The organism is Mesorhizobium sp. B2-9-1 (genome assembly GCF_006439455.1).
Classification (GTDB): domain Bacteria; phylum Pseudomonadota; class Alphaproteobacteria; order Rhizobiales; family Rhizobiaceae; genus Mesorhizobium.
The window spans coordinates 1-55194 of the sequence record NZ_VFTP01000002.1; the positions used below are offsets into that span (position 1 = coordinate 1).

General features: G+C 64.6%; 58 protein-coding genes (1 of these 58 only partly in view). 38 read left to right on the forward strand and 20 right to left on the reverse strand.

What is annotated here, in order from left to right; all coding sequences use genetic code 11:
- Positions 1 to 149 precede the first annotated feature (149 nt).
- Positions 150 to 1166, reverse strand: a complete 1017-nt coding sequence (locus FJW05_RS04235; protein WP_140546145.1) for a D-alanyl-D-alanine carboxypeptidase family protein — start codon at positions 1164 to 1166, stop codon at positions 150 to 152.
- A gap of 415 nt (positions 1167 to 1581) precedes the next feature.
- Here FJW05_RS04235 and FJW05_RS04240 point away from each other — a divergent pair, with 415 nt between their 5' ends.
- From FJW05_RS04240 to FJW05_RS04250, 3 genes are all read left to right on the forward strand, one after another.
- On the forward strand, positions 1582 to 2688 hold the full coding sequence (locus FJW05_RS04240) for a hypothetical protein (RefSeq protein WP_140546146.1): 1107 nt from the start codon (positions 1582 to 1584) through the stop codon (positions 2686 to 2688).
- Between the two features lie 161 nt (positions 2689 to 2849).
- Positions 2850 to 3476, forward strand: a complete 627-nt coding sequence (locus FJW05_RS04245; protein WP_140546147.1) for a nucleoside triphosphate hydrolase — start codon at positions 2850 to 2852, stop codon at positions 3474 to 3476.
- Positions 3477 to 3628: 152 nt separating this feature from the next.
- On the forward strand, positions 3629 to 3955 hold the full coding sequence (locus FJW05_RS04250) for a hypothetical protein (RefSeq protein ID WP_140628254.1): 327 nt from the start codon (positions 3629 to 3631) through the stop codon (positions 3953 to 3955).
- Between the two features lie 420 nt (positions 3956 to 4375).
- Here the strand turns inward: FJW05_RS04250 and FJW05_RS04255 are convergent, their stop codons facing one another.
- From FJW05_RS04255 to FJW05_RS04265, 3 genes are all read right to left on the reverse strand, one after another.
- Positions 4376 to 5080 (reverse strand): glutathione S-transferase N-terminal domain-containing protein, encoded by a 705-nt coding sequence (locus FJW05_RS04255; RefSeq protein ID WP_140628257.1) that lies wholly within the window; start codon positions 5078 to 5080, stop codon positions 4376 to 4378.
- A gap of 134 nt (positions 5081 to 5214) precedes the next feature.
- Positions 5215 to 6423 (reverse strand): beta-ketoacyl-[acyl-carrier-protein] synthase family protein, encoded by a 1209-nt coding sequence (locus FJW05_RS04260; RefSeq protein ID WP_140628262.1) that lies wholly within the window; start codon positions 6421 to 6423, stop codon positions 5215 to 5217.
- A gap of 4 nt (positions 6424 to 6427) precedes the next feature.
- The gene (locus FJW05_RS04265) at positions 6428 to 6682 is read right to left on the reverse strand and encodes an acyl carrier protein (RefSeq protein ID WP_041003067.1); all 255 of its coding nucleotides are present in this window, start codon (positions 6680 to 6682) and stop codon (positions 6428 to 6430) included.
- A 258-nt stretch (positions 6683 to 6940) separates the two neighbouring features.
- Here FJW05_RS04265 and FJW05_RS04270 point away from each other — a divergent pair, with 258 nt between their 5' ends.
- Genes FJW05_RS04270 through FJW05_RS04290 form a run of 5 tightly spaced genes read left to right on the forward strand, consistent with a single transcriptional unit; the run spans position 6941 to position 9289 of the window.
- The gene (locus FJW05_RS04270; protein ID WP_246673206.1) at positions 6941 to 7768 is read left to right on the forward strand and encodes an urease accessory protein UreD; all 828 of its coding nucleotides are present in this window, start codon (positions 6941 to 6943) and stop codon (positions 7766 to 7768) included.
- Between the two features lie 21 nt (positions 7769 to 7789).
- Positions 7790 to 8092 (forward strand): urease subunit gamma, encoded by a 303-nt coding sequence (locus FJW05_RS04275; RefSeq protein WP_041003069.1) that lies wholly within the window; start codon positions 7790 to 7792, stop codon positions 8090 to 8092.
- Positions 8093 to 8104: 12 nt separating this feature from the next.
- On the forward strand, positions 8105 to 8359 hold the full coding sequence (locus tag FJW05_RS04280; protein WP_140628265.1) for a DUF1272 domain-containing protein: 255 nt from the start codon (positions 8105 to 8107) through the stop codon (positions 8357 to 8359).
- Between the two features lie 23 nt (positions 8360 to 8382).
- Positions 8383 to 8976 carry a HupE/UreJ family protein gene (locus FJW05_RS04285; RefSeq protein ID WP_140628272.1) on the forward strand — a complete coding sequence of 198 codons (594 nt, stop codon included), beginning with the start codon at positions 8383 to 8385 and terminating at the stop codon, positions 8974 to 8976.
- Between the two features lie 7 nt (positions 8977 to 8983).
- Entirely contained in the window at positions 8984 to 9289 is a 306-nt protein-coding gene (locus tag FJW05_RS04290; protein ID WP_140628276.1) for an urease subunit beta, read from the forward strand.
- Positions 9290 to 9309: 20 nt separating this feature from the next.
- Here the strand turns inward: FJW05_RS04290 and FJW05_RS04295 are convergent, their stop codons facing one another.
- Together FJW05_RS04295 and FJW05_RS04300 are read right to left on the reverse strand one after the other, a co-directional pair.
- Entirely contained in the window at positions 9310 to 9795 is a 486-nt protein-coding gene (locus tag FJW05_RS04295) for a hypothetical protein (RefSeq protein ID WP_140628281.1), read from the reverse strand.
- A gap of 159 nt (positions 9796 to 9954) precedes the next feature.
- Positions 9955 to 10332, reverse strand: a complete 378-nt coding sequence (locus tag FJW05_RS04300) for a hypothetical protein (protein ID WP_140546156.1) — start codon at positions 10330 to 10332, stop codon at positions 9955 to 9957.
- 164 nt (positions 10333 to 10496) lie between these two features.
- Here FJW05_RS04300 and ureC point away from each other — a divergent pair, with 164 nt between their 5' ends.
- The 9 genes from ureC (at position 10497) to FJW05_RS04345 (ending at position 17243) form a co-directional block, all read left to right on the forward strand.
- Positions 10497 to 12212 carry an urease subunit alpha gene (ureC, locus tag FJW05_RS04305; RefSeq protein WP_181164865.1) on the forward strand — a complete coding sequence of 572 codons (1716 nt, stop codon included), beginning with the start codon at positions 10497 to 10499 and terminating at the stop codon, positions 12210 to 12212.
- 61 nt (positions 12213 to 12273) lie between these two features.
- On the forward strand, positions 12274 to 12768 hold the full coding sequence (locus FJW05_RS04310; protein ID WP_140628290.1) for a DUF29 domain-containing protein: 495 nt from the start codon (positions 12274 to 12276) through the stop codon (positions 12766 to 12768).
- A 68-nt stretch (positions 12769 to 12836) separates the two neighbouring features.
- On the forward strand, positions 12837 to 13430 hold the full coding sequence (locus FJW05_RS04315; RefSeq protein WP_140546159.1) for a hypothetical protein: 594 nt from the start codon (positions 12837 to 12839) through the stop codon (positions 13428 to 13430).
- A gap of 43 nt (positions 13431 to 13473) precedes the next feature.
- Entirely contained in the window at positions 13474 to 14094 is a 621-nt protein-coding gene (locus tag FJW05_RS04320; protein WP_246673207.1) for a glutathione S-transferase family protein, read from the forward strand.
- Positions 14091 to 14663, forward strand: a complete 573-nt coding sequence (ureE, locus tag FJW05_RS04325; RefSeq protein ID WP_140628293.1) for an urease accessory protein UreE — start codon at positions 14091 to 14093, stop codon at positions 14661 to 14663. The genes FJW05_RS04320 and ureE overlap by 4 nt, the downstream gene beginning before the upstream one ends.
- Complete coding sequence (locus FJW05_RS04330) at positions 14656 to 15327, forward strand: urease accessory protein UreF (RefSeq protein ID WP_140629705.1); 672 nt, start codon at positions 14656 to 14658, stop codon at positions 15325 to 15327. The genes ureE and FJW05_RS04330 overlap by 8 nt, the downstream gene beginning before the upstream one ends.
- A complete protein-coding gene (locus tag FJW05_RS04335; protein ID WP_140628296.1) occupies positions 15324 to 15764 on the forward strand; it encodes a DUF3995 domain-containing protein in 441 nt (146 codons plus the stop codon). Before FJW05_RS04330 ends, FJW05_RS04335 begins: the two co-directional genes overlap by 4 nt.
- A complete protein-coding gene (gene ureG / locus FJW05_RS04340) occupies positions 15761 to 16393 on the forward strand; it encodes an urease accessory protein UreG (RefSeq protein ID WP_140628301.1) in 633 nt (210 codons plus the stop codon). The genes FJW05_RS04335 and ureG overlap by 4 nt, the downstream gene beginning before the upstream one ends.
- A gap of 82 nt (positions 16394 to 16475) precedes the next feature.
- Positions 16476 to 17243, forward strand: coding sequence for a class II aldolase and adducin N-terminal domain-containing protein (locus FJW05_RS04345; RefSeq protein ID WP_140628305.1), 768 nt, complete (start codon positions 16476 to 16478; stop codon positions 17241 to 17243).
- A gap of 395 nt (positions 17244 to 17638) precedes the next feature.
- Here the strand turns inward: FJW05_RS04345 and FJW05_RS04350 are convergent, their stop codons facing one another.
- Positions 17639 to 18271 (reverse strand): HAD family phosphatase, encoded by a 633-nt coding sequence (locus FJW05_RS04350; RefSeq protein WP_140628308.1) that lies wholly within the window; start codon positions 18269 to 18271, stop codon positions 17639 to 17641.
- 209 nt (positions 18272 to 18480) lie between these two features.
- On the opposite strand from FJW05_RS04350, the gene FJW05_RS04355 reads away from it, so the two are divergent.
- Positions 18481 to 19437, forward strand: a complete 957-nt coding sequence (locus tag FJW05_RS04355; protein WP_095768100.1) for a sugar-binding transcriptional regulator — start codon at positions 18481 to 18483, stop codon at positions 19435 to 19437.
- 20 nt (positions 19438 to 19457) lie between these two features.
- On the opposite strand, the gene FJW05_RS04360 is transcribed toward FJW05_RS04355, so the two are convergent.
- The gene (locus FJW05_RS04360; RefSeq protein ID WP_140628312.1) at positions 19458 to 19643 is read right to left on the reverse strand and encodes a hypothetical protein; all 186 of its coding nucleotides are present in this window, start codon (positions 19641 to 19643) and stop codon (positions 19458 to 19460) included.
- A gap of 212 nt (positions 19644 to 19855) precedes the next feature.
- On the opposite strand from FJW05_RS04360, the gene gcvA (FJW05_RS04365) reads away from it, so the two are divergent.
- The 9 genes from gcvA (FJW05_RS04365) (at position 19856) to FJW05_RS04405 (ending at position 29832) form a co-directional block, all read left to right on the forward strand.
- Positions 19856 to 20764, forward strand: coding sequence for a transcriptional regulator GcvA (gcvA, locus tag FJW05_RS04365; RefSeq protein WP_140628315.1), 909 nt, complete (start codon positions 19856 to 19858; stop codon positions 20762 to 20764).
- Between the two features lie 174 nt (positions 20765 to 20938).
- Positions 20939 to 22249, forward strand: a complete 1311-nt coding sequence (locus tag FJW05_RS04370; RefSeq protein WP_140628318.1) for a sugar ABC transporter substrate-binding protein — start codon at positions 20939 to 20941, stop codon at positions 22247 to 22249.
- Between the two features lie 143 nt (positions 22250 to 22392).
- Positions 22393 to 23265 carry a sugar ABC transporter permease gene (locus FJW05_RS04375; protein WP_140545422.1) on the forward strand — a complete coding sequence of 291 codons (873 nt, stop codon included), beginning with the start codon at positions 22393 to 22395 and terminating at the stop codon, positions 23263 to 23265.
- Between the two features lie 10 nt (positions 23266 to 23275).
- Positions 23276 to 24100, forward strand: coding sequence for a carbohydrate ABC transporter permease (locus FJW05_RS04380; RefSeq protein ID WP_140545423.1), 825 nt, complete (start codon positions 23276 to 23278; stop codon positions 24098 to 24100).
- A 46-nt stretch (positions 24101 to 24146) separates the two neighbouring features.
- Positions 24147 to 25151, forward strand: coding sequence for an ABC transporter ATP-binding protein (locus tag FJW05_RS04385; RefSeq protein ID WP_140628321.1), 1005 nt, complete (start codon positions 24147 to 24149; stop codon positions 25149 to 25151).
- Entirely contained in the window at positions 25148 to 25918 is a 771-nt protein-coding gene (locus FJW05_RS04390; RefSeq protein WP_140628324.1) for an L-iditol 2-dehydrogenase, read from the forward strand. Before FJW05_RS04385 ends, FJW05_RS04390 begins: the two co-directional genes overlap by 4 nt.
- Positions 25919 to 26066: 148 nt before the next feature.
- Positions 26067 to 27545 carry a mannitol dehydrogenase family protein gene (locus tag FJW05_RS04395; protein WP_140628327.1) on the forward strand — a complete coding sequence of 493 codons (1479 nt, stop codon included), beginning with the start codon at positions 26067 to 26069 and terminating at the stop codon, positions 27543 to 27545.
- A gap of 20 nt (positions 27546 to 27565) precedes the next feature.
- Positions 27566 to 28249 (forward strand): HAD family hydrolase, encoded by a 684-nt coding sequence (locus FJW05_RS04400; RefSeq protein WP_140628330.1) that lies wholly within the window; start codon positions 27566 to 27568, stop codon positions 28247 to 28249.
- Positions 28246 to 29832 carry an FGGY-family carbohydrate kinase gene (locus FJW05_RS04405; protein ID WP_140628333.1) on the forward strand — a complete coding sequence of 529 codons (1587 nt, stop codon included), beginning with the start codon at positions 28246 to 28248 and terminating at the stop codon, positions 29830 to 29832. The genes FJW05_RS04400 and FJW05_RS04405 overlap by 4 nt, the downstream gene beginning before the upstream one ends.
- Before the next feature lie 15 nt (positions 29833 to 29847).
- On the opposite strand, the gene ugpC is transcribed toward FJW05_RS04405, so the two are convergent.
- From ugpC to FJW05_RS04435, 6 genes are all read right to left on the reverse strand, one after another.
- Complete coding sequence (gene ugpC, locus FJW05_RS04410) at positions 29848 to 30933, reverse strand: sn-glycerol-3-phosphate ABC transporter ATP-binding protein UgpC (protein WP_140628336.1); 1086 nt, start codon at positions 30931 to 30933, stop codon at positions 29848 to 29850.
- Positions 30934 to 30935: 2 nt separating this feature from the next.
- Complete coding sequence (locus tag FJW05_RS04415; protein ID WP_140628339.1) at positions 30936 to 31982, reverse strand: NAD(P)-dependent alcohol dehydrogenase; 1047 nt, start codon at positions 31980 to 31982, stop codon at positions 30936 to 30938.
- Positions 31983 to 31996: 14 nt separating this feature from the next.
- Positions 31997 to 32824 (reverse strand): carbohydrate ABC transporter permease, encoded by an 828-nt coding sequence (locus tag FJW05_RS04420; RefSeq protein ID WP_181164848.1) that lies wholly within the window; start codon positions 32822 to 32824, stop codon positions 31997 to 31999.
- On the reverse strand, positions 32821 to 33687 hold the full coding sequence (locus FJW05_RS04425; protein WP_140628343.1) for a sugar ABC transporter permease: 867 nt from the start codon (positions 33685 to 33687) through the stop codon (positions 32821 to 32823). Before FJW05_RS04425 ends, FJW05_RS04420 begins: the two co-directional genes overlap by 4 nt.
- Positions 33688 to 33789: 102 nt before the next feature.
- Positions 33790 to 35064 (reverse strand): extracellular solute-binding protein, encoded by a 1275-nt coding sequence (locus tag FJW05_RS04430; RefSeq protein ID WP_140628345.1) that lies wholly within the window; start codon positions 35062 to 35064, stop codon positions 33790 to 33792.
- 239 nt (positions 35065 to 35303) lie between these two features.
- On the reverse strand, positions 35304 to 36221 hold the full coding sequence (locus FJW05_RS04435) for an AraC family transcriptional regulator (protein WP_140628348.1): 918 nt from the start codon (positions 36219 to 36221) through the stop codon (positions 35304 to 35306).
- Between the two features lie 237 nt (positions 36222 to 36458).
- On the opposite strand from FJW05_RS04435, the gene FJW05_RS04440 reads away from it, so the two are divergent.
- Complete coding sequence (locus FJW05_RS04440; RefSeq protein WP_140628351.1) at positions 36459 to 37862, forward strand: MATE family efflux transporter; 1404 nt, start codon at positions 36459 to 36461, stop codon at positions 37860 to 37862.
- Positions 37863 to 37903: 41 nt separating this feature from the next.
- Here FJW05_RS04440 and FJW05_RS04445 read toward each other — a convergent pair whose 3' ends face one another.
- The 4 genes from FJW05_RS04445 to speB form a co-directional block, all read right to left on the reverse strand.
- Positions 37904 to 38551 carry an amino acid ABC transporter permease gene (locus FJW05_RS04445; RefSeq protein WP_140628354.1) on the reverse strand — a complete coding sequence of 216 codons (648 nt, stop codon included), beginning with the start codon at positions 38549 to 38551 and terminating at the stop codon, positions 37904 to 37906.
- Positions 38548 to 39216, reverse strand: coding sequence for an amino acid ABC transporter permease (locus FJW05_RS04450; RefSeq protein ID WP_140628357.1), 669 nt, complete (start codon positions 39214 to 39216; stop codon positions 38548 to 38550). Before FJW05_RS04450 ends, FJW05_RS04445 begins: the two co-directional genes overlap by 4 nt.
- A 66-nt stretch (positions 39217 to 39282) precedes the next feature.
- Positions 39283 to 40083, reverse strand: coding sequence for a transporter substrate-binding domain-containing protein (locus FJW05_RS04455; protein ID WP_140628360.1), 801 nt, complete (start codon positions 40081 to 40083; stop codon positions 39283 to 39285).
- A gap of 116 nt (positions 40084 to 40199) precedes the next feature.
- On the reverse strand, positions 40200 to 41255 hold the full coding sequence (gene speB / locus FJW05_RS04460) for an agmatinase (protein ID WP_140545439.1): 1056 nt from the start codon (positions 41253 to 41255) through the stop codon (positions 40200 to 40202).
- A 218-nt stretch (positions 41256 to 41473) separates the two neighbouring features.
- Here speB and gcvA (FJW05_RS04465) point away from each other — a divergent pair, with 218 nt between their 5' ends.
- The 8 genes from gcvA (FJW05_RS04465) (at position 41474) to FJW05_RS04510 (ending at position 50579) form a co-directional block, all read left to right on the forward strand.
- Positions 41474 to 42448, forward strand: a complete 975-nt coding sequence (gene gcvA / locus FJW05_RS04465) for a transcriptional regulator GcvA (protein WP_140628363.1) — start codon at positions 41474 to 41476, stop codon at positions 42446 to 42448.
- A 189-nt stretch (positions 42449 to 42637) separates the two neighbouring features.
- A complete protein-coding gene (gene pncB / locus FJW05_RS04470; RefSeq protein WP_140628366.1) occupies positions 42638 to 43942 on the forward strand; it encodes a nicotinate phosphoribosyltransferase in 1305 nt (434 codons plus the stop codon).
- Between the two features lie 193 nt (positions 43943 to 44135).
- Positions 44136 to 45575 (forward strand): hypothetical protein, encoded by a 1440-nt coding sequence (locus FJW05_RS04480; RefSeq protein WP_140628370.1) that lies wholly within the window; start codon positions 44136 to 44138, stop codon positions 45573 to 45575.
- Between the two features lie 152 nt (positions 45576 to 45727).
- Positions 45728 to 47032: an ABC transporter substrate-binding protein gene (locus FJW05_RS04485; protein ID WP_140628373.1), complete on the forward strand. Its 1305-nt coding sequence runs from the start codon at positions 45728 to 45730 to the stop codon at positions 47030 to 47032.
- 260 nt (positions 47033 to 47292) lie between these two features.
- Entirely contained in the window at positions 47293 to 48174 is an 882-nt protein-coding gene (locus FJW05_RS04495) for a branched-chain amino acid ABC transporter permease (RefSeq protein WP_140628376.1), read from the forward strand.
- A complete protein-coding gene (locus FJW05_RS04500) occupies positions 48171 to 49133 on the forward strand; it encodes a branched-chain amino acid ABC transporter permease (protein ID WP_140628379.1) in 963 nt (320 codons plus the stop codon). The genes FJW05_RS04495 and FJW05_RS04500 overlap by 4 nt, the downstream gene beginning before the upstream one ends.
- On the forward strand, positions 49130 to 49858 hold the full coding sequence (locus tag FJW05_RS04505; protein ID WP_140628382.1) for an ABC transporter ATP-binding protein: 729 nt from the start codon (positions 49130 to 49132) through the stop codon (positions 49856 to 49858). Before FJW05_RS04500 ends, FJW05_RS04505 begins: the two co-directional genes overlap by 4 nt.
- Positions 49851 to 50579: an ABC transporter ATP-binding protein gene (locus tag FJW05_RS04510; RefSeq protein ID WP_140628385.1), complete on the forward strand. Its 729-nt coding sequence runs from the start codon at positions 49851 to 49853 to the stop codon at positions 50577 to 50579. The genes FJW05_RS04505 and FJW05_RS04510 overlap by 8 nt, the downstream gene beginning before the upstream one ends.
- A 238-nt stretch (positions 50580 to 50817) precedes the next feature.
- Here the strand turns inward: FJW05_RS04510 and FJW05_RS04515 are convergent, their stop codons facing one another.
- Complete coding sequence (locus FJW05_RS04515) at positions 50818 to 52242, reverse strand: sodium:proton antiporter (protein ID WP_140628388.1); 1425 nt, start codon at positions 52240 to 52242, stop codon at positions 50818 to 50820.
- A gap of 291 nt (positions 52243 to 52533) precedes the next feature.
- Positions 52534 to 53148 (reverse strand): bifunctional nicotinamidase/pyrazinamidase, encoded by a 615-nt coding sequence (pncA, locus tag FJW05_RS04520; RefSeq protein WP_140628391.1) that lies wholly within the window; start codon positions 53146 to 53148, stop codon positions 52534 to 52536.
- 301 nt (positions 53149 to 53449) lie between these two features.
- On the opposite strand from pncA, the gene FJW05_RS04525 reads away from it, so the two are divergent.
- Together FJW05_RS04525 and FJW05_RS04530 are read left to right on the forward strand one after the other, a co-directional pair.
- Positions 53450 to 54307 (forward strand): xanthine dehydrogenase family protein subunit M, encoded by an 858-nt coding sequence (locus tag FJW05_RS04525; RefSeq protein WP_140628394.1) that lies wholly within the window; start codon positions 53450 to 53452, stop codon positions 54305 to 54307.
- A 47-nt stretch (positions 54308 to 54354) separates the two neighbouring features.
- Positions 54355 to 55194, forward strand: partial view of a molybdopterin-dependent oxidoreductase gene (locus FJW05_RS04530; RefSeq protein WP_246673209.1) — the 5' end (the start) only. The gene runs 1923 nt beyond the window's last position; the window shows 840 of its 2763 coding nt (coding positions 1-840); its start codon is at positions 54355 to 54357; its stop codon lies beyond the right edge, outside the window.

Sequence of the window (55194 nt, forward strand, 5' to 3'; positions counted from 1 at the left end):
GAATACATGACCGCTCCAGACTTACGCCGCTGCCGCCATTTTGCCTCTTGCCCAAAAGGGGCCGTCCATACATGACGGTAGAACGGCTTCGCCCTCCTTCACGCGCCATTCTGAAAAGAGTGCGGCAGCGCCGCTCCTCTTAGCCCGCTCTACTGCGCCGGCAGCAGCAGCGGCGAAGTGGGCGACGCCAAATCCGGCGACGGCAGATCGGACGCCGGCTGGCCAGCCTGCATCGACGCAGGGGTCGCGGAGCCCGGTGCCAGCAGCCCTGGCAAAGCCGAGTCCGGCGGCGCCATGCCGGGCAACGGCGAGCTCGGCTGCTGCCCGGAATACATCAGCCTGGGCTGGCCGGCATCGGCGATCGCCGGCCCCATGCTGCGCTGGATCAGCGCCTCGACATGGTCGTTGCGCTGGCGTGCGCTGTCGGCGCCCATCACCACCACGATCAGGTGCCGCCCATCGGCATTGTAGGAGGTGACGATGTTGTAGCCGGAGGCACGAATGTATCCGGTCTTGATGCCGTCGACGCCACGCACGCGGCCCAGCATGTCGTTGTGGCCGCGCACCAGCCGGCCGCGGAACATGAAGTCGCTTTCCGAAAAATAGTGGAAGTGCTGCGGGAAACGGTGCTCCAGCGCCATGCCCAGCACCGCCATGTCGCGCGCCGTGGTCACCTGGCCATCGTCGGGCAGGCCGCAGGCATTGCGGAAATTGGTGGCGGTCATGCCGAGCTGGCGCGCCTTCGCGGTCATCATGGCGGCGAACTGGTCCTCTGAGCCGCCGCCCAGATACTCGCCCACCGCCACCGCCACATCGTTCGCCGACTTCACCACCATGGCGCGGATGGCGGAATCGACGTCGATCGTCTCGCCGCGCCGGAAGCGCAGCTTCGTCGGCGGTTGCGAGGCGGCGTGGTCGGAAACCGGAATCTGCGTCTGCTTGGTGACGCGGCCGGACTCCAGCGCCTCGAACAGCATGTAGAGCGTCATCATCTTGGTCAGCGACGCGGGATAGCGCTGCGACCTCGAATTGACCTCGAACAAGGTCTTGCCGGTCGAGGCATCGACCACGATCGCCGCATATTTCTGCGGCTGCGCCGGGACAGCGAGCACGCTTTCCGGCGGCGCGGCCGTGGTGCAGCCGGCGACGAGCAGGAGCAGGGTCATCGCGGCGATGAGTTTCTGAAGGAAAGGGAAGGGACGGGGCAAGACGGTTCTAAAGCTGTTGCTGAGATGCGGCGAAGCTAACGTACCGCATATGCCGCGTCCAATGGGTTAACGGCGGCAATAAGGCATTTGCCCAGGTTTTGGAGGTTCGAGCTGTCGCCGAAGCTGCCAGTTTCCCCCTTGCGGGACCCCTTGTGGGGAGGATCGATCCGCGTAGCGGATCGGGCTGGGGGTCGAAAGAATTCTTTCTTTGAGCCCCACCCCGTCGACCGGTCTCCGCTTTGCTCCGATCGCTCGCCGACCCTCGCCACAACGGGGAGGGTGAGGAACTGATGCAAATTGCCAATCGCCCCGCTTGCGCATCCGCCATCGCGCAGGCTTTTCTTGCGCCCGAAAGATTCGGGGAGAGGTATTCATGGACACGCTCACCATCGGCGCAAAGGGCATCTCGGTTTCGCTCGATCTCGCAGTCGGTCACATTAGTGCCATGGAGGTCGAGGCCGAAGGCCGCCTCCTGAAGCCCCTGCACCGCGCGCCTTGGGTCGGCTCGCCGCGCGAGACATTGCCCGCGAACCTCCCCGAAGGCACGGTGCGGCTCTCAGGCGACTTTCTCTGCGCACCTTTCTCCACCAGCGACGTCGAGACCGCGCCCCTGCATGGCTGGCCGGCCAACAGCGAGTGGGACGTCGTCGACAACGGCGCGGTTCCCGGAGGCTGGCGCGCCGTCTTCCGGCTGCGCCGCAAGGTCATGGGTGCCACTGTCGACAAGGTCTTCACGCTGCGCGACAGCCATCCTTTCCTCTACCAGGAGCACATCTTTTCCGGCGGCGCCGGCGCGATTTCCGTCGCCCATCATCCGATGACTGCGATGGCGGGCGGCGGCCGGCTCGCCTTCTCGCCGAAGCGCATGGCCGTCACGCCGCCGATGCCGCCGGAGCCCGATCCGGCGCGCGGCCGCTTCATGCTGGCCTATCCGGCTCGCGCCACCGACCTCACAAAGGTCCCGCTCGCCGCCGGCGGCACAACCGACCTCACCGACTACCGCATGGAGGACAGGCGCGAGGATTTCATCACCCTGGTCGAGGCGGATCACAGCGGCCCGGGCTGGACGGCGATTGCCCGCCGCGCCGAGCAGGATCTGGTTCTGGTGCTGAAGAACCCGGCCGAGCTGCCGGTCACCATGTTGTGGTTCTCGAATGGCGGCCGCGACTACGCGCCCTGGAGCGGCCGTCACGTCGGCGTGCTCGGCGTCGAGGATGGCCGCGCGGCCGTCGGCCACGCCGCTTCGCTCGGCGACAACTGGTTGAAGCATGAAGGCGTGGCCACAGCCTTTGCGCTCGCCGGAGGACGGTCGGTGTCGTTCCGCCATATCATCGGCGCGGTTCCGTTCGCGGACGTGGAGCCGCCGAGCGGCTTGGAATCGGCGCCCGACCGCCTGCGTGTCCTCGCTGCCGGCGGGGCAGCGCGGGAGGTGCCGTTCGACGGCGGGTTCCTGCGCATCGGCCGCTCGGTTCCTGATTGAGACCTCGGCCAGCGCCTGAGAGTTCGTCATTCCAGGGCGACGAGGATGGACACCTCGGCTAACCTCGAAGGTGCGCAGGCCGCCTAAACTTCGGAACGAGGTTTGAATTTTCCGCCGACACCCGCCAAGATGTCGGCTGAACCGCAGCCGGAAAGCCGCCGATGTCCGAGATCGCCCATATCACAGCCGCCATCTTCAAGCGCGCCGGCGGAGCCAGGCGCTTCGTCGTCGCCATTGCCGGTCCGCCCGGCTCCGGCAAGTCGACACTGTCCGCTGCATTGCATGAGCTGCTGCCGGAAGGCACATCCGAGGTCGTACCGATGGACGGCTTTCATTATGACAATATCATTCTCAACCGCCGCGGCCTGCGACCCCGCAAGGGCGCGCCGGAAACGTTCGATTTCGCCGGTTTCGAGACGCTCTTGAAGCGCATCCGCTCGGGCGAGCCCGATATCGCGATTCCCGTGTTCGACCGCAGCATGGAACTGTCGCGCGCGGCGGCCGAAATCGTCGGCACCGACACCAAGTTTATCCTGGTCGAGGGCAACTATCTGCTGCTCGACGAGGAGCCGTGGTCGCGGCTGGCGCCTTTGTTCGATTTCACCATCTTCGTCGACGTGCCGAGGGCTGAGCTCGAAAGCCGCCTGATGGAGCGCTGGCGCGAGCACGGCAAGTCCGACGAGGACGCCCGCGCCTGGATTGCCTCCAACGACATGCCCAACATCGAGCGGGTGCTGGCGCGGCGCCGGCCGGCCGATATGGTCGTTGGTTCCTTGGTTATTGGTTAACCTGCTCAATTTTCAATATTTTCCGGCGGGAACTTTAAGGTTTTCAGGCCGTTATGACGCTACCCCGAATTGTCCGGCGCCGGAGCAATTCCAGGAAGGCGGGCGAACGCTTTCCCTCCGAAACTGCGAACCGAGAATGCAGGAGCCGTCAGATGGCAACGAACAGCAGAAAACCCGTGGCCAAGAAAAGCAGGGCCAACCAATCCAGGGCAACGCAGGCCAAGGCCGGCGCCGGCCCCGCGATCGCGGAGCGGTCGAACGATGCCAAGCCGGCTTTCGGCAAAGCGGCGCCAAAGAAAGTGACGCCTGGCGCGGCTCACAAGGCCGCGGCCAAGAGCGCGAAACACGCCAAGTCGCCGGCAAAAAAATCGGGGCCGATTCGCACCGTGGCCAGCGTCGCCACAGGAGCGGTCGTCGCCACCGCGCGGCTCGCGGCTTCCGTGTTCGGCCGCGGCGGCGCCAAGGCCAAGGCGAAGTAGGCCGTTTACGCGATTCCGGACGGCGAAGTCGCCGAGCCGGACCTTCGCGATTGGCCACCACGACAGCTCGGTCGTCATTCTAGGGCGGAGCAAGGAGCGAAGCGACGCGCGCAGACCCTAGAATCCATGCCGTGACGCTAGAGCGTTGCTGCGGTTACAGAATTCTGCACCGTTGCACCTTACGGCAAGAGCCACGGGATGGCTACTCGGGTCAAGCCCGAGTATGACGACGTCACGGGGGTTTCGGCTAATCTCCAACGTGGGCGCTAGCCGCCCGCTTAGCCCACCGCCACCTTCAGCCAAAGCGCCTTTTCGCCGAGCGTCGAAACCAGCCCGGCATGGGCCGCGATCGACCTCAGTCAAGCGCGCCCGCAGGGCTTTTTTTGTTGCGCCCACCGCTGCACGTTTCCCGAAGCTGCCTCAGCCCTTCGTCGGGATGGCCAGGCCCCTCTTCACCGCCGGCCGTGCCAGGCCACGCTCCAGCCACTCGGCAACGGCCGGGAAATCGTCGAAACCGACCAGGTCGCGCGCCTCGTAGAAGCCGATCAGGTTGCGCACCCAGCCCAGCATCGACACATCGGCGATGGTGTAGTCGTCGTCCATGATCCACTTGCGGCCCTTCAGGCGCGTTTCCATAACGCCGATCAGCCGCCGCGACTCGTCGCGATAACGCTCCAGCGGCCGCTTGTCGGCAATCTCGCGCCCGGCGAATTTGTGGAAGAAGCCGACCTGCCCGAAGATCGGGCCGATCGCCGCCATCTGGAAGAACACCCATTGGATCGTCTCGTAGCGCCGCGCCGGATCGGCGGGAATGAGCTTGCCGGTCTTGTCGGCCAGATAGAGCAGGATGGCGCCGGATTCGAACAAGCCGATCGGCTTGCCGCCCGGACCGTCCGGATCGATGATCGCCGGTATCTTGCCGTTCGGATTGAGCGACAGGAATTCCGGCGTCCAGCTCTCATTCTTGCCGATATCGACATAATGCGGCTCATAGGGCAGGCCGATCTCCTCCAGCGCGATCGACGCCTTCACGCCGTTGGGCGTCGTGGCGGAATAGAGCTGCAGGCGCTCGGGGTGCTTGGCCGGCCAGCGCTTGGCGATCGGAAAGGCGGACAGGTCGGTCATCGGAAACTCCGGATGCGGATCGGCGGCGGGCGGCGCTCACGGCGGGTCAGGGAGAATTAGGACCCCGGCCGGTCGGGATCAATACACCGGCAAGCGGCTTGGGCATGGACACACAGTCAACCGGTCGGCCGCGGTCAGACCGCCTTGAAGGCCAGCACTGCATTGGTTCCGCCGAAGGCGAAACTGTTGCTGAGCGCCGCGCGCACCTTGCGCTCGCGCGCCGTGTTCGGCGTCACGTCGAGGTCGCAATCCGGGTCCGGCTCGCGGTAATTGGCGGTCGGCGGCACGATGCCGTCGCGGATCGCCATCACGCAGGCGATCATCTCCAGCCCGCCGGAAGCGCCGAGGCAATGCGCATGCATCGACTTGGTCGAGGACACCGAAAGCGAACGGGCATGCTCGCCGAAGACGCGCTTGATCGCCGCGGTCTCGATCTGGTCGTTGGCCTTGGTGCCGGTGCCGTGCGCGTTGAGGTAGTCGACATCTTCCGGACCGAGTCCGGCATCCGCCAGGCAAAAACGCATCGCCGCTTCCGGTCCCTCGATGGTCGGCGCGACGATGTCGGAGGCATCGGCCGAAAGCCCGACGCCGGCGATCTCGGCCAAAACGGTGGCGCCGCGCGCCATCGCGTGATCGTAGCTTTCGAGCACCGCCATGCCGGCGCCTTCGCCGAGCACCAGGCCGGCGCGATCGGCCGAGAACGGCCGGCAGGTGTCGGGCGAAAGCACCCTGAGCGCCTCCCAGCCCTTCAGCACGCCCCACACCAGCGGCGCTTCGGTGCCGCCGGCGACCATCACGTCGGCGCGGCCGAGCCTGATCTGGTCGACCGCCGAGGAGATCGCATGGTTGGCCGACGAGCAGGCCGAGGTGGCGCCGAAAACAGGGCCGCGCAACCCGAGATTCATACTGACCTGGCCGGCGGCCGCGCCCGGCATCACTTTCGGCACGGTGAAGATGGCGGCGCGGTTGCGCCCTTCGAGCAGGATGGCGCGGTAATTCTCCTCGATCGTCTCGAAGCCCGCGACGCCGATGCCGACAATTGCGCCCATCCGGTAGGTGTTGTCGGCATGCGCGGTCAGGCCCGATTGTCGCATGGCCTCCCGCGCCGCGATCACCGCCAGCAGGCTGAAGCGGTCCATCGACACGACCTGCTTGCGGTCGATGCCGTGGTCCGGCAATTGCTTGATTTCGCAGCCGGTCTTGACCTTGAGGTCATGCAGCGACGGATTATCGATAGGGCCGATGGCCGAGCGGCCGGCGCGCATGGCGTCCCATATCGCCGCCGCATCGTTGCCGAGCCCGCAAATCCCGCCAATACCGGTGATGACGACGCGTTTTTGCATGCAGTCAGGCTTTTTTCGCGATCAGTTCGCGAACCGCCTCGACCATGTCGCCGACGTTCTTCAGGTTGCTCCAGGCATCGACCGTGTTCATCTCGATCTCGATGCCGTACTTTTCCTCGAGATCGAAGATGATCTCGGTCAGCTCCAGCGAATGGATGCCGAGCGTGCCGAGATCGGTGCTGGCGGTGATTTCCTCGCCGCCGGTATCGGCATGCGCCTTGATCTTTTCGATGATCTCGGTCGTCAGCTGGTCAGCCATTCGGTTCCTTCCCTGTCGTTGCCCGACGCCAACTGATCAGCGCCTCTTTTTTTGATCCCCGGACCCAACTAACGCCGTTGCCCTTGCCTCGCCAGGCACCGCGCGACCGCTCCAAGGTGGCTTCCCTCTATAGAAACCGAAACGATGTCAAGCAACAAGCGATATCGACAAAGCCGCCGGAGTGCTTAACCTGGGATCGTGGACATAATCGGCAACACTTTGACATCCCAGCCTGCCTCGCCTTTGGCCGCCCCTCCCTTGCCTGCCGCGCAACGTGTTGCCGGCCTGGGCAGGCTTTTCTGCGGCAAGAGCGGCGGCCGGACGCGCCTGCGGCGGCTCTACCAGGACGGATCGGCCAAGATCCGCCTGCCTGCGGTGCAAGGCGATCCGCTCGAGGCGGTGCTGATCAACACCGCCGGCGGGCTGACCGGCGGCGATCGCCTCGGCTGGACGGTCGAGGTCGGCGCAGACGCCTCCGCCGCCATCACCACCCAGGCCTGCGAGAAGATCTATCGCGCCGCCGCCGACAGGGCCGAGACAAGCGTCAGTCTGCGGGTCGGTCCGGGCGGCCGCGTCGCCTGGCTGCCGCAGGAAACCATCGTTTTCGACCGCGCCGCCTTCGCCCGCACGCTGGACGTCGAGCTTGGCGACGATGCCGAGGCATTGGTGCTGGAAGCCACGCTGTTCGGCCGGCTGGCGATGGGTGAGCGGACGACCAATGGCAGTTTCCATGACCGCTGGCGGGTCCGCCAGGGCGGCGCGCTGATCCATGCGGAGGATTTCCGCGTCGGGCCGGATATCACTGCAACGCTCCAGCGGCCGGCGGCGACCGGCGGCGCGCTTGCCGTCGCCACATTGCTGCTGGTGTCGCCGCAGGCGGAAAGTCTGCTGGAGCCGGCCCGCGCCATCATCGGCGACCCTGCCATCGGTGGTTGGGGCGGCGCCAGTTTCTGGCGCGTCGGCCGATCTGGCAAGCTTCTTGCGAGGCTTTGTGCCGGCGACGGCTACCAGCTCCGCAAGCGGCTGGTTCCGCTCGTCGAACTGCTCAATGGGCGGGCGGGCCTGCCTAAATTGTGGTCACTCTGATTTCGATTGCCGGGAAGTTGCATGAACCTGACACCGCGTGAAAAAGACAAGCTGCTGATCGCCATGGCGGCGATGGTGGCGCGCAAGCGGCTGGAGCGCGGCGTCAAGCTCAACCATCCCGAAGCCATCGCCCTGATCACCGACTTCGTCGTCGAAGGCGCGCGCGACGGCCGCCCGGTCGCGGAACTGATGGAGGCGGGTGCGCATGTCGTCACCCGCGCCCAGGTCATGGACGGTATCGCCGAGATGATCCATGACGTCCAGGTCGAGGCGACATTTCCCGACGGCACCAAGCTGGTGACCGTGCATGAACCGATCCGGTGAGGAGGAATACAGATGCTGGAGCTCAGGCCGAATTGCGAATGCTGCGACAAGGATCTGCCGCCGGAAGCGGCCGATGCGCTGATCTGTACCTTCGAGTGCACCTTCTGCGCCGACTGCGTGGACAATGTGCTGGGCGGCGTCTGCCCCAATTGCGGCGGCAATTTTGCGCCGCGGCCGATCCGGCCGGCGGCCAAGCTGACGAAATATCCGCCGTCGACCAAACGCGTGCTCAAGGCCGAAGGCTGCGGCCCGCGCAAGGCCGCTTAACGGGCACTGGAAAGGGCAGAAAGATGATCCCCGCTTCGGCGAAACGTACCACGCTTGCCGCGATCCTTTTCCTGGCAGCCGCCATGCCGGCCTATGCCCATGTCGGCATCGCCACGACCTCGTCCTTCGCCGACGGCTTCGCGCATCCGCTGTCCGGTCTCGACCACATGACAGTCATGATCGCCGTCGGCGTGTGGGCGGCGCTGAAGGGCGGCAAGGCGCTCTGGGCCTGGCCGCTGGCCTTTGTCGGCGTGATGCTGGCCGGCGGCGTGCTCGGCATGCTGCATGTGCCGATGCCTTTCGTCGAGCCGGGCATCCTCGCTTCCATGGTGACGCTCGGCCTGCTGGTGGCGCTGGCGATCGACCTGCCGGTCTCGACCGGGATCGCGGTCATCGGTCTGTTCGCGCTGTTCCATGGCCATGCCCATGGCACCGAAGTGCCCGAAAATGCCGGCGGGCTGGAATACATTGCGGGCTTCGCCGCCGCGACGGCCCTTCTCCATGCCGTGGGCATCGCGGCGGCCCTCAGCCTCGGCATGCGCTTCCGCAGCCTGGCGCGCGCTGCAGGTGCGGCTTGCGCGGCGGCCGGCGTCGGCCTCGCCTTCGGCGTGTTGTGAGGGCGCGATGATCCCCGGCGAAATCATCGCGGCCAAGGGCGAGATCGAGCTCAACAAGGGGCTGCCGACGGTCACGCTCAAGGTCGCCAACAGCGGCGACCGGCCGATCCAGGTCGGCAGCCACTATCATTTCTACGAGACCAATGAGGGCCTGAAATTCGACCGCGAGCGCGCGCGCGGCATGCGGCTCGACATCGCCGCCGGCACGGCCATGCGCTTCGAGCCCGGGCAGGAGCGCGACGTCACGCTGGTGCCGCTGGGCGGCAAACGCGAGGTCTATGGCTTCCAGCAAAAGGTGATGGGCAAGCTGTGAGGTCCGCCGGCGCGCTCACATCACTTCGGGGGCTTGGCGGCGGCATAGATGACGACCTTCCCCGGATTGTCGAACTCTACGGCGAGCACGTCCTCGGCCTGCACGCGCCGCGAATCGATCGCGTTGAAGAGCAAGGCGTTCGCCTCGATCTCCTGGCGCAGTTCGGCGACATCCTCCTGATGCTGCTTCACCTTGTTCTCTATCGCCGGCGGCGGCCCGCCCTCGCTGCGCGCCGCGTCGGTCAGGAACACGATGTCGACCGTATCGAGCTTGGTGGTCTTGCGCACCGTGCCGATGTTGTCGCGGGTGCGGTCGATGGCCGTGATGACCTTTCCGGCCTCCGTCGAGGAAAGGGCCTCTTCCTGCCGGACATCGGAATCGACGATTGCCGCGGCAGGCCTGTCGTTGTCCAGCGGCTGCGCCGCGAGCGCCGCATGGGGCGCGGCCATGAAAAGCGTGGCGGCAACCGCGGAACTCCATCTTTTAAAACGCGGGGCTTTCGCCATCGCTCGCTCCTGACTGAACCCGTGGCGGGGCGAAAACAGCGAAACGGTCCTGCTTGGCCGGAGGTTCCCTTCAAAAGCCGGCAGGCGGACCGTGACGCGGCCCGCTTTTCCTTCAAAATATGGTTGGCGGACCGCAAGGCGGCCCGCCTGGGCGTGCAGTCAGCTCGCCTTCTTGGTAATCAGCGTCAGCGCGCCATTGGGCTGCATGCTTGCGGCGATCACCTGCGCGGAGCTCATGCCCTTGGCTTCGAGCGCGGATTTGACCTTGGGCGTGGCGTCGATCGACTTGCGCAATGTCTGCAGGCCGGCATCGCCGCGCTGCGCTACGATCTGGTTGACCTGCGTCTGCGTGTCCTTGGGCAGTTCGGTAATGTCGACGACATTGACGCTCTGGATCGCCGGCGCCGCGGACTGGGCCTTCGGCGCGGCGGGCGCGGTCGGCGCGGGACTGGGCTGCGGCGTCGGCTGCTGCTGGGCATTGGCAGTGCCCGCCATCAAGGTGGTGGCGGTTGCGGCGAGAAGAATCGCTTTGAGCATGGATATTCCTTCCATCGGTTTGGCAAACGGTCCTTTTGGGCTGACCGGGGCACCTCAACCGCCAAATGGGAGCGCAAGGTGTTCCTAAGCGGGTCATTGCGTGACCATTGGGTGGCGACAATGTGCACCTCGCGTTCATTCAACCTGAATTTCGGGAGCAATCGCTGATGGCCATGATAAGCCGCGCCGCCTATGCGCAGATGTATGGACCGACGGTCGGCGACAAGGTGCGGCTTGCCGACACCGAGCTCTTCATCGAGGTGGAAAAGGACCTCACCGTTTACGGCGAGGAAGTGAAATTCGGCGGCGGCAAGGTCATCCGCGACGGCATGGGCCAAAGCCAGGTGACGCGGGCCGGCGGCGCGGTCGATACCGTCATCACCAATGCGCTGGTCGTCGATGCGCTCACCGGCATCGTCAAGGCCGATATCGGCCTGAAGGATGGCCGCATCGCCGCCATCGGCAAGGCCGGCAATCCGGACACGCAGGCCGGCGTCACCATCATCATCGGCCCCGGCACCGAGATCATCGCCGGCGAGGGCAGGATCCTGACGGCCGGCGGATTCGACGCGCATATCCACTTCATCTGCCCGCAGCAGATCGAGGAAGCGCTGATGAGCGGCGTCACCACCATGCTTGGCGGCGGTACCGGCCCGGCGCATGGCACTTTGGCCACCACCTGCACGCCGGGACCCTGGCACATGGCGCGCATGATCCAGTCCTTCGATGCCTTTCCGATGAATATCGGCCTGTCGGGCAAGGGCAATGCGTCAAAGCCGGCGGCGCTTGAAGAGATGGTGCTGGCCGGCGCCTGCTCGCTGAAGCTGCACGAGGACTGGGGCACGACCCCGGCCGCCATCGACTGCTGCCTGTCGGTCGCCGACGATTACGACGTCCAGGTGATGATCCACACCGACACGCTGAATGAATCGGGCTTCGTCGAGAACACGGTGGCGGCCATCAAGGGCCGCACCATCCACGCCTTCCACACCGAGGGCGCCGGCGGCGGCCACGCGCCCGACGTCATCAAGGTCTGCGGCCTGCCCAACGTCATCCCGTCCTCGACGAACCCGACCCGGCCATACACGGTCAACACGCTGGCCGAGCATCTCGACATGCTGATGGTGTGCCACCATTTGTCGCCGTCGATCCCGGAGGACATCGCCTTTGCCGAAAGCCGCATCCGCAAGGAGACGATCGCCGCCGAGGACATACTGCACGACATCGGCGCCTTCTCGATCATCTCCTCCGACAGCCAGGCCATGGGCCGCGTCGGCGAGGTGGCGATCCGCTGCTGGCAGACCGCCGACAAGATGAAGCGCCAGCGCGGTGCGCTGCCTGACGAGACCGGCGACAACGATAATTTCCGCGTCCGCCGCTACATCGCCAAATACACCATCAATCCGGCCATCGCGCACGGCCTGTCGAAGGAGATCGGCTCGATCACGGTCGGCAAGCGCGCCGATCTGGTGCTGTGGAACCCTGCCTTCTTCGGCGTCAAGCCGGAGATGGTGCTGGTCGGCGGCTCGATCGCCGCTGCCCCAATGGGCGACCCGAACGCCTCGATCCCGACGCCGCAGCCGATGCATTACCGGCCGATGTTCGGCGCCTATGGCAAGGCGCTGACCAATTCGTCGGTGACCTTTGTCTCCAAGGCCGCCTTCGACGCCGGCCTGCAAGGCAGGCTAGGCGTCGACAAGGCGATGATCGCGGTCGAGAACACGCGCGGCGGCATCGGCAAGCATTCCATGGTGCTCAACGACGCCACACCGCATGTCGAGGTCGATCCCGAGACCTACGAAGTGCGCGCCGACGGCGAGTTGCTGACCTGCGAACCGGCGACCGTGCTGCCGATGGCGCAGCGGTATTTTCTGTTTTGACCTTTAGGCCGCAAAGTCACCTGCCATTGGCTTAAGATCGAAAACGGCGCATTATGCGAGTATGAATAAAATTCAGATACAACGTCGGCATAAGTCTACACCCATTGAGACGGACTACGCTCAGTGGTGCGCCGAGCAAGGCGCGCTGTTGCGCGAAGGTCGTCTCTCCGACCTCGATCGCGAGAATTTAGCGGAGGAGATCGAGAGCTTGGGGCGGAGTGACAAGAGGCAAATTGCGAACAGACTTGGCACCTTGCTCTTGCATTTGCTCAAATGGGAATTCCAGCAGGAAATGCGCAAGACTGGCTGGTTACTCACCATCCGCGAACAACGGCATCACATCAAAAAACTGATCGACGAGAGTCCGAGCTTGAAAGCCTATCCGCAAACTCAACTTGCTAGCGAATTTGAGTTTGCGCGGCTGAATGCAATTGACGAAACGGGCCTGCCTGGAAAGCATTTCCCGCTCGATTGTCCTTATCGAATCGCCGACGTTCTCGATCAGGATTTCCTCCCCGGCGCTCCGTGGTCGCCGGATCAACTCACTCGCGGATAGGGACGCGGGTTCCCCGATGATCCAGATGCCGATAAGCGGCCCACTATAAGCCCGCATTGTGATTACGCATGCCCACAGAAATCGCCTCTCCCCACGACATCTTCCCGCATATCCGCATCGTCATGGGCATGGTGATCGGCCTCGGCGTCACGCGGCTGCTTTCGGGAACGGCCCGCATCGTCCAGCACCCCGGTCAGTACAGGCTCTATGCGGTGCACCTCGCCTGGGTCGCCTCGGTGCTGTTGATGCTGGTGCACTTCTGGTGGTGGGAGTTCGGGCTCTACGCCATCGAGAACTGGACCTTCGGCAAATATCTTTTCATCATCTTCTACGCCATCACGCTGTTCCTGCTCTGCGCGCTGCTGTTTCCGGATTCGATGCTCGATTACACCAGCTACGAGGACTATTTTTACTCGCGCCGCGGCTGGTTCTTTGGGCTGCTGGCGGCGACGTATCTGCTCGACGTGGTCGACACGTTGCTCAAAGGCGCCGAGCACTTTGCCCGCTTCGGCAATGAGTATCTGTTCCGAACGCCGGTCTTCGTCGCGCTCTGTGTCGTCGCGATCCTGGTGCGCGACCGCCGCTTCCACATCGCCTTCGTCGCGGCCGCGCTGATCTATCAGATATCGTTCATCCTGCGGCTCTTCGACACCATCGTTTAACCGCCATTGGGTTGATCCTTGCATTGATCTAGGATTTGGGCAAATGCAGGACTCAACCATGTACAAGGCCGTCGGATCGCGCGGCTCCCGGGTCAGCCGGGTGCTCTGGATGCTGGAGGAGCTCGGGCAGCCCTACGAGTTCGTCGAGGTGAGACTGCGCTCGCCGGAGGCCTATGCGCTCAACCCGTCTGGCAAGGTGCCGATCCTGATCGACGGCGACCTCAAGGTGACCGACTCGGCGGCGATCTGCGTCTATCTGGCGGATAAGCACGCCGATAAAGGCATGGGCGCCAATCCGGGTCTCGCCGGCCGCGCCGAGATGGATTCCTGGATGCATTTCGCCCAGAGCGAATTGGAAGCGCCGCTTTGGAACAAGCTGCGCCACCGCTTCCTGCTGCCCAGGGATGTGCGGGTCGATGTCGGCCCGGCCGCGGCCTATGATTTCGCATCCGAAATAAAGGCGCTGGATCGCCGGCTTGGCGACAGGGCCTTTGCGCTGGGCGACCGCTTCTCGGCGGTCGACGTGTTGCTGGGCGATATTGGCGGCTGGGCGCGTGCCGGCCGTTTCCCGATCGATTCCGAGCGCGTCAACGCCTATTTCGACCGTGTCGTTCAGCGCCCCGCCCGTGCAAGGGCGCAAGCCAATGGCGGAGCCATGAAATGAAACTCAACATCACCACCGATTTCACCAAATTCCCGCGCGCCGTCTCGGTGCTGCCAGCCGGCGAGGCCGGTTCGACGTCAACCTATGACAGGGCCGTGCTGCCGCATGACGAGCGGCATCTGCGTCGCCGCGCCATCGAGACGGCGGGTGGCGAAAAGGTGCTGGTCGACCTGCCCGAGCCGGTGGCGCTCGGCAATGGCGACCGGCTGGTGCTGGAGGATGGCCGCCAGCTCGAGATCGTCGCGGCACCGGAGGAGGTCTACGACATCCGCGCCCGCGACGCGGTTCATCTCGCCGAGCTCGCCTGGCACATCGGCAACCGTCACCTCGCCGCGGCGATCGAGGCGGACCGCATCCTCATCCTGCGCGACCACGTCATCAAGGCGATGCTCGAAGGCCTCGGCGCCACTGTAAACGAGGTTTCGCAGCCGTTCAGCCCGGTGCGCGGCGCCTATTCCGGACATGGCAGCGACCACGGCCATTCGCATGACCACGACCACGATCACCATGATCACAATCATGACGATCACCATCATCACGACCACGGCCACCACCATCATCATGACTGAGGAGCTTTCCAGCATCGCGCTGCTGCGGCTGATGGCTTGGCTGTCGCCTTCCTTTCCGGTCGGTGGCTTCTCTTACAGCCACGGGATCGAGCGCGCCGTGCAGGATGGGCTGATCGCGGATCGCGACGATCTCTCCGGCTGGCTGGAGACGCTGGTCGAGATCGGCTCGGGCTGGAACGACGCCGTGCTCTTCGCCGAAAGCTGGCGGCGCGGACGTGACGGCGGCGATCTCCAGGAGACAGCAGCGCTGGCCGAAGCGCTTGCCGGGTCGCAGGAGCGGCACATGGAAACCATGCTGCAGGGCACGGCCTTTCTCCAGGCGGCGTCGGCCTGGTCGTCTGGAGCGCTGGAGCGCCTGCCGGCCGATTGCCCCTATTGCGTAGCAGTCGGCGCCGTTGCGGGCGGCAGCGGCATCGGCCTTTCGGAGGCGCTCTCCGCCTTCGTGCAGGCTTTCTTCTCCAACCTCCTGCAGGCGGCAATCAGGTTGGGTATCGTCGGCCAGGTCGACGTCGTCACATTGTTAGCCGGCTTCGAACCTCTGGCGCTGGCGACCGCATCGCGCGCCGCCGCTTCCAGCCTGGACGATCTGGGCGGCGCGGCCTTCATGTCCGACATCATGGCGATGCAGCATGAGACGCAGTACTCCAGGCTGTTCCGCTCATGACCATCCTTGCCGTCATCCTCTCCTTCGTCCTGCTCCTGATCACAGCGCTGCATGTCTATTGGGGCATAGGTGGCATCTGGCCGGGCACGGACCAGGCATCCTGCGCCCGCGCCGTCGTCGGTTTCCGCGGCGTCGACGCGATGCCGTCGTCCTTCGCGAGTTTTGCCGTCGCCGCTTGCCTCGTGCTCGCGACGCTCTGGCCGCTGGCGCTCGCGGGCGTCTTTGCAACGCCCTTTCCAAGAGAGGGCCTGGCGGCCTCGGCATTGATGATCGGCCTCGTCTTCCTCGGTCGCGGTATCGCCGGCTTCACGCCCTGGTGGCGCCGGCTTGCGCCTGAACAGCCTTTCGCGCGGCTTGACCAAAGCCTTTATTCGCCGCTTTGCCTCTTGATCGGGGCAGGCTTCGCAATTCTTGCCATCACGGAGTTTCCGGCATGACGTCGAAAAACGGTCCTCTTCGCATCGGCATCGGCGGGCCGGTCGGCTCCGGCAAAACGACGCTCACGGAAAAGCTCTGCAAGGCGTTGCGCGACGATTTTTCGATCGCCGTCGTCACCAACGACATCTACACCAAGGAAGACGCTATGATGCTCGCGCGGCTACAAGCATTACCCGAAGAGCGCATCGTCGGCGTCGAGACCGGCGGCTGTCCGCACACCGCCATCCGCGAGGACGCCTCGATCAATTTGCGCGCCATCGCCGAGCTGAACAAGAAATTCCCCGATCTCGACATCATCTTCATCGAATCCGGCGGCGACAATCTCGCAGCCACCTTCTCGCCCGACCTTGCCGACTTGACCCTCTATGTCATCTCGGTCTGCCAGGGCGAGGAGATCCCGCGCAAGGGCGGCCCGGCCATCACCCGCTCGGATTTCCTGATCATCAACAAGAGCGATCTGGCGCCCTATGTGAACGTCAACCTCGATGTCATGGAGAGCGACGCCGGCCGCATGCGCGGCAAAAGGCCGTTCGGCTTCACCGACCTTTCGCGCGGCAAGGGTTTGCAGGAAGTGATCGACTTCATCGTCGAGCAGGGCGGGCTGCAGTCGGCGCGCCCGGCGGCTTGATCCGCTGAACCAGCGTTTATCGGTTGCTGGCAGCCGCCATGCGCGGCATTCTCGGAAAACAAACCAAAGCGGAGGATATTCGATGAGCCTTGCCCGCCTGCACAAGGAACCGCTGAGCAACCTGCCCTATTATGAGGAGCGGGTCGATCTCGCCGCCGCCTTCCGCTGGACGGCGCGGCTCAACATGCATGAGGCGGTGGCCAACCACTTCTCGTTGTCCGTCAACGACGAAGGCACGAAGTTCCTGATGAATCCCAACCAGGTGCATTTCTCGCGCATCAAGGCGAGCGACCTGCTGCTGATCGACGCCAACGATCCGGACACGCTGTCCGGCCCCAACGCGCCCGACCCGACCGCCTGGGGCTTGCACGGCGCCATCCACCGCAACGTCCCGCATGCGCGCTGCGCCATGCATGTCCATTCAATCCACGCCACCGTGCTTGCTTCGCTCGCCGATTCGACGCTGCCGCCGGTCGACCAGAACTCGGCCATGTTCTTCAACCGCCATGTTGTCGACGCCAATTATGGCGGTCTGGCCTTCGAGGAGGAGGGCGAGCGCTGCTCGCAGCTTCTCACCGACCCCAAGGTCAAGGTGATGGTCATGGGCAATCACGGCGTCATGGTCATCGGCGACACCGTCGCCGACACCTTCAACCGCATGTTCTATTTCGAACGCGCCGCCGAGACCTACATCAAGGCGCTGTGGACCGGCCGCCCGCTGCGCACGCTTTCCGACGAAATCGCCGAGAAGACCGCGCGCGAGATGGACGATTATCCAGGCCAGGCAGAGCGTCACCTTGCCGAGCTGAAGGCGATCCTCGACGAGGAAGAGCCGGTCTACCGGAATTGATGCTCCCCCGGCTACGCCATGCACACACCTTCTGTGCCTGGCGTGACTGATCAGGCCGAGGCTTGATTGCCACGTGGTTCCCCCAATCCGTCGCTGCTTCGCAGCGCCACCTTTCCCCCCTCCGGAGGGAAAGGAACGGAGCGTCGCTGGACGAGCATTGACGGCAAAAAGCTTGGCGCTCTTCCTCTACCCCGTCGATCGGGGGAGAGGTGGCTCGGCGAAGCAGAGACGGAGTGGGGGTCGACCGGCGCTACATAAGACAATGCATGCGCCAAGCTGCCATGCACGTTATCGCCAAAGGCCAGCCGCTTGGAAATATGTGCATGTCGTAGCCCGTTTCACGGGGAGAAGGTGCCGGCAGGCGGATGAGGGGCGGCGCCGACGTCTGAAGCTGCTCAGAGCCCCAGTTGCGCCCGCAGCTCTCCGGCGCTGTTGATGACGATCGCGCCGGCCGGGCCTTCCATCGGCGCCTCCGGCCAGAAGATCGTCTTCATGCCCGCCGCCAGTCCGGCCATGGCGCCTGTCAGGCTGTCGTCGACGGCAAAGGCATCCGCCGGATCGACGCCGGCGAGATAGGCGGCGCGCAGGAATGGTTCGGGAAGCGGCTTGCCGTCGATCACGTCGTTGCGGCTGACCGTCATCATGCCCGGATAGGTGAGGCCGACGGCGCGCAGATTGGCGTCGACGATCAGCCGGTCGGAGTTGGACACCACCGCCTGCTCGACGTCGAGCGCGCGCAATTCGTTGAACACTTCGATTGCGCCGGGGCGTGGCTTCAGCGTTTCGGCCAGCGGCAGATAGTGATCGTATTTGCGCACGATCCAGTCGTCGAAGGGCAGGGCGAGGCCGAACTCGTCGCGCAACATTTCGTAGACCGGCCATGCCGCGATGCCCAGCACGCGCTGATGCAGGTCGGGCGGCGGGGCGATGCCGACGCTGCGCAGCGCCGCCACAAGTGCCGCCTCGTGCAGCGGCTCGCTGTCGACCAGCGTCCCGTCCATATCCCAGAAAACGGCTTTCGGCACCATGCGCGACTCCCTTCGCCGATCCCCTTAATCGGTTTCCCTGTGGAGATAAACCGTCCCGCCGGCAAATGGTTGGGCAAGCGGCGGATTGATCCTTCGGGGATCAGGAAAGCTTCCAAGCAATTGCTCTTTCGATAGACAATTGCGCGTCGGCGCAATCGCTGTAAGCTATGGCGCCCGTTTCAACATTCTTGCGGGCTGGGAGGCAGGACGTGAATTCGCGACAGGAAATCGGCAGCACCAGGTTGGACGACGCCGCGCGCGCCGGCTGGCTCTATTATGTTGCCGGCAACACGCAGGACCAGATCGCCGCCAAACTGGGCATCTCCAGGCAGACGGCGCAGCGGTTGGTATCGCTCGCCATGTCGGAGGGCCTGATCAAGGTGCGGGTCGATCATCCGATCGCCAACTGTCTGGACCTCGCCGCGCGGCTGAAGTCGCGCTTCGCGCTCGACCTTGTCGAAGTGGTGCCGAGCGATCCGACCTCGAGTTCGACGACGATCGGCATCGCCGAGGCGGCCGCGGCCGAGATCGAACGCCGGCTGCGCTCCGAGGCTCCCATCGTCATGGCGATCGGCACCGGGCGCACGCTGAAGGCGGCGATCGAGCAACTGCCGCCGATGGACTGCCCGCAGCACAAGGTCGTGTCCTTGACCGGCAATATCTCGCCCGACGGCTCGGCAGCCTTTTACAACGTCATCTTCACCATGGCCGACCGCGTCAAGGCGCGGTCCTTCCCGATGCCGCTGCCGGTCATTGCATCCTCGCCGGAAGAGCGCGAGATGCTGCTCAACCAGCCGATGATCCAGCCTACATTGGCGCTGGCGGCCGAGGCCGATGTCACCTTCGTCGGCATCGGAGATCTCGGGCCCAAGGCCCCGCTCTACGAGGACGGCTTCATTTCCGAAAACGAGTTGAAGGCGCTGCAGAAGGCAGGCGGCATCGCCGAGATCGTCGGCTGGGTGTACGACCGCGAAGGCCGCATGATCGAAGGCATCACCAACGACCGCGTGTCTTCCGCCGCGCTGCCGTCGCGGGAAAGATCGTTGGTCATCGCTCTGGCCATGGGCGAACGCAAGCTGGCGGGCATCCTGGCCGCCGTCAATCGCCGGCTGGTCAACGGTCTCATCACCGACGAACGCACGGCCGAAGCACTGCTTGCCGGCTGATTGCCAATAAAAAGTGCCGGCTATTGCGAGCGGCCGCGCGGATCGTTGCCGTCGAGAAAACCCATGTCGCGCTGCAGATGCTCGGAAAATTCCCGGACATCGAGATAGCCGCGCCTGCGGCCCGAAAACCTTGCAAATTCCCGCACGAGCGTGAAAAACCAGCCCTGTGCCGGGGTGGAAACGAGCTTTTCCTGAACCGTGACCATGATCGTCAGCCTTCGCTTGAGCAATTCCAGGAAAAGTGTGAGCGGTTTTCCGTCCGGAATTGCGTAAAATCAGAGAGTTAGAGCGATTTGCCGTTTCCGTGAAACGGCGAAGCGCTCTGGCGCTTGAACTGGATTGACCGTCGACCCCAAATATCGGTCTGGCCGGTTCGTGCTTCCAATCAAACCTCGATCATGACCCATAAGGAGGCCTTATGCCCGATCTCAGCTCTCCGCAGCTTGCGCCCCTGCCGCCGCTGCAGGCGATCCGGGTGTTCGAGGCGGTGGCCAGGCACCTGTCCTTCACCAAGGCCGCGCAGGAGCTGGGCATGACCCAGGCGGCTGCGAGCTACCAGATCAAGCTGCTCGAGGAGCGCATCGGCGCGCCGCTGTTCCTGCGCCGGCCGCGGCAGATCGAGTTGACCGAGCCTGGCCAGCGCCTGGCGCCCGCCGTCAGCGAAGCCTTCGCCATCCTGGGCCAGGCCTATGCCGCGGCGCGCGGCGGCGCCGACGGCCTGCTCTGCATCACCACCGTGCTGACCTTTGCCTCGAACTGGCTGGCGCAGCATCTGGGCGCGTTCCAGCTCGCGCATCCGGCACTTGCCGTGCGGCTCGACACGTCGAGCCGCCTGACCGATTTCGCGCGCGAGGATGTCGATCTCGCCATCCGCTCCGGCGCCGGCAAATGGCCGGGCCTGGAGGCGCATAAGCTGCTCGACGCCGATTTCACGCCGATGCTGAGCCCGAAGCTCGCGGCGAGCATCGGCGGCGTCAAGGAGCCGGCGGACCTGTTGCGCCTGCCGATCCTCGACCCGGGCGACATCTGGTGGACGCAATGGTTCGAGGCCGCCGGCGTGACCGGGCACGACCTCGCCAAACGGCCGGGCTCCAGCATGGGCGCGCAGGCCTATGAAGCGAACGCGGCCATGGCCGGCCATGGTGTTGCGATCCTGACCAGGGCGTTGTTCAAGAACGAGATCGCAGACGGTCGCCTGGTCCAGCCCTTCGACCTCGTCGGCGACGATGGCCATGCCTATTGGCTGGTCTATCCGACGGCGCGCCGCAACGTTCCGAAGATCCGCGCCTTCCGCGACTGGCTCCTGGCCGAGATCGCCTGCCCGTAAGCCAATCGCCCTCACCGTCCTCCTGCCAAGGGTACCGGCGCGTCACCCGACCGGGGCGCGCGGCGTCATTTCTGCTGCGCTGCAGCACAGATTCAGGGTTGACATAATTCAAGCCAAGTGAGTAATTGCCCATAGCCAAGGCAAATGCTCATCTTGGTTTATGGGAGGAATTTGATGAAACTTCGCACGCTCACCCTGGGCCTGTTGTCGGCCAGCGCCCTCGCTTTCGCCGCGCATGCCGAATCCATCACCATCGCCACCGTCAACAATGGCGACATGGTCCGCATGCAGAAGCTGACGGACGACTTCACCAAGGCCAACCCCGACATCCAGCTCAACTGGGTTACGCTTGAAGAGAACGTGCTGCGCGAGCGCGTCACGACCGATATCGCCACCAAGGGCGGCCAGTACGACGTCATGACCATCGGCACCTACGAGGTTCCGATCTGGGCGAAGCAGAGCTGGCTCCTGCCGCTCGACAAGCTCGGCGACGACTATGACGTCAAGGACATCATCCCGGCCATCGCCGGCGGCCTTTCGGTCGACGGCAAGCTCTATGCCGCGCCCTTCTACGGCGAGAGCTCCTTCGTCATGTACCGCAAGGACCTGATGGAGAAAGCGGGCTTGAAGATGCCCGACGCGCCGACCTGGGACTTCATCAAGCAGGCCGCCGACAAGATGACCGACCGCGCCAACGGCGTGAACGGCGTGTGCCTGCGCGGCAAGGCCGGCTGGGGCGAGAATATGGCCTTCCTCACCGCCATGTCGAACTCCTTCGGCGCCCGCTGGTTCGATGAGAACTGGAAGCCGCAGTTCGATCAGCCGGAATGGAAGAACACGCTGCAGTTCTATGTCGACCTGATGAAGGCCGACGGTCCGGAAGGCGCTTCGTCCAACGGCTTCAACGAGAACCTGGCACTGTTCCAGCAGGGCAAGTGCGGCATGTGGATCGACGCCACCGTCGCGGCGTCCTTCGTCTCCGATCCGAAGGCCTCGCAGGTCGCCGACAAGGTCGGCTACGCGCTGGCGCCCGACAATGGCCTCGGCAAGCGCGGCAACTGGCTGTGGGCATGGTCGCTGGCGATCCCCGCCGGCACCCAGAAGGCCGATGCCGCCGAGAAGTTCGTCTCCTGGGCAACCAGCAAGCATTATGCCGAGCTGGTCGCTTCCAAGGAAGGCTGGGCCAACGTTCCGCCTGGAACACGCTCCTCGCTCTACGCCAATCCGGAATACCAGAAGGCGGCGCCGTTCGCGAAGATGACCCTGGATTCCATCAACGCCGCCGACCCGACGCATCCGACGGTCAAGCCGGTGCCCTATGTCGGCGTGCAGTTCGTCGCCATTCCTGAATTCCAGGGCCTCGGCACCACTGTCGGCCAGCTCTTCTCGGCCGCCCTTGCCGGCCAGTCGAGCGTCGACGACGCGCTCAAGCAGGCTCAGGACGCCGCCACCGCGACGATGACCGAAGGCGGCTACATCAAGTAAGGCTCCTCCCGGTGCCGAACGCCGGTCGCCCATCATGACCGGCAAGGGGCCGCCCGAAACCCAGTTCGGGCGGCCACCCTTCAAAATCGGGAAAATTCTGGCACAACGCTGAAAATCCGGCTGACATTGGGAGGGTGACCGTCATGGCTACTCAGCAAACCCGTTCGCTTGCCCGTTTCATGATGGCGCCATCGGTGATCCTGCTGTTCGTCTGGATGATCGTGCCGTTGCTGTTCACGCTGTGGTTCTCGTTCCTGCAATACAATCCGCTGAACCCGATCCGCGATGGCTTCGTCGGTCTCTCCAACTACAAGCTGTTCTACGACAATCCGGCCTTCTTCGCCGCCATTCTCAACACGCTGACCATCGTCGTGGCGGTCCTGCTGATCACCATCATCGGCGGCATTCTTCTTGCGCTGCTGCTCGATCAGCCGATCTGGGGCCAGGGGATCGTGCGCATCCTGGTCATCTCGCCGTTCTTCGTCATGCCGCCGGTCGCGGCGCTGGTCTGGAAGAACATGATCATGCACCCGCAATATGGCGTCTTCGCCGACATTGCGCGCTTCTTCGGCGCCCAGCCGATCGACTGGTTCGGGCAGCACCCGCTGACGGCGGTGATCATCATCGTCGCCTGGCAATGGTTGCCCTTCGCAACGCTGATCCTGTTGACGTCCCTGCAGTCGCTCGACGGCGAGCAGAAGGAGGCGGCCGAGATGGACGGCGCCGGCTTCCTCAGCCGCTTCTGGTATCTGACGCTGCCGCACATGTCGCGCGCCATCACCGTCGTGATCCTGATCCAGACGATCTTCCTGCTCTCGATCTATGCCGAGATACTGGTCACCACCAATGGCGGCCCGGGCTACGCCTCCACCAACCTGCCCTTCCTCGTCTATCAGAAGGCGCTGCTGGAGTTCAAAATCGGCCAGGCCTCCGCCGGTGGCGTGATCGCCGTCATTCTCGCCAACATCGTTGCCTTCTTCGCCATGCGCGCCGTCGGCAAGAACCTCGACAAATAGGGAGGACAAGATGGCACGCGCAGTCACCACCCAGCACAAGACCATTGCCACGGCCGCGGCCTGGATCGTCGCCCTGCTAATCTTCTTTCCGATCCTTTACACGATCATCACCTCGTTCAAGTCCGAGCAGGAGGCGATCCAGGGCTTTGCCCTGATCCCGTCCGGCACCACGGAAAGCTACGCCGAGGTGCAGGCGCAGAGCGGTTATTTCAAGTTCTTCCTGAACTCGGTGATCCTCTCGGTCGGCTCGACCATCCTGGCGCTGCTGATCGCGGTCCCGGCTGCATGGTCTATGGCCTTCTCGCCGACCAAGCGCACCAAGGACATCCTGATGTGGATGCTGTCCACCAAGATGATGCCGGCCGTCGCGGTGCTGTTCCCGATCTACCTGATCTTCCGCGACACCGGCCTGCTCGACAGCCGCATCGGCCTCACCGTGATGCTGATGCTGATCAACCTGCCGATCGTGGTCTGGATGCTTTACACCTACTTCCGCGAGATCCCGGGCGAGATCCTCGAGGCGGCGCGCATGGACGGCGCCTCGCTGTGGAACGAGATCATCTATGTGCTGACGCCGATGGCGGTGCCCGGCATCGCCTCGACCATGCTGCTCAACATCATCCTGGCCTGGAATGAGGCGTTCTGGACCATCCGGCTAACCACCACCAATGCCGCCCCGCTGACGGCCTTCATCAGCTCCTTCTCCAGTCCGCAAGGCCTGTTCTGGGCAAAGCTGTCGGCGGCCTCGACGCTGGCGATCGCGCCGATCCTGATCATGGGCTGGTTCAGCCAGAAGCAGCTGGTGCGCGGCCTCACCTTCGGCGCCGTGAAGTAACAACGCCCAAGCGGCGGACGACGAAGACCATCCCCGGGAGGAAGCCATGGGAAACATCACGCTCAAGAACGTCTCCAAGTCCTTCGGGTCGACGGTGATCATTCCGGACATCGACCTCAACATCGAGGACGGCGAGTTCGTCGTGTTCGTCGGCCCATCGGGTTGCGGCAAGTCCACGCTGCTCAGGCTGATCGCCGGGCTCGAGGACACCAGCGGCGGCACCATCAGCATCGACGGCCGCGACGTCACCCGCGAGGCGCCGGCCAAGCGCAAGCTTGCCATGGTGTTCCAGTCCTATGCGCTCTACCCGCATATGACGGTCGCCAAGAACATCGCCTTCCCGTTGAAGATGGCCGGCGAGGACCAGGCGACCATCGACAAGAAGGTGAAGGACGCCGCGCGTGTCCTCAACCTCACCAATTATCTCGAGCGCCGCCCAGGCCAGCTGTCCGGCGGCCAGCGCCAGCGCGTCGCCATCGGCCGCGCCATCGTGCGCCAGCCTTCGGCTTTCCTGTTCGACGAGCCGTTGTCCAACCTCGATGCCGCGCTTCGCGGCACCATGCGCCTGGAGATCAGCGAGCTGCACCATCAGCTGAAGACGACGATGATCTACGTCACCCATGACCAGGTCGAAGCCATGACCATGGCCGACAAGATCGTCGTGCTCAATGCCGGCAATATAGAGCAGGTCGGCTCGCCGATGGAGCTTTACAAGACGCCGAAGAACCTCTTCGTCGCCGGTTTCATCGGCTCGCCCAAGATGAACCTCATCGAAGGCGCGCCGGCCGACAAATATGGCGCCAAGACCATCGGCATCCGGCCCGAGCATCTCAACATCTCGACCACGGCCGGCGACTGGAAGGCGACGGTGGGCGTTGCCGAGCATCTCGGCTCCGACACCTTCCTGCACGTCCAGGCGGACGGCATCGGCACCGTCAATGTGCGGGCCGACGGCGAGGTTGCGGTGAGGCATGGCGACACCGTCTACCTGACCCCCGACAAGACCAAGCTCCACCGCTTCGGTGCCGACGGCAAGGCGCTGGTGCAGTGAGGTTGAAAGGCAAATCGGCGCTGATCACCGGATCGGCGCGCGGCATCGGCAGGGCCTTCGCCGAAGCCTATGTCCGCGAAGGCGCGACGGTGGCGATTGCCGACATCGACCTGGAAGCCGCGCAAGCGACGGCGAAAGCGATCGGTTCCGCCGCTTCCGCAGTCCGGCTCGACGTTACCGACCAGGCTTCGATCGAGGCTGCGGTGAAGGCGGTCGAGGCCAAGACCGGCGGGCTCGACGTGCTGATCAACAACGCGGCGATCTTCGACCTGGCGCCGATCGTCGAGATCACGAGGGCGAGCTACGAAAAACTGTTTTCCGTCAATGTCGCCGGCACGCTGTTCATGCTGCAGGCGGCTGCCCGTTCGATGATCGCACGTGGCAAAGGCGGCAGGATCATCAACATGGCGAGCCAGGCCGGCCGGCGCGGCGAGCCGCTGGTCGCGGTCTACTGCGCCACCAAGGCCGCCGTCATCTCGCTCACCCAATCGGCCGGACTCGACCTGATCAAGCATCGCATCAACGTCAACGGCATCGCGCCGGGTGTCGTCGACAGCGACATGTGGGACCAGGTCGATGCGCTCTTCGCAAAATATGAGAACCGGCCCAGGGGCGAGAAGAAGCGGCTGGTCGGCGAAGGCGTGCCTTACGGCCGCATGGGCAAGCCGGAGGATCTCGCCGGCATGGCCGTGTTCCTCGCCAGCGACGAGGCCGAATACATAGTCGCCCAGACCTACAATGTCGACGGCGGCCAATGGATGAGCTGAGGGGGAGGCGCTTCTCTTCTTTCCTCCGGAGAAGACGCCATGGGGCAGGTGAGGGGCAGCATACTGGAATACCGGGTGTTGCCCCTCATCCTCGCCCTCCGAAGGAGGCGGAACAGTCGGGCTGCAGATCGGCCAAAGGGTAAATGAGATGACCGTAAGACTCTCTTCCTCGAACCTCGCCATGCTGCCGGCTAAGGTCGCCGGCCCGAAATATGACCGCTCCACCCTGAAGGCGGGCATCGTCCATTTCGGCGTCGGCAACTTCCACCGCTCGCATCAGGCGGTCTATCTCGACGACCTGTTCGGCACCGGCGAGGGCCATGACTGGGCGCTGATCGGCGCCGGCGTGTTCGAAGGCGAGAAGATCGGCCGCTCGAAGCTTGAAGAGCAGGATTGGCTGACCACGGTGGTCGAGCAGGATCAGGGTCACATGAGCGCCCGCGTCACCGGCGCCATGATCGATTTCCTGATGCCCGGCGACGCGGCTGCGACCATCGAGCGGCTTACCGATCCGGCGATCAAGATCGTGTCGCTGACCATCACCGAGGGCGGCTATTTCATCGACCCGGCTTCCGGCAAGTTCAACCCGGCCCATCCCGATATCGTCGCCGACGCACAGCCGGGCGCTGTGCCTAAGACCGTTTTCGGCATCATCCTTGCCGGGCTGTTGCGCCGGCGGGCCGACGGCGTGGTGCCGTTCACCGTCATGTCCTGCGACAACATCCCCCATAACGGCCATGTCACCTCCGACGGCGTCATCGGCCTTGCGCGGCTGATCGACGAGGACCTCGCCAAATGGGTGGAGGACAAGGTCGCCTTCCCGAATGGCATGGTCGATCGCATCACCCCGGCCACCACCGACCGCGAGCGCAAGATCCTCGCCGACGATTTCGGGCTGGAGGACAATTGGCCGGTGTTCTGCGAGCCGTTCAAGCAATGGGTGCTGGAGGACCGTTTCACCGCCGGCCGCCCAGCGTTGGAAAAGGTCGGCGTGCAATTCGTCAAGGACGTCTCGCCTTACGAGCTGATGAAGATACGCATCCTCAATGGCGGTCACGCCACGATCGCTTATCCGGCCGGGCTGATGGACATCCATTTCGTGCATGAAGCCATGCAGGAGCCGCTGGTGCGCGCCTTCCTGTCGAAGCTCGAGCATGACGAGATCATCCCGACCGTGCCGCCGGTGCCGGATACGGATCTGGAGGACTACTATCAGCTCATCGAGCGGCGCTTCTCCAATCCCAAGATCGGCGACACCATCCGCCGGCTTTGCCTCGACGGCTCCAACCGTCAGCCGAAATTCATTATCCCGACGATCGCCGACCGGCTGAAGACGGGCGACGGCGCCGCCGGCCTCGCGCTGGAATCGGCCCTGTGGTGCCGCTATTGCTTCGGCACCACCGACAGCGGCGCCGTTATCGAGCCGAACGACCCGAGCTGGGACCGCATGCAGGCGACCGCGAAGGCGGCCAAGGACGATCCGAAGGCCTGGCTGGCGATGGAGGACATCTATGGCGATGTCGGCCGCTCGTCCGTCTTCGCCGAGGCCTTCGCCCACGCCTTGAGGGTCCTGTGGGCGCACGGCGCGCGCGAAACCCTGACGCGTTACCTCGCCGGCAAGCTCTGAAAGCGCCGGACGCAGCAGCCATGACGCCGGAACTGGTCATCTTCGACTGTGACGGCGTGCTGGTCGACAGCGAGGCGCTTTCCGTCTCGGCGCTGCTCGGCATGATCGAGCTGGCCGGCGGCACGGTCAGCGAGGACGCCGCCTACGAGCATTTCCTGGGCAAGAGCATGAAGAGCGTACGCGAGATCCTCGGCCGCGATTTCGGGCTCGAGATCAGCGACCGGCATCTGACCGCCATGCGCGTCGACCTGATGCGCAAATTCCGCGAGGAGTTGAAGCCGATTCCCGGCGTCAAGGAACTGCTGCCGAAGCTCGGCCGGCCCTTCTGCGTCGCCTCGTCCGGCACGCTGGAGCGCATCCGCTATGCGCTCGACGTCACCGGCCTGCTTCCGCTACTGGAGCCGCATCTGTTCAGCGCCAGCATGGTCGAACGCGGCAAGCCGGCGCCCGACCTCTTCCTCCACGCCGCCTCCAGCATGCGGGCGCATCCGCGCGAGTGCCTGGTCATCGAGGACAGCCCCGCCGGCGTCGCCGCCGCCCGCGCGGCGGGGATGCGCGTGTTTGCCTTCACCGGCGGCTCGCATGCTTCCAACCCCGCCCTCAAGGCGCGGCTTGCGTCGACGGAACCGGACTTTATATTCGCTGACATGCTGCAATTGCCCGATTTGATTGCAGGCCTGGGAGCGAGAGAAAAAGCATCTTGATCAAGAGTTTCGTTTGCGCGGTCGATGTCGGCACCGGGAGCGCCCGCGCGGGCATTCTCGACGCGCGCGGCAACCTGCTCGGCCGCGCCGATCATCCGATCGCCATGCATCAGCCCAAGCCCGATCACGCCGAGCATGATTCGGAAGATATCTGGTCGGCGGTGTGCAAATCCGTGCGGTCCGCGCTCCAAAAATCCGGCGTCGCCGCCGGCGATATCGCCGGAATCTCTTTCGACGCGACCTGCTCGCTGGTCGCGCGCGACAGGCAAGGCGGCCAGCTCAGCGTCTCGGTCACCGGCGAGAAGCGCTGGGACACGATGGTCTGGCTCGATCACCGCGCCATCGCCGAGGCCGATGAATGCACCGCAAGCGGTCACGCCGTGCTCGATTATATCGGCGGCGTGATGTCGCCGGAGATGGAAACGCCGAAGCTGATGTGGCTGAAGCGTCATCTGCCGAGGACATGGAATGAAGCCGGCTATCTATTCGACCTTGCCGATTTCCTGACCTGGAAGGCATCCGGCTCGCTCGCCCGCTCGCAATGCACGCTGACGGCGAAATGGACCTATCTCGCGCATGAGGAAAAAAGCTGGCGGCGTGATTTCTTCGAGTTGGTCGGCCTCGACGATCTTTTCGAGCATGGCAATCTGCCGGAAAAAGCAAGCCCGGTCGGCGCCGATATCGGTCCGCTGACGACGAAGGCCGCCGCCGAGCTCGGCCTGACCGAAAAATGCCGGGTGGGGGCCGGCGTCATCGATGCCTATGCCGGCGCGCTCGGCGTTTTGGGCGGTTTTGCCGGCGACGAGAGGAACATCAGCCGGCATCTGGCGCTGATTGCCGGCACATCGTCCTGCGTCATGGCCATGTCGCCCGACCCGCAGCCCTTTGCCGGCGTCTGGGGCCCCTATTTCGGCGCCGCATTGCCGACGCTGTGGCTGTCTGAAGGCGGCCAGTCGGCCACCGGCGCGTTGCTCGACCACATCATCCGCTGGCATGGCGCCGGCGGCGAGCCGGACGCGGCCATGCATACGAAGATCGCTCGGCGCGTCGCCGAGCTGCGCGCCGAAGATGGCGATGCGCTGGCGGCAAGACTGCACGTGCTGCCGGATTTCCACGGCAACCGTTCGCCGCTCGCCGACCCGCACGCCGTCGGCGTCATCAGCGGCCTGACGCTCGACTCCTCCTTCGACAGCCTGTGCAAGCTCTACTGGCGCACCGCCGTCGGCATTGCGCTCGGCGTGCGCCATGTGCTCGAGGCGCTGAACGAGAACGGCTACCTGATCGACACGCTGCATGTCACCGGCGGCCACACCAAGAACCCGCTTTTGATGGAGCTCTACGCCGATGCCACCGGCTGCACCGTGGTCGAGCCGCTGGCCGACGAGGCGGTGCTGCTCGGTACCGGCATGGTGGCGGCGACCGCCGCCGGACTCTATCGCGACCTCAACGCGGCCTGCGTAGCCATGCAGCAAGGCGGCAAGATCCGCGCGCCCAACAAGCAAGCCGGCGCCCGCTTCGACCGCGACTACCGGATCTTCCTCGAAATGCATCGCCAGCGGCAGGCGCTCGACGCGATCCGCTGACGCTGGAACATCGCCCTACTGCTTGCGCAACGACGCGCCCGACGTCGCGTCGAACAGGTGAATGCTTTCCTCGTCGAAGCTGTAGCGCACCGGCGCGCGCAACTCCGGGCATTCGCGCGCCGGCACCAGCGCGCTGATCTCCTTGCCGCCGGAGCCGAAGGTCACCAGCGCGTCATTGCCGTGGAATTCGATGAGATCGGCGGTGCCTTGCAGCAGGTTTGCTGCGCCGGCTTGCGCCGTCTTCAGATCTGGAGGCCGGATGCCGAGCATCACGCGATCGCCATGCCGTAGGTTGAAGTCGCCGCCCTGCAGCGACAGCACTGTCCCCGCGCCGGTCAGCGTCCAGCCATCCTTGCCCTTGCCGACCGTCACCTCGATGAAATTCATGTTCGGCGTTCCGATGAAGCCGGCCACGAACAGATTGCCCGGGCGGCGATAGATCTCCGCCGGCGAGCCGATCTGCTCGATCACGCCGTCCTTCAGAAGCACGATGCGGTCGGCCAGCGTCATCGCCTCGAGCTGGTCGTGCGTGACATAGACGGTGGTGGTCTTCAGCGATTGGTGCAGCCTGGCGATCTCGACGCGCATATGGTTGCGCAGCTTGGCATCGAGATTGGAGAGCGGCTCGTCGAACAGGAACACTTTCGGCGTCTTGATCATGGCGCGCGCGATCGCCACGCGCTGCTGCTGGCCGCCGGAAAGCTCGGTCGGCTTGCGGCCGAGATAGGGTTCCAGCCCAAGTGTCCTGGAAACTGCCTCGACCCGCTTCTTGATCTCGGCCGCCGGTACCTTCTGCCGCTTCAGTCCGAATGCGACGTTGTCGAAGATGGTCATATGCGGATAGAGCGCATAGTTCTGGAACACCATGGCGATGCCGCGGTCGCCGGGCTCGAGATCGTTCACCACCTTGCCGCCGATCGACACCTCGCCGCCGCTGATGTCCTCCAGCCCGGCCAGCATCCGAAGAAGCGTGGACTTGCCGCAGCCGGACGGACCGAGGAACACGACGAACTCATGCTCTTCGATCGCGAGGTTGAGGTCGCGGATGACGGTCGTGGCGCCATAGGCCTTGTCGACATGGGAGCAAACGATCGCGGACATCCTTATCCCTTCTCGCCGGTCAGCAGGATCTGCAGCTTGACGTCCTGCGGCCTGCCTTGCGCTGCGCGCTCGAACGCCTTGATGCTCTCGGAGAAATCATAGGTGCCGGTGATCAGCGGCTTGAGGTCGACCTTGCCGGAGGCGATGAGCTGCAAAGCGCGGTCGAAGATGTTGGCATAGCGGAACACGGTCTCGATGCGCACTTCCTTGGAAATCGCCGCCGGCACGTTGAGCTCGACAGTCTCCACCGGCAGCCCGACCAACACCACCGCGCCGCCCGGCCGCACCACGTCGAACAGGTTGGCGAAGGCCTTCGGGCTGCCGCTCGCCTCGAACACGATGTCGGCGCCCCAATTGTCGGTCGCCGCCCGCACCGCATCGACCAGCGACTGCTCGCCGATATTGACCGACACGATGCCGGGATACTGGGCGGCGATCTCCAGCTTCGGCGCCGAGAAGTCCGAGATCAGCACTTTTGCGCAGCCGCCCGCCAGCGCGGCGAGCGCGATCATGATGCCGATCGGGCCGCAGCCGACGACGACGGCGACATCGCCGGGCACGATGCGGGCGCGCGCCGCCGCCTGCATGCCGATGGCAAAGGGCTCGACCATCGCGCCCTCGGCGAAGGAGACATTATCCGGCAGCTTGTAGGTGAAGGCCGCCGGATGGACGGCGTAGGGCGCGAGCACGCCATGCACCGGCGGCGTTGCCCAGAAGCGGACGTCCGGGTCGACATTGTAGATGCCGAGCTTCGTCGCGCGCGACGAAAGGTTCGGCACGCCTGGCTCCATGCAGACGCGGTCGCCGACCTTCAGGTTCGTGACATTGGCGCCGACCTCAACGATCGTGCCTGACGCTTCATGGCCGAGCACCATGGGCTCGCGAACTATGTAGCTGCCGATGGCGCCGTGCGTGTAGTAATGCACGTCGCTGCCGCAGACGCCGACCGTGTGGATGGCGATCCTGACGTCGTCCGGTCCGACGTCTTGCGGCAGCGCGATCTCGCGCAGCGACAGTTCGCCTTTTTTCTCAAGCACCAGTGCCCGCATCGGGTATCCTCGCATCAACTTTTCTTTTGCCGGAAAACGGAATTCAGGAAGCCGCTCAAAACGCCGAGGAACAAAAGCGGCGGCAGCGACAGAAGCACGACCGAGGCATTGAGAATCCCCCACGGCACGTTCATGCCTTGCTGGGAGAGCTCGGAAGCCACGATCGGCAGCGTCTTGGCGTTGGAGCTCGACAGCATCAGCGCGATCAGGAACTCGTTCCAGACCAGCACGAAGCTGAAGGCGATGGCGCCGATCAGCGAGCGCGCCGCGACGGGAAGCGCGATCCGCCAGAACACGGCATAAGCGCCGTAACCGTCGACGAAGGCGGCTTCCTCGATCTCCTTAGGCACGCCCTGGAAGGCAGGAATCGCGAGCCACATGATCACCGATATGGTGAGCAGCGAATAGGTGACGATCAGCGCCGGCAAAGTGTCGTAGAGGCCAACCTGCAGCCAGATCACCATCAGCGGGATCGCCACCGCCACCGGCGGCAGGAAACGCAGCGACAGGACGAAGAACTGGATGTCGCCGGCGAAGCGGTTGGGATAGCGCGCCACCGCATAGGCCGCCGGCAAGCCGAGCACGACGCCGATCAGCACCGCCGAACCGCAGGCGACGACCGAGTTGTAGAGCCCGGTCAGCACGCTGTCGCGGCCGAGGATGTAGCTTATGTTGGCGAGCGTCGGCGTGAATATCACCTTCGGCACGCGCGTGATGATGTCGACATTGTTCTTCAGCGCGTTGAGCGCCGTCCACAGAAGCGGGAACACGGCCAGGAACCCGGCCAGCGCCAGGATGGCCTTGGCGACCAGGCGGCCCGGTCTTGTCGGATATGGCTTCATGCCTGCACCCGCTTCCACAGCATGGTGAAGGTGATGACCGTCGCGATCATCATCAGCACCGCCATGGCCGATGCGTAGGAGACCTTGCCGGACTCGATGAAGCCTTGCGAGAAGGCGTACATGTCGAGCGTTTCGGTCGCGACGCCCGGCCCGCCGCGCGTCATCACATAGATCAGGTCGAAGGAGCGCAGCGACTCGATCATCTTGACGAACATCAGGCTGATCAGCGGCGCTTTCAGCATCGGCAAGGTGACATAGGCGTGGATCTGCCAACGCTTGGCGTGGTCGAGCCTGGCCGCCTCGATCGGCTGCGGCGGCAAGGTTTTAAGCAGCTTCAGCACGATGACGGCGAAGAACAGCCCCCATTGCCAGACGTCCACCGAAGCGACGGCGAACAATGCGGTGGCGGGCTTCGACAGCGGATCGAAGATCAGCCCGCCGGTGATCAGCCGGTAGGGATAGGTGGCGATACCGTAGAGCGGATGATAGGCGAACTTCCATACGAAGGCGGCCGAGACGCGCGGCAAAAGCACCGGGATGATGAACAAAAGGCAATAGAAATTGCGCAGGCGCGGGCCGGCGACCTCGAACATCAGCACGCCCAGTCCAATCGCCACCACCATTGTCGCCACCACGGTGACGACCTCCCATTTCACCGAAACCCAGACGGCGTTGAGGAAGCGGCGGTCGAGGAAGAGATCGGCGAAGTTCGAGAACCACACCCAGGAGTAACCGGTCGTGCTCAGCTCGCGGTTCTGCAAGGCGATGACGATGGCATAGAGCGTCGGCACCATCGACAGCACCAGAAGGATGGCGAGGGTAGGAACCAGAAATGTGACCGGCAGGGAAGAACGTCGGCGCATTGCCTGTCCTCGGATTTTTACTGCTGTGTGGTGAAGGTCCCGCGGCGCGCAGGTTCCGGCATTCGGACGAATGCCGAGAACCGCGCGCCGCGAGCGGGAGGATTACTTCTTCTTCACCAGCTCGTTGGCATAGGCCTCGAGCTCGTTGAGGCCGCCCTTGATGTCGGTGCGGGTGCCGGTGACCAGTTCCTCGAGGATGATACCCCAGCGGTCGCCGAGATCCGGCCAGCGCGGATCCTGCCAGAAGTTCACCGCCGTCACCTTGCCGGTGTCGGCCAGCGCCTTGCCGAGGTCGGCGCCGTAGATGTCGGCGAATTCCTTGCTGGAGAGGACGCTGGTGCGGTTGAGCTCGCCGAACTGATGCGCATCGAGCCGGCGCTTCTCATTCTCCTTCGAGGTCGCCCAGGCGATGAACAGGCCGGCGCATTTCTTCGCGGCGTCATCCGCATTGGCCTTGGTGCCGATGGCAAGGCCATGCCCGTAGCCGCCGCCCGGCAGCGGCGAGGGCGGCGGCAGGAAGCCGACCTCGCCGACCACCTGCGAGGTCTTCGGGTCCACCGCCATGCCCGACAGCGGCGTCGATTCGACGAGGATGGCGACCTGGCCGGAGAGGAAGGCGCCGGTCGATTCATCCCAGCTGCCGGTCTGCGTGCCGGGGGCCGAGTCCTTGAACAGCTTGAGATAGGTTTCCGTCGCCTTCACTGCGGCGTCCGAATTGAAAGCCGGCTTGTCGCCGTCGAACCACTTGCCGCCATAGGCCTTGAAGAAAGGCATCCAGCGCCAGACATTGGCGCCCGAGCCGCGCGCGCCGCGCAGCGCGATGCCGTACACGCCCTTGTCGGCATTGGTCAGCTTCGGCACGTCGGCGATCAGCTCGTCCAGCGTCTTGGGCGGCTGGATGCCGGCGGCCTCGAGCACGTCCTTGCGGTAGACCATCAGGTCGCCGCCGCCGGTCAACGGCGCGAACCAGACCTTGCCGTCATAGGTGGCGACCTTCTGGCGGCCCGGATCGAAATCGGCGAAATCGTATTCAGCCGGATAATAATCGGTCAGCGGCGCGATCCAGCCCGAGGAGGCGAACAGCGCGACGTTGGCCTCGTCGACATAATAGACATTGTAGTTGCCGACGGTCGAGGCGTCCGCGCGCGACTTGGCGCGGCGGTCGTTCTCGTTGAGGTAGTCGATCTGGAACGAGGCGCCGGACAGCTTCTTGAACTCGTCCTTGGAGTCCTCCAGAAGCGTCAGCCCGTCGCGTGGCTGCGCCAGCACCTTGACCGGCGCCGAGCAGACCGGCGCTTGCGCCAGTGCTGCGGTTGAAACGGAAGCGGTAAGCACGAAAGCTGCACCGAGGCTGGCAGCGAGCCGGTTTGATTTCATTGGTTTTCTCCTCCAGGAACACTCGCGAAAGCGGCAGGTCCTCGGACCAAGCGACCCTCACCGTCGCCCGGTCGACCTTCCACCCGCCGCCAAAATGAGCAGTTGGAAAGGTAGAGACTAGAAGCCCCGTTGCAGCAGACCTGTAGTTTTATGCATTGTGCGGCGCAAAAAACGGCGCCGTCAGAGTCTGCCCGTCACACGAGTATCAGCTCCATCAAGCGCAGCCGCTTCCGGCTCGATCAGGCCCGCAGCGTCAGCCGCTGCCGCGACAGCTTGCGGTAGGATGACGGCGTCATCTTGTGCTTGCGCAGGAAGGCGCGGTTGAAGTTCGAGATGTTCATATAGCCGACCTGGAAGCAGATGTCGGTGATCGGGATATCGGTGTCGGCGAGAAGCTTGCAGGCCTGCCACAGTCTCAGCTTGGCGACATGGTCGCTGAACGAGTTGCCGGTGTTCTTCTGGAAAAAGCGCGAGAAAGTGCTTTCGCTCATCCCGGCCAACGCCGCCACCTCCGGCAGCTTCAGATCCTCGGCAAAGTGCTGGAAAAGATAGGTCAGCGAGCGCTGGATAATATCCAGCGATTCCGCGTCGAGAAGCGGGGAAAAATCCGGAGACGACAAAAGCTCGTATTCCTGGGTGGTGGCCAGAAGGTCCAGCAATTCGAGGAACATGCGCAATCTCGCCAGTCCATGCACCTCCCCCATGCGTTCCATCAGCTCGGCGCCGTCGAGCGCCGTCTGGCCATGAAAGACCATGCCGCGCAGCGAGCGTTCCAGGAACGGCTCCAGCTCGCGCAGCTCCGGCAGCAGCCCCGACGAGCCGCGCAGCCGCTCGGCATCGAATTGCAGCACGATATCGCGGCCTTCGATCAGCTCGCCGGGCTGCACCGCCGTCACCCAGTCATGCGGCAGCCCGCCGCCGACGATGGTCAGATAGCCCGGCCCGAACTCGCCGATATGGTCGCCGACCAGCACGACGCCTGACGATTTCCGCAAGAGATGGATTTCGTATTCGGGATGGAAGTTCCAGACATTGCGCTCCCACGGATAATCGTCCAGCCGCCACAGGAAACTGTCGCTGGCCTCGGTCACGATGTGCTCGAAGGCAGGCGCCGTGCGCGGGATCGCGGCTGTGTTCTTTCTGCGCCTGAACGGCATTCGTTCCTCCCGGCATGGCGGCCGGCTGCACATGCCAAGGGCATCCCTAGCAGCCCCCGGCCGGCAAATGAAAGAGGCGTCGCGGAATCCCGGATCCGCCTGGATCAATCGCTAGCTGCGCCTCGTCCCTTGCCAACATGTCGCATTTCGTTCACAAGGCGACGCAAATGGCGCCATTTTGCGCCGTGCGGCTTCCGGCCCTTTGGCCGACGCGCCGTGTTCTGAAAGAGCGGAACAATGTCTGCGATCGAAGCCGGCGCTCGCGCGCCGGAAAACCTTTGGCGTCAGGAAATCATGGCGACGATCGGGCTCGCCTGGCCGATGGTGCTGACCAATCTCGGCCAGACCGCCATGACCGCGACCGACGTCATGATGATGGGCCGCCTCGGGCCCGACACGCTCGCCGCCGGCGCGCTCGGCTCCAACCTCTATTTCATGCCGCTGATCTTCGGCCTCGGCCTGATGCTGGCCACCTCGCCGATGATGGCGACCGAGCTCGGCCGTCGCCGCCATTCGGTGCGCGACCTGCGCCGCACCGTGCGCCAGGGCCTGTGGCTGGCGATCCTCATCTCGATCCCGATCTGGATTTTTCTCTGGCATGGCGAAGCGGTGCTTTTGGCAATGGGCCAGAAGCCGGAGCTCGCACATCAGGCGGGCGTCTACCTGCGCTGGCTCCAATGGGCGGTGCTGCCCTTCTATTTCTATATCGTGCTGCGCTCCTTCATCTCGGCGCTGGAGCGGCCGGGCTGGGCGCTGATCATCGTTTTCGTCGCGGTCGCCTGCAACGCCTTCTTCAACTGGGTGTTCATGTTCGGCAATCTCGGCGTCAAGTCGATGGGCATTGCCGGCTCCGGCCTCGCCACCACTCTGTCCAGCATGCTGATGTTCGCCGGCCTGGCGGCGGTGGTGATCAGGGAGAAGAAGTTCCGCCGCTACCGTTTGTTCGGCCGCTTCTGGCGCTCCGACTGGCCGCGCTTCCGCGGCCTGCTCAGGCTCGGCCTGCCGATCGCCGGCATCCTCGCCTTCGAGGTGACGATCTTCAATGCGGCGGCCCTGCTCATGGGCCTGATCGATGCGGATTCGCTGGCCGCCCATGCGATTGCCATCCAGATCGCCTCGATCTCGTTCATGGTGCCGCTCGGCCTCAACCAGGCGGTGACCGTGCGGGTCGGCCTAGCGCATGGCGCCGGCAATCCGGAAGGCGTTTCGCGCGCCGGCTGGACCGCCTTCGTCATCGGCGTCTCGTTCATGGCGCTGATGGGCCTGGTGATGATCCTGTGGCCGCATGCGCTGATCAGCGCCTTCATCGATCTCACCGATCCCAAGAACGCCAGAGTGATCACGCTTGCCGTGTCGTTCCTGGTGTTTGCAGCGCTGTTCCAGATTTTCGACGGCGCCCAGGCGGTCGCGGCCGGCATGCTGCGCGGCCTGCACGACACCAAGGTGCCGATGATCTATGCTGCGATCGGCTATTGGGGCGTGGGCCTGCCGCTCGGCGTGCTGCTCGCCTTCCATTTCGGCTTCAACGGCATCGGCATCTGGATCGGCCTGGCCTCTGGGCTGGCCGTGGTGGCGGCGCTGCTCCTGGCGCGCTGGCTCCGGCGCGACCGCATCGCGCCGCAGCTCGCCTTCGGGCATTGATCGACAAAGGCTGCCGGTCAAGCCGGCGGCCTTCTCGCGCCTCAGCGCGCAGGCGTCTGCTTCTCCAGCCGGCGTGCATATTGCGTCAGCGGGAAGCACATGACGAAGAAGATCAGCGCCACCAGCCCATAGACCTTGAACGGCTCGAAGGTCGCGTTGTTGATGGCGTTGGAGGTCCTGACCAGTTCCTCGAAGCCGATGATCGAGGTCAGCGCCGTCGATTTGATCAGCTGCACCAGGAAGCCGACGGTCGGCGCGCGGGTGATGGCGAAGGCCTGCGGCAGGATGATCAGCCTCAGCTCCTGCAGATAGTGCAGCCCAAGGCTGGCGCCGGCGTCCCATTGGCCGCGCGGCAGCGCGTCGACGCCGCCGCGCCAGATCTCGGCCAGATAGGCGCTGGCGAAGAAGGTGAGACCGAGCGCTGCCGCCGTCCATGGCTCGATGCGCAGCCCCAGCATCGGCAGCCCGAAGAACATCAAAAAGAGCTGCATCAAGAGCGGCGTGCCCTGGAAGAGCGCGATATAGGCCGAAGCTATCCGCTTCACCCATTTGTTCTTGGCGATGCGGAAGAACAGCACCGCCAGCCCGACCAGCGCGCCGCCGACGAAGGCGGCGAGCGACAACAGCACCGTCCAGCGCGCGGCGAGCAGCAGGTTGCGGACGATGTCCCAGAAGGTGAACTCGATCATGACACGCCCGCCCCCAGAACACGGCGGCCGCCGCCGACCAGCAGCCGGCGCAGCCCCATCGACAGGCCGAGATAGACCATCGTCACCACGAAATAGGTCTCGAAGGCGCGAAAAGTGCGCGCCTGCAGCATGTCGGCCTCGTAGGTCAATTCGCGCACCGCGATCTGCGAGACCACGGCCGATTCCAGCATCATGATGACGATCTGGCTGGTCAGCGCCGGGTAGATCACCTTCAGCGCCTGCGGCAGCACGATCTTGATGAACACCTGGCGGGGCCTGAGGCCGAGCGCCAGCGCGGCTTCCGTCTGCCCGCGCGGCACGGCGTCGAGCCCCGCGCCGACGATCTCGATCGTATAGGCCGCCATGTTGAGCGTCATCGCCAGTATCGCGGCCAGGATCGGGTCGAGCCTGACGCCTAGGCTGGGCAGCCCGAAGAAGATGAAGAACAGCTGCACCAGGAATGGCGTGTTGCGCATCACCTCGACATAGATGCCGATCGCCAGCTGAAGCGGCTTGGGGCCGTTTCTCTTGCCGGCGGCGCCCAGGATACTGAGAAAAGTTCCCGCCAGCGTGGTGACGGCGATCAAAAGCAGCGTCATCGCCGCGCCGCGCGCGATAACGCCCGCCGCACCCGCAAGCCAGCCGAAGTCCAGGCTGTAGCCCATGGCGATTGACCTTGTTGGAACAGTCGGAGCGGCTCAGCGCTTGTCGTGGCTGGGCCGCCCTCGAGATCAATCCTTGAGGTTGTCCGGATTGAGCGGCGTCTTCAGCCAGGCCTTCGAGCTCTCGTCAAGCTTGCCGTCGGCCAGCATCTTGGCGACGGCGTCGTTCACCGCCTTCTTCAGCCGGTCCTCGTTCTTGTTGAGGCCGATATGCGAGGGCGAGGTGAGCAGCTGGAATTTCTGCTCCGGCTTCAGCGCATCCTGCTTGGCCAGCACCTGGGCCCCGACATCGTTGCCGACGACCATCAGCTGGGTCTGGCCGGAGATGAAGGCCTGGATGACGGAATTGTAGTTGTCGAAGCGGCGGATGTCGGCGGAAGCCGGCGCTGCCTGGGTCAGCGAGGTGTCCTCCAGCGTGCCGCGGTTGACGGCGATCGACTTGTCGGCGAGGTCTTCCTTGCCTTTGACGGCAAGCTCGGCCGGGCCGATAACGGCGATGTAATAGGGCGCATAGGGGGCGGCGAAATCGATCACCTGCTCGCGCTCCTTGGAGTAGCCGACGCTCATCAAAATATCGACGCGCTTGTCGGTGAGATAAGGGATGCGGTTCTGGCCGGTGACGCTGACCAGGTTGAGCTTCACCTTGAGTGAATCGGCGATCGCCTGCGCGACGTCGATGTCATAGCCCTTGATGCTCATATCGGCGCTGGCCGAAGAGAACGGCGGGAAGTCCGAGAAGATGCCGACATTGATGGCGCCGGCCTTGGTGATGTCGTCGACGGCGTCGGCCTTCGCTTGCGTGGCGAGGCCGGCGGCGCCGAGCATGACGGCCGCCGTGATGGCGGATTTCAGTGCGTTGCGAAGTAACATTGTTATTCCCCTGCTGGAAGCTTGTTGTTGAAACCGGCCGCCGGCTCCAGCGCGGCGGCCGTGTTGGTAGAGCAATTCCGGAAGACGCGTTTTTTCATCTGGAATTGCGCGAGGCATTAGCCTTTCTTGATCGCCGGGCTGAACACCATCAGGCTCAGGATCTCGAACAGGACCTGGGCGCCGACATGGGCGGTGTTGGTGGTCGCGTCATATTGCGGCGCCACCTCGACCACGTCGCCGCCGACGATGTTGAGGCCCTTGAGGCCGCGCAGCAATTCGAGCACCTCGCGCGTCGTCAGCCCGCCGACTTCCGGCGTGCCGGTGCCGGGCGCGAAGGCCGGATCGATGCTGTCGACGTCGAAGGAAATGTAGGTCGGGCCGTCGCCGACGATTTTGCGCGCCTTCTCGATGATTGCCGGTATGCCGAGCCCGGTCACTTCCTCGGCATGCACGACCGTCATGCCGGACTCGTAGGTGAATTCCCACAGATATTCGGCCGAGCCGCGAATGCCGATCTGGATCGTGCGCGAGGGATCGAGCACGCCGTCCAGCACCGCGTTGCGGAACGGTCCGCCATGGTGGAACTTGGTCATGTCGAACAGCCCGCTGGTGTCGCAATGGGCGTCGATATGGATCATGCCGACCGGCGCTTTTTTGCCGACGGCCTTCAGGATCGGATGGCTGATCGAATGGTCGCCGCCGACCGAGAGCGGCAGCACGCCGGCGTCGACGATCTGGTTGGTGCGCTTTTCGATGTCCTCGTGGCTGATCTCCAGCCGATAGCGGCTGCGGAACGGCGTGTCGCCTATGTCGGCGACGCGAAGCTCATGCGTCGGTGCGCATTCCAGCACATGATTGTAGGGGCCGATGCGCTCGATGGCGCGCAGCGCGCGCGGCCCGAAGCGCGAGCCGGGACGGTTGGTGACACCGAGATCCATCGGCACGCCCATCATCGCCACCTGCAGGTCGCCGAAATCCGGATTGTCGGCCGCGATCTCGCGGTAGGGCGCGGCAAGGAAGGTCGGGATGCCGGAGTAGGGGGCGAGGCGCGTGCCCGACTTGTTGAAGATCTTGTCGGCGACCTTGCGGAATTTCGGGTCGAACATCTCGCCGCCATGGCTCTCGCCATATTTGCGGCGCAATGCTTCGAGCTTGCCGCGATCGTAACCCATGTCCGGTCCTCCTCTCTTGCCTGCCTATAGCGCTGCCCGCATGGACGATTTGCCAAGCCAGCCTGTTGTCCGGCTGGATCGTTGCCCGCCGCTGCGCTGCGGATTCCACGTCTGTTGAAGCTGTTCCGGACAAAAGTGTCGGGCAGCCGCATTGAAAAATCAATTGATATTGTTAGGGTCTCGGCTGTGAGAAAATCTCACAAACCGGGAGCCTCTCCATGGCCAAGCGCCTGCCGCCGCTGAACCCTCTGCGCGCCTTCGAGGCCACGGCGCGGCACGCCTCGCTGACCAAGGCGGCGGGTGAGCTGAACGTCACGCACGGCGCCGTCAGCCATCAGATCAAGGCGCTGGAGCAGTCGCTGGGTGTGAAGCTCTTCGAACGTACCGGCCAGCGCGTGAAGCTGACGCCGCATGGCGCGGAGTTCCTGCCGGCGGTATCGGCCGCCTTCGACGGCATTGCCGCCGCCACCCAGCGCATGACGCGGCCGGCAAGCGCCGGCGCGCTGTCGGTCTCCTGCGTCCCGGCACTGCTCTTGCTCTGGATGACGCCGCGGCTCGGCTCGTTCACCGCGCAATATCCGGACATCCAGCTCACGCTGATCCCGTCCAACGATCCCAAAGACATCCGCGCCGCGGACATCGACGTCTGCGTGCATTATGGCGACGGCAGCTGGAGCGACTGCTGGATACGCAAGTGGTCCGGCCTGGAGTTGTTTCCGGTGGTCAGTCCGACGCTGATCAACAACCGCCCGATCCGCAGCGTCCGCGACCTCGCCGACCACGTCTTCCTACATGGCGACGATGGCCGTGAATGGCATACCTGGCTGGCCGCCGCCGACGCGCTCGATCTGGAGCGCGGCCGCCGCCACCGTCTGGGCGATGCGCGCATGGCGACGGAGGCCGCCGTTCACGGTCATGGCGTAGCGCTTGGCGATTCCGTCACCGCGCGCGCGTTGCTTGCCAGGGGCATGCTCGTCGCGCCCTTCAGTTTGTCGGTGCCGGCGGTCGACGATTTCTACGTCGTCTGCCGCAACGAGATGCGCTCGGCGCCCATCGTCCAACTCTTCATCGACTGGCTGTTCGCCGAGAAGGAACAGGACGAGGGCCGCGCCGGCGCGCCCGTGGCCGGCCGCGTGCCGAGCCGCAGAAAACGCCCCGCCCTCAAGGTCATAGGCACCAGGACCGCGTCCTGACGACTGGACTTGCATAGCTGCTTTTTGTCGGGCCAGCTTGCAAAGCAGCAAGCGCGTTCGGAAATACGGTGCTAAGAGGCAGTTGCTAAAGCAATTCCGTGCAACGGGGTTCCGTCCGGAATTGATCGAACAAGGATTTGAAGCGTGACGCCCCTGTTCCCGAGCGTTGTGCTTTATGGATAAGCGAGCATGGCAAAGACCGATATAGCGCGGCGCGTCTACAATCACACCTGGAAGCTCGACCCGATCGTCCGCAGCCTGCTGGACACCGATTTCTACAAGCTTCTGATGCTGCAGATGATCTGGGGCATGTATCCCAAGGTCGATGCCACCTTCACGCTGATCAACCGCACCACCTCGGTGCGCCTCGCCGACGAGATCGATGAGCAGGAACTGCGCGACCAGCTCGACCACGCTCGCACCTTGCGTTTTTCCAAGAAGGAGATGATCTGGCTGGGCGGCAACAATTTCTATGGCCGCAAACAGATCTTCGAACCTGAATTTTTGGCCTGGCTGGAAGGTTTCAGGCTGCCCGATTACCAGCTCACCAGGCGCAACGGCCAGTACGAGCTCTCCTTCCCGGGTCCGTGGATGTACACCACGCTCTGGGAGATCCCGGCTTTAGCCATTATCAACGAGCTGCGCTCGCGGGCGGCGATGCGCTCTTTCGGTCCGTTCGCGCTCGACGTGCTCTATGCCCGCGCCAAGGCCAAGATGTGGGCCAAGACCGAGCGGCTGAAGGCGCTGCCCGGCATCCGCATTTCCGACTTCGGCACAAGACGCCGCCATTCCTTCCTGTGGCAGCGCTGGTGCGTCGAGGCGCTGAAGGAAGGCATCGGCGATGCCTTCACCGGCACCTCAAACGTGCTTCTGGCCATGGACAACGACCTCGAGGCTTTGGGCACCAATGCACATGAGCTGCCTATGGTCTTCGCGGCGCTTGCCAATTCCGAGGAGGAGATGCGTGAAGCGCCCTACAAGGTGCTGCAGGACTGGCAGCGCTATTATGGCGGCAATCTCCTGATCGTGCTGCCCGACACTTTCGGCACGGCCGCGTTCCTGCGCGATGCGCCGGACTGGATCGCCGACTGGACCGGCTTCCGGCCGGACAGCGCGCCGCCGATCGAAGGCGGCGAGAAGATCCTCTCCTGGTGGCGCGAGAAGGGCAAGGATCCCAAGCAGAAGCTGCTCATCTTCTCCGACGGCCTGGAGGTCGAGACCATCGAGGAGACCTACAGGCATTTCCGCGGCAAGGTGCGCATGTCCTTCGGCTGGGGCACCAACCTCACCAATGATTTCGAGGGTTGCGCGCCGACCGAAACCAAGAGCCTCGACGCCATCTCGCTCGTCTGCAAGGTCAGTGAGGCCAATGGCCGGCCGGCGGTGAAGCTGTCGGACAACCCCGCCAAGGCGACCGGGGACGAGAAGGAGATCAAGCGGTATCTGAGGATTTTTGGCGAGAAGGGGCGGGTGGAGCAACTGGTGAAGGTGTGAGGGGCTGGCGGTGGGGCTGCCACGCAACACAGCAAAATTGGATAGGCTGAGTTCCTTCGCGCCCCCCTCTGTCCTGCCGGACATCTCCTCCTCTAGGGGGGAGATTGTGCTGTCATCCCCGCTTGCGCCAATCTTCGACGTTGCAGGAGGAGAGCCGGCGCTTGAACCGCCAATCTCCCCCCAAGAGGGGGAGATGCCCGGCAGGGCAGAGGGGGGCGCCGTAGAGTGCCAGCTTTCCAGGTTGGCTTTCTTAGCCGCCGCCCTAGCCGCTCTCCCCACGCCCGCCTTCGCCCATGCCTCCGACCGCGGCCACGTCCTGCTTCTCCCGACCGGCTACTACATCGCAGGTGGCGCTTTTGCCGTGGCCGTCAGCTTCCTCGTCCTGGCGCTGCTTCCACCTGCCGCCCTCGACCGCTTCTGGCGCCGGCGCCTGCCTCTGTTCACCTTCAGCGACACCCCCCGCATTGTCGTCAGCCTGATTTCATTTGCCGGCTTTGCGCTTCTCATCGCCGCTGGCCTCGTCGGCAGCCGCGACCCGCTTTCCAACCCTCTCCCACTCGTGATCTGGACGCTGCTCTGGGCCGGCTTCACCCTGCTGCAAGGCGTGCTCGGCGACCTGTGGTCGTGGCTCAACCCATGGTACGGCCCTTGGCGCGTCGCCTCTCGCGTCTTCGGCCTTCAGGCCGGCGATGCAAAGCCATCGCGCCTGCCGTCAAGGCTCGGCTACTGGCCGGCCTTCGCGCTGTTCTTCGCCTTCGCCTGGTTCGAGCTGATCGATCCGGCGCCCGACGATCCGGCTCGCCTGGCCCTTGCCGCCGGCATCTATTGGTTGGCGAGCTTTGTCGCGATGCTCGTCTTCGGCTACGAGGCTTGGAGCCGGCGGGGCGAATTCCTCACGGTCTTCTTCGCCATGGTTGCCCGCTTCGCGCCTGTCGAACGCAGCGACCGTCGGCTCTCGCTGTGCTGGCCCGGTGCGAAGCTGCTTGCCGCCGACCCGCTGGCGCCAAGCGGCACGGCCTTTCTTCTTCTCGCGCTGTCCTCCGTATCTCTCGACGGCCTGTCGAAAACCTTCTTCTGGCTCAGCCTGTTCGGCGTCAACCCGCTGGAATTTCCCGGCCGCACCGCGCTGATCGGCGTCGGCAGCTTCGGCCTTGTCCTGACTTTCGTCCTGCTGGCAGCGGTATTCGCGTTGGCCGTCTTTCTTGGACAGCGCCTCGCAGGCGATGCGCAGTCGTTCGCAAAAGCCGCCGGCCTCCTGGTTTGGTCGATCGTGCCGATCGCGCTTGCCTATCACATCGCGCATTACCTCACGGCGGTGCTCGTCGACGGTCAGTATGCGCTGGTCGCGCTCTCCGACCCGTTCGCGCTCGGCTGGAACCTGTTCGGCACCGCCAACAGGATGGTCGAGGCCGGCGTCGTCGCCGGCGCCCAGTCGGCCTGGTGGTTTTGGAATGTCCAGGCCGGCATCATCATCGCCGGCCATGTGCTGGCGGTCCTCGTCGCGCATGGCCTTGCCTGGCGTCTCCACGCTCAGCCTTCGCGCGCGGCGCTCAGCCAGCTTCCGCTCACGCTGCTGATGATCGCCTACACGATCTTCGGCCTCTGGCTGCTTGCCACGCCGACGGCGGGATGAGACAAGGGCCGCCGTCATGACGCGAGGGAAGCTAGCTTGCCACGTCGCGGCTTTGGTGATTTAGTTTGTATACATGCAATTTTCCCATCCTTCGGAAGGGGATGGTTTAGCCGCCTTATCGCTGGTCAAGACTGAAAAACAGGGGAACCGACATGGCTGACAAGAACGGATATTTCGACCTCTCCAAGACGACGCTGTCGCGCCGCACCGCGCTGAAGGGTATCGCCGCCGGGGCCGGCCTAGCGCTGGCGCCGGGCTTCGTCCGTTACAGCCAGGCGCAGAGCTCGGCGCCGATCAGAATAGGTTTTCAGTCGCACCGCACCGGCATCGGCGCCGCCTATGGCCGCTGGTACGAGAAGACGAGTGCCGCCGCCGTCAAGGCAATCAACGACGCCGGCGGCATCAGCGGCCGCAAGGTCGAGCTGGTCATCGAGGACGACGGCACCGATCCAGCGCGCGGCGCCGAGGTGGTCAACAAATTTGCCAAGCAGCACAAGACCGACATCGTCTTCGGCACACTGTTCTCGCATGTCGTGATCGGCTCGGCGCCCGCCGCCGGCGAAAACAAGATCCCTTATTTCGTGGTCAGCGAAGGCCATCACGTCGCTTCCACCAAGCTCAACCGCTACGTCTTCCAGCCCGGCATCACCGACGTGAAGAGCCAGATCCAGTCGATGGCGCCGTGGATCGCGGCGAACGCCGGCAAGAAGGTGACGCAGATCTTCCCCGATTTCGCCTTCGGCTACGACCATCGCGACTACCTGCCGCCGGCGCTGAAGGCGCAGGGCGCCGACGTGATCGCTCAGATCGCCATCCCGCCGACTGAGAGCTCCTTCACCAAATACTTCCCGCAGATCCCGGCCGAGACCGAGGTGATCTACCATGTCATGGTCGGCCCTGCCGTGCTGACCTTCGTCAAGGAGCTCGGCGAGTTCTACGGGTCGCAGCGGCCGCAGCTCTTCGGCTTCATCGACTCGCTCGAAGCCGTCGACATCAACAGCCCCGGCCTCGAATTCCTCGACGGCAGCCATTTCTGGGAAGGCTCGCCGCGCTACGCGCAGCCTGATGACTCGGCCGCGCAGAAAGCCTATCGCGCCGCGGTCGGCATCGACGACAATGGCGCCGCCGTTGGCGACCCCAAGGACGTCTCCACCGCCGCCCATATGTTCGGCTGCTGGGAAACGCTCTATGTCGTCAAGAAGGCGATGGAAGACGCCGGCTACAAGGGCCCGGAGGATCGCGCCAAGCTGGTCGAGGCGACCGAGGCGCTGAAGGAATTCGCCGAGGGGCCGGAGCATCCGCAGGGTCCGAAAACCTTCAACGGCAAGATCCACCAGTGCTTCGGCATCCAGAACATCTCCAAGGTCGAGGGCGGCAAGCTCAAGGTCGTCCACAAGACCAAGATCGAGGACGGGCTCTACGAGCCGGAAGGGGATTACACGACGCAGGCGCTGTGAGCTTAGCTGCTCCTGCACACGTGAGCGCCAAGGCACCCCCCTCTGGCCTGCCGGCCATCTCCCCCTCAAGGGGGAAGATCAGCAGTTCGTGCGGCAGCGCTTATCTGGCGACATCGGCGATTGGCGAAGCCTGCGGTGACATCCAATCTCCCCCCTTGCGGGGGAGATGCCCGGTTTACCCTCCGAAGCGGCAGCGCAGCTGCTGCGGAGGATGGGCAGGGCAGAGGGGGGTGCCTCGCGCATCCGTTGGCAAATAGCCCATGCACTTCGGACCCCATCTCCTCCTCGCCGCCCTCGAAGGCCTCGTCACCTCCGCCGTGCTGGCGCTGACGGCGCTTGGCCTGTCGTTGGTGTTCGGCGTCATGCGCGTCGTCAATGTCGCGCATGGCGAGTTCTTCATGCTGGGCGCGGTGCTCGCCTGGGCGGTCTCGACGGCGATTTCCGGCCACCCCGCGATCGGTTTCCTCGCCGCGCTGGTGATCGCGCCCTTGCTGGTCGGGCTGGTCGCGCTGGTTGCCGAACGCCTGGTGCTGCGCCGGCTCCACTACAATCCCGAAGCCACCATCGTCGCCACCATCGGCATGCTCTACATCATCCAGCAACTGGCGCTGACCTTCTACGGTCCCGAGGCGCGCCCTGTGGAGCCGCCTTTCAGCTACCGCATTCTCCTGCCTTGGTTCGGCTATTCCGGCTACAAGCTCTCGGTGGTCGCCGCCTCCGCCATTCTGCTGGTGATCACCTGGCTGGTGCTGACGCGAACGAAGATCGGCCTGATCATGCGGGCAACCCAATATGACCGCGAGACGGCGCAGGCCTTCGGCATCCCGGTCGAGCGCGTCTATGCCGGCGTCTTCGCCGTCGGCGCCATGCTGGCGGCTATCGCCGCGGTGCTGATCGTGCCGATCAGCCAGGCGCACTACCTGATGGGGCAGGACCCGTTGCTGCTCTCCTTCATCGTCGTCATCATCGGCGGCCTGGGGTCGCTGCGCGGCACGGTGGTGGCCGCCATCCTGATCGGCCTTTCCGACGGCATCATTTCGATGTTCTTCTCGCCGACCCTGGCCAAGATCATCGCCACGCTGGTCGTCGCCATGGTGCTGGTGTTCCGGCCGCAAGGTCTGTTCGGGACCACGCCGCGATGAGGGATGCTTCGCCGGCAAAGACCTATGCGCTGCATGTCGGCGTCATCGCGCTGCTGTTCGCGCTGAAATTCGTCCTGCCGGACTACCACCAGGGCCTGTTCACCCGCATCATGGCGCTGGCCGTCTTCGCCATGGGCTACAATCTGCTCTTCGGCTATGTCGGCCTGCTCAGCCTCGGCCACGCCATGTTTTTCTCGGCCGGCCTCTACGGCGCTGGCTTGACCGTCTACCATCTCGGCTGGGGCGTCCCGGAAGCTTTTGTCGCCGGTGTCGCCTGTGGCGCGCTGCTCGCCTTGGTCATCGGCCTGCTGGCGCTGCGCACGTCCGGCGTCGCCTTCATGATCGTCACCATGATGTTCGCCCAGGTCTTCTATCTGCTCATCCTCTATTTCGCCGCCTGGACCGGCGGCGACCAGGGCTTGGTCATCCAGCAGGCGTCGCGGATGATCGCGATCGGCGGCGCGTCCTTCGACCTGACCGACCCGACCGTGCGCTACATGAGCGCGCTGGCGCTGCTCGCGGTCGTGCTCCTCATCACTTTGGCTATCGTCCGCTCCCGCTTCGGCCGCGTGCTGGTCGCCATCCGTGAGAACGAGGAGCGCACCAAGATGCTCGGATACGACACGGTCGCCAACAAGCTCGCCGCGGTCGTCGCCTCCGGCGCCATCTGCGCGGCCTCGGGCGCGGCCTATGCCTTGCTCTTCGGCTATGTCGGCTCGAGCTTCGCTTCCGTGCAATACTCCATCCTGCCGCTGCTCTGGGTGCTGCTCGGTGGGGCCGCGACCACGCTCGGCCCGCTCGTCGGCACGCTGTTCATGTACTATGTCACCGACATCACAAGCGGCTTCACCTCCGCCTATCTGCTGATCGTCGGCGTGGCGCTCATCCTGTTGGTGCTGTTCTTCCCGAAAGGCATTCTGGGCAGCATCCGCGAACGCTGGCTGCGGTGGCTGCCATGATGCCGCTGGTTACAACCAAGGGCCTGTCGCGTCATTTCGGCGGCCTGCGCGCGGTCGACGGCGTCGACTTCGCGCTGATGCCGGGCGAGATACGCGCCATCATCGGCCCGAACGGCGCCGGCAAGACCACCTTCGTCAGCCTGCTCTCAGGCCGCATCCGGCCGTCATCCGGCATGGTTGTCTTCGACGGCGCCGACATCACCGCCATGCCGGCCTACAAGAGGGTTCGCCTCGGCGTCGCCTATACGTTCCAGATCACCAGCGTCTTCGCCAATCTCACGGCCTTCGACAATGTCGCGCTGCCGGTGCAGCGCACGTTGACCGACGGCCGCACGAGGGGCCAGGTGAGAAGCGGCGTGATGGCGGCACTCGAACGGACCGGTCTCGCCGACCGCGCCGGCACGCTTGCCGGGCAGCTTTCCTATGGTCACCAGCGCCTGCTCGAAGTCGCTATGGGCCTGGCGCTGAAGCCGCGTCTGCTGATCCTCGACGAGCCGACACAGGGCCTGGCCGACAGCGAGATCGACAATTTCATCTCTTTGGTGCGCGAGATCGCCAGGGACGCAACGGTGCTTTTGATCGAGCACAACATGCCGGTGGTCATGCAGCTTGCCGACCGCATCACCGTCTTCAATTCGGGAAAGATCCTCGCCGAGGGAACGCCGGAGCAGATCCGCGCCAACACGCAAGTTCAGGATGCCTATCTCGGAGCGACCCATGGCTGACTCCGTTGGAACCAACGGCGGATTGCTCACCATTTCCGGCCTCGATTGCTTCTACGGCGAGGTGCAGGTGCTCTACGGCCTCGACCTCACGCTGAACAAGGGCGAGGTGCTTTGCCTATTCGGCCGCAACGGCGCCGGCAAGACGACGACGCTGAAGGCGATCATGGGTCTGGTTCCGGCGGCTGCCGGCTCCATCAAGCTGGACGGCAAGGAACTGACCGGGCTCGCCGCGCATGACGTGCCCAAGGCCGGCGTCGCCTATGTTCCGCAGGGCAGGCGGCTGTTCGCCGAGATGACGGTGGCGGAAAACATCGAGATCGGCCTGATGGCGCGCGGCAGGGGCAGAGAAACCCGCGAGAGCGTGCTCGATCTCTTCCCGTTGCTCAGGGAGCGGTTGAAGCAGCGTTCCGGCACGCTCTCGGGCGGCGAGCAGCAGATGCTGGCGATGGCCCGCGCGCTCTGCCTCGAGCCGCAGGTGCTATTGCTGGATGAGCCGACCGAAGGGCTGATGCCGTCGATGATCGCCAAAATCCGCGAGACGGTGGCGAAGCTGCGCGAGCTCGGCGTCTCGACCATCCTGGTCGAGCAGCGCGTCGACGCCGTGCTGTCGGTGGCCGACCGCGTCTCGTTCATCGAGAACGGCCGCAACCGCGAGACGGTCGATGTCGAGACACTGCGCGCCGATCCGTCAGCGGTGCGCAGGTATGTGGGCGTCGGGTAAGGCGCCGAATGCGCGTCGGTGCCAAGACTATCGGCGGCTGCGCTGCCCCTCATTGCCCTGCCGGGCATTTCTCGCCGTGAACGGGGAGAAAGAAGCTGGCCGCGACCTCGGCGGTCATACTGCAACGTTGGTGATTGGCGAAATCGGCGATGCCAGGTCCCTTCTCCCCGTTCACGGGGAGAAGATGGCGGCAGCCAGATGAGGGGCAGCGCCGGCGGTGGAAATTGAGTAGCTCAGCTCAACGAAAAAACAAAAACCCCGCAACCAAGAACGTCGGGATCAGCACTGCACCCGACCACGCCATATAGCCGAAGAAGCCGGGCATCTTGAAGCCGCGATGCCGGGCGATGGCAAAGACCATGAAGTTCGGCGCATTGCCGATATAGGTGTTGGCGCCCATGAATACGGCGCCCGCCGAGATCGCGGCCAATGTCGAGGCGGCCTCGGTCATCAAGTGGTTCGCATCGCCGCCGGCGAGCTCGAAGAACACGAGATAGGTCGGCGCATTGTCGAGGAACGACGACAACGCCCCGGTCAGCCAGAAATAGGCGAGGTTGTTCGGCTGGCCGTCGGCGGATGTGACCAGGGCCACCAGCGGCGCCAGCGCGCCGTCATGGCCGGCCCGCAGGATTGCGATCACCGGCACGATGCAGGTGAAGATGCCGGCAAAGAGTTTCGCCACCTCGGCGATTGGCTCCCAGGTGAAGCCGTTCGCCTCGCGGTGGCTCTTGTACGACACCTTGAGGGACAGCAGGGCAAGCGCCAGGATGATGGCGTCGCGCACCAGGTTCTGCAGCTCGAGGCCGACGCCGAGGATCGGGATGCTGACGCCCGGCTTCCAGCTCGCCGAAAGCAGGATCGCGCCGATCACGCCGGCAAGCAGCGGCAGGTTGGCAAGGCCGCGCATGCGCACCCTCGTGTCCGGCGTCGGATCCTTGATCTTCGGCATGCCGCCCTCGCGGCGATGCAGCACGATATCGAGCGCCAGGAAGACGACGAGCACCAGCCCGCCGGTGACCAGCGTCTCTCGCCACAGATTCGCGGTCGTCCAGAAGAAATCGACGCCGCGCAGGAAGCCGACGAACAAAGGCGGGTCGCCGAGCGGGGTCAGCGAGCCGCCGATATTGGAGACCAGGAAGATGAAGAAGATCACCACATGGGCGTTGAACGGCCGGTTGTCGTTGGCGCGCAGCATCGGCCGGATCAGGATCATCGAGGCGCCGGTCGTGCCGATCACCGAGGCAAGCAGGGCGCCGATGAGCAGCAGGCCGGCATTGGTGAGCGGCGTGCCATGGATGTTGCCGGCAAGCAGGATGCCGCCCGAGATGGTGTAGAGCGCGAACAACAGGATGATGAAGGACAGATATTCGGTAAGCAACGTGTGCAGCACCGCTTCGCCTGCCGACGGAAGCCCGAAGGCAATCGTCAGCGGCACCACCGCCAGCATGGCCCATGCACCGGCGATCTTGCCGTAATGATGCTCCCACGCATGAGGGAAAAGCAGCGGTCCGGTCGCGATCGACAACAGCAGGCCGGCAAAAGGCAATCCCCACCACAACGGCATCGCGACGCCCGGCAGCCCGTGAATTTCGGAGGCCAGCGCTTGTGCTGGAAACAGCATCGCGATGGCGAGCGCGGTGAAGTATGGAAAAAGCTCCCTCATCCGGCCGCTCCGCGCGCCTTCTCCTTCTCCCCTTGTGGGAGAAGGTGGATCGGCGCGTAGCGCCGAGACGGATGAGGGGTGTTCCAGCGGAGTGAGGCGTTGGCGTTCCCTGGAACACCCCTCATCCGTCGCGTTCGGCGACACCACCTGGCCCTTCGCTGGCTCAGGGCGTTCGAAGTTCGAAAAGCCAAGCAATTGGCTTTTCGTCCGCTACGCGGACCTCTTCTCACCCCACAAGGGGAGAAGGGGGAGCCCGCAATCTGGCCGAAGGGGCTCTTCTCCACAGGCGGATCAATCCGCCGAATGGTCTTCAAGCGCCACGCCGGCGTCGTGCATCCGCTTCAGCATCGCCTCGACCGAGCCGTTGAGGTCGATGCCGCGGCAGGCGTCGAGCCGCACGGTCGTCCTGAAACCCTGCTTGACCGCGTCGAGCGCCGAGAAGGCGACGCAGAAATCGGTGGCGAGGCCGACGAGGGTGATCGTGTCGATGCCGCGTTCCTTCAGATAGCCTCCGAGGCCGGTCGGCGTCTTATGGTCGTTCTCGAAGAAGGCGGAATAAGAATCGATCGCCGTGCGGAATCCTTTGCGGATCACCAGTTCCGCCTTGGTCCAGGCCAGCCCGGAATGGAAATCGGAGCCGAGGCTTCCCTGGATGCAGTGATCGGGCCACAGCGTCTGCGGCCCATACGGCATCTCGATGCTTTCAAAAGGCTGCCTGCCCGGATGGCTGGAGGCAAAGCTCGAATGCCCGGCCGGGTGCCAGTCCTGTGTCAGGATCACATGCTCCGTTCGCCGGATCAGGTCGTTGACCAAAGGCACGATCTCGTCGCCGCCGGCAACCGCCAGCGCGCCGCCGGGGCAAAAATCATTCTGCAGGTCGATGACGATGAGCGCTTCTTCGGCCATGCGGTCCCTTTCGTTTCGGCCCTCTCGTCTGGCTTGGGGCACCTTTCCAAAAGCCGCTGACGCGACCGGACACGGAACCTTGACCAGATGGCCGGCGGCGTCAACCTCCGGCGCCATAACAATCGCGTTCTGCTCTTCGCAGCGCCAACTCCGGCTTTGACAATTCCGGCCGGCCTGATATCATTTGCATACGAATGAATTTGACCGGTCCGGAGATCGGCAACAAGACCTGAAGCGGCACTTCGGGAGGCCTGGGGGAAGGCCTAAGGTCTGGGAAGCCCAATTGTCTGGAAGGCAGAGCGTGATCCGTTACGCAAAACCCACCACGGTCGACAAAGCGCTCGCTTTGCTTGGCGAGGACCGCTGGCGCATTCTCGCCGGCGGCACGGATTTCTATCCGGCGCAGGGCGCGAAGCCCTTCCGCGACAACGTCCTCGACATCAACGCTCTCGCCGAACTGCGCGGCATCGCCGAGACCGGCGAGCATTGGCGGATCGGCGCGCGCACGACCTGGACCGACATCGTGCGCCAGCCGCTGCCGGCCGCGTTCGATGCGTTGAAATCGGCCGCGCGCGAGGTCGGTTCGGTCCAGATCCAGAATGTCGCCTCGGTGGCCGGCAATCTCTGCAACGCCTCGCCGGCAGCGGACGGCGTGCCGGCTCTTTTGGTCCTCGATGCCGATGTCGAATTGCGGTCGCTGAAAGCCGTCCGCCATCTGCCGCTCGGTGAATTCATCCTCGGCAATCGCCGCACGGCGCTGCGGCCGGGCGAGATGGTCACCGCCATCCGCGTGCCAAAGCGCTCCGCGGTTGGCACCTCCGCCTTCGTCAAGCTCGGCGCCCGGCGCTATCTCGTCATCTCGATCGCCATGGCCGCGGCGCGGTTGGTGGTCGAGAATGGCGTCGTCGCCGATGCGGCGATCGCCGTCGGCGCTTGCTCGGCGGTCGCCCGCCGCCTCGCCGGTGTCGAGGCGGCGTTGCGCGGGCGGCCAGTTACTTCTGCCCTCGCGGATGCGGTGCTGTCCGCGCCGATCGACGAACTGTCGCCGATCGCCGATGTGCGTGGCAGCGCGGAATACCGACAGGATGCCGCGCGCGAGATTGTAGCCCGCGCGGTGCGCGCTGCGATCGGTCACGGCGAAGGCAAGGTGGCCGCATGAGCATGACCCAGTCCGGCGCTGCCAAATCCGGCATGGCTCAATCTGGCATGGCCCGGTCCAGTATGGCCCGCTCCGAGATCGCTTTCGAGGTCAACGGCGCCGCCGTCAACGTGTCGGTGCCGCCGGTCAGGCGTCTCTCGCAGGTCTTGCGCGACGAGTTGCGGCTGACCGGCACCAAGGTCGGCTGCGATGCCGGCGACTGCGGCGCCTGCACGGTGCTGGTCGACGGCAATCCGGTTTGCGCCTGCCTGATGCCGGCGGCCTCCGTAGCCGGCGCCTCCGTCACCACTGTCGAGGGCCTCGCCGATGGCCGGCTGTCCGCCTTGCAGGCGTCGTTCCTGGAACATGGCGCCGCGCAATGCGGCATCTGCACGCCCGGCCTGCTGATGGCGGCCACCGCGCTGCTGGAGCGCAATCCTACGCCGAGCGAGGCCGAGACACAGGATGCGCTGGGCGGCGTCCTCTGCCGCTGCACCGGCTACAGGAAGATCGTCGCCGCGGTGATGCAGGCCTCGCAGCACATGAACAGCGTGGATCTTCGCCTGCCGGAAGCCGGCCATGCCGTCGGTGCCTCGCCGGTCCGGCTCGACGGCGTGCCGAAAGTTACCGGCGACGAAAAATTCGGCGGCGATTCCTTCCCGTCCGACGCACTGGCGGTGCTTGTGGTGCGCTCGCCGCATTATCATGCCCGCTTCAGCTTCGGCGATCTCGATGCCTGGTCAAAAGCGCACCCCGGCATTGCCGGCGTCTTCACGGCGGCGGATATCCCTGGCCGCAACTGTTTCGGCGTCATCGGCCCCTTCGCCGACCAGCCGGCGCTTGCCGACGGTTTTGCGCGCCTGCGCGGCGAGGCCGTGGCGCTTGTGGCCGGCGAGCGCGAAGCGATC

Excerpts from the sequence above, each read along its gene's own strand:
- FJW05_RS04495 (WP_140628376.1), top strand. The coding sequence starts at position 47,293 with ATGCACTTCGGACCCCATCTCCTCCTCGCCGCCCTCGAAGGCCTCGTC.
- pncB (WP_140628366.1), top strand. The coding sequence starts at position 42,638 with ATGGCAAAGACCGATATAGCGCGGCGCGTCTACAATCACACCTGGAAG.
- FJW05_RS04515 (WP_140628388.1), bottom strand. The coding sequence starts at position 52,242 with ATGAGGGAGCTTTTTCCATACTTCACCGCGCTCGCCATCGCGATGCTG.
- FJW05_RS04510 (WP_140628385.1), top strand. The coding sequence starts at position 49,851 with ATGGCTGACTCCGTTGGAACCAACGGCGGATTGCTCACCATTTCCGGC.
- FJW05_RS04260 (WP_140628262.1), bottom strand. The coding sequence starts at position 6,423 with ATGCAAAAACGCGTCGTCATCACCGGTATTGGCGGGATTTGCGGGCTC.
- FJW05_RS04280 (WP_140628265.1), top strand. The coding sequence starts at position 8,105 with ATGCTGGAGCTCAGGCCGAATTGCGAATGCTGCGACAAGGATCTGCCG.
- FJW05_RS04250 (WP_140628254.1), top strand. The coding sequence starts at position 3,629 with ATGGCAACGAACAGCAGAAAACCCGTGGCCAAGAAAAGCAGGGCCAAC.
- FJW05_RS04380 (WP_140545423.1), top strand. The coding sequence starts at position 23,276 with ATGGCACGCGCAGTCACCACCCAGCACAAGACCATTGCCACGGCCGCG.
- FJW05_RS04245 (WP_140546147.1), top strand. The coding sequence starts at position 2,850 with ATGTCCGAGATCGCCCATATCACAGCCGCCATCTTCAAGCGCGCCGGC.
- FJW05_RS04445 (WP_140628354.1), bottom strand. The coding sequence starts at position 38,551 with ATGATCGAGTTCACCTTCTGGGACATCGTCCGCAACCTGCTGCTCGCC.
- FJW05_RS04275 (WP_041003069.1), top strand. The coding sequence starts at position 7,790 with ATGAACCTGACACCGCGTGAAAAAGACAAGCTGCTGATCGCCATGGCG.
- pncA (WP_140628391.1), bottom strand. The coding sequence starts at position 53,148 with ATGGCCGAAGAAGCGCTCATCGTCATCGACCTGCAGAATGATTTTTGC.
- FJW05_RS04425 (WP_140628343.1), bottom strand. The coding sequence starts at position 33,687 with ATGCGCCGACGTTCTTCCCTGCCGGTCACATTTCTGGTTCCTACCCTC.
- FJW05_RS04485 (WP_140628373.1), top strand. The coding sequence starts at position 45,728 with ATGGCTGACAAGAACGGATATTTCGACCTCTCCAAGACGACGCTGTCG.
- FJW05_RS04450 (WP_140628357.1), bottom strand. The coding sequence starts at position 39,216 with ATGGGCTACAGCCTGGACTTCGGCTGGCTTGCGGGTGCGGCGGGCGTT.
- FJW05_RS04235 (WP_140546145.1), bottom strand. The coding sequence starts at position 1,166 with ATGACCCTGCTCCTGCTCGTCGCCGGCTGCACCACGGCCGCGCCGCCG.
- FJW05_RS04505 (WP_140628382.1), top strand. The coding sequence starts at position 49,130 with ATGATGCCGCTGGTTACAACCAAGGGCCTGTCGCGTCATTTCGGCGGC.
- FJW05_RS04290 (WP_140628276.1), top strand. The coding sequence starts at position 8,984 with ATGATCCCCGGCGAAATCATCGCGGCCAAGGGCGAGATCGAGCTCAAC.
- FJW05_RS04440 (WP_140628351.1), top strand. The coding sequence starts at position 36,459 with ATGTCTGCGATCGAAGCCGGCGCTCGCGCGCCGGAAAACCTTTGGCGT.
- FJW05_RS04385 (WP_140628321.1), top strand. The coding sequence starts at position 24,147 with ATGGGAAACATCACGCTCAAGAACGTCTCCAAGTCCTTCGGGTCGACG.
- FJW05_RS04240 (WP_140546146.1), top strand. The coding sequence starts at position 1,582 with ATGGACACGCTCACCATCGGCGCAAAGGGCATCTCGGTTTCGCTCGAT.
- FJW05_RS04335 (WP_140628296.1), top strand. The coding sequence starts at position 15,324 with ATGACCATCCTTGCCGTCATCCTCTCCTTCGTCCTGCTCCTGATCACA.
- FJW05_RS04500 (WP_140628379.1), top strand. The coding sequence starts at position 48,171 with ATGAGGGATGCTTCGCCGGCAAAGACCTATGCGCTGCATGTCGGCGTC.
- FJW05_RS04435 (WP_140628348.1), bottom strand. The coding sequence starts at position 36,221 with ATGCCGTTCAGGCGCAGAAAGAACACAGCCGCGATCCCGCGCACGGCG.
- FJW05_RS04345 (WP_140628305.1), top strand. The coding sequence starts at position 16,476 with ATGAGCCTTGCCCGCCTGCACAAGGAACCGCTGAGCAACCTGCCCTAT.
- ureG (WP_140628301.1), top strand. The coding sequence starts at position 15,761 with ATGACGTCGAAAAACGGTCCTCTTCGCATCGGCATCGGCGGGCCGGTC.
- gcvA (WP_140628363.1), top strand. The coding sequence starts at position 41,474 with ATGGCCAAGCGCCTGCCGCCGCTGAACCCTCTGCGCGCCTTCGAGGCC.
- FJW05_RS04430 (WP_140628345.1), bottom strand. The coding sequence starts at position 35,064 with ATGAAATCAAACCGGCTCGCTGCCAGCCTCGGTGCAGCTTTCGTGCTT.
- FJW05_RS04370 (WP_140628318.1), top strand. The coding sequence starts at position 20,939 with ATGAAACTTCGCACGCTCACCCTGGGCCTGTTGTCGGCCAGCGCCCTC.
- FJW05_RS04315 (WP_140546159.1), top strand. The coding sequence starts at position 12,837 with ATGCCCACAGAAATCGCCTCTCCCCACGACATCTTCCCGCATATCCGC.
- FJW05_RS04350 (WP_140628308.1), bottom strand. The coding sequence starts at position 18,271 with ATGGTGCCGAAAGCCGTTTTCTGGGATATGGACGGGACGCTGGTCGAC.
- FJW05_RS04300 (WP_140546156.1), bottom strand. The coding sequence starts at position 10,332 with ATGCTCAAAGCGATTCTTCTCGCCGCAACCGCCACCACCTTGATGGCG.
- ureE (WP_140628293.1), top strand. The coding sequence starts at position 14,091 with ATGAAACTCAACATCACCACCGATTTCACCAAATTCCCGCGCGCCGTC.
- speB (WP_140545439.1), bottom strand. The coding sequence starts at position 41,255 with ATGGGTTACGATCGCGGCAAGCTCGAAGCATTGCGCCGCAAATATGGC.
- FJW05_RS04320 (WP_246673207.1), top strand. The coding sequence starts at position 13,474 with ATGCAGGACTCAACCATGTACAAGGCCGTCGGATCGCGCGGCTCCCGG.
- FJW05_RS04375 (WP_140545422.1), top strand. The coding sequence starts at position 22,393 with ATGGCTACTCAGCAAACCCGTTCGCTTGCCCGTTTCATGATGGCGCCA.
- FJW05_RS04480 (WP_140628370.1), top strand. The coding sequence starts at position 44,136 with ATGCCCGGCAGGGCAGAGGGGGGCGCCGTAGAGTGCCAGCTTTCCAGG.
- FJW05_RS04255 (WP_140628257.1), bottom strand. The coding sequence starts at position 5,080 with ATGACCGACCTGTCCGCCTTTCCGATCGCCAAGCGCTGGCCGGCCAAG.
- FJW05_RS04400 (WP_140628330.1), top strand. The coding sequence starts at position 27,566 with ATGACGCCGGAACTGGTCATCTTCGACTGTGACGGCGTGCTGGTCGAC.
- FJW05_RS04265 (WP_041003067.1), bottom strand. The coding sequence starts at position 6,682 with ATGGCTGACCAGCTGACGACCGAGATCATCGAAAAGATCAAGGCGCAT.
- FJW05_RS04285 (WP_140628272.1), top strand. The coding sequence starts at position 8,383 with ATGATCCCCGCTTCGGCGAAACGTACCACGCTTGCCGCGATCCTTTTC.
- FJW05_RS04420 (WP_181164848.1), bottom strand. The coding sequence starts at position 32,824 with ATGAAGCCATATCCGACAAGACCGGGCCGCCTGGTCGCCAAGGCCATC.
- ugpC (WP_140628336.1), bottom strand. The coding sequence starts at position 30,933 with ATGTCCGCGATCGTTTGCTCCCATGTCGACAAGGCCTATGGCGCCACG.
- FJW05_RS04415 (WP_140628339.1), bottom strand. The coding sequence starts at position 31,982 with ATGCGGGCACTGGTGCTTGAGAAAAAAGGCGAACTGTCGCTGCGCGAG.
- FJW05_RS04395 (WP_140628327.1), top strand. The coding sequence starts at position 26,067 with ATGACCGTAAGACTCTCTTCCTCGAACCTCGCCATGCTGCCGGCTAAG.
- FJW05_RS04330 (WP_140629705.1), top strand. The coding sequence starts at position 14,656 with ATGACTGAGGAGCTTTCCAGCATCGCGCTGCTGCGGCTGATGGCTTGG.
- FJW05_RS04455 (WP_140628360.1), bottom strand. The coding sequence starts at position 40,083 with ATGTTACTTCGCAACGCACTGAAATCCGCCATCACGGCGGCCGTCATG.
- gcvA (WP_140628315.1), top strand. The coding sequence starts at position 19,856 with ATGCCCGATCTCAGCTCTCCGCAGCTTGCGCCCCTGCCGCCGCTGCAG.
- FJW05_RS04360 (WP_140628312.1), bottom strand. The coding sequence starts at position 19,643 with ATGGTCACGGTTCAGGAAAAGCTCGTTTCCACCCCGGCACAGGGCTGG.
- FJW05_RS04310 (WP_140628290.1), top strand. The coding sequence starts at position 12,274 with ATGAATAAAATTCAGATACAACGTCGGCATAAGTCTACACCCATTGAG.
- FJW05_RS04295 (WP_140628281.1), bottom strand. The coding sequence starts at position 9,795 with ATGGCGAAAGCCCCGCGTTTTAAAAGATGGAGTTCCGCGGTTGCCGCC.